The 55828-nt window shown below is 72.4% G+C and carries 55 protein-coding genes (1 of these 55 cut by a window edge); 26 read left to right on the forward strand and 29 right to left on the reverse strand.

The window, feature by feature from the left end:
- Positions 1-195: 195 nt before the first annotated feature.
- Entirely contained in the window at positions 196-969 is a 774-nt protein-coding gene (locus AB0G32_RS31750) for a glycosyltransferase family 2 protein (protein WP_361171146.1), read from the reverse strand.
- A gap of 351 nt (positions 970-1320) precedes the next feature.
- Positions 1321-2004 (reverse strand): PH domain-containing protein, encoded by a 684-nt coding sequence (locus AB0G32_RS31755; RefSeq protein ID WP_361171148.1) that lies wholly within the window; start codon positions 2002-2004, stop codon positions 1321-1323.
- A 96-nt stretch (positions 2005-2100) separates the two neighbouring features.
- On the opposite strand from AB0G32_RS31755, the gene deoC reads away from it, so the two are divergent.
- From deoC to AB0G32_RS31775, 4 genes are read left to right on the forward strand one after another with little or no spacing between them, the layout of a single operon-like run.
- Positions 2101-3057, forward strand: a complete 957-nt coding sequence (gene deoC, locus AB0G32_RS31760; protein ID WP_361171150.1) for a deoxyribose-phosphate aldolase — start codon at positions 2101-2103, stop codon at positions 3055-3057.
- A 5-nt stretch (positions 3058-3062) separates the two neighbouring features.
- Positions 3063-4535, forward strand: coding sequence for an aldehyde dehydrogenase family protein (locus AB0G32_RS31765; RefSeq protein ID WP_361171153.1), 1473 nt, complete (start codon positions 3063-3065; stop codon positions 4533-4535).
- On the forward strand, positions 4528-5415 hold the full coding sequence (locus tag AB0G32_RS31770) for an aldehyde dehydrogenase family protein (RefSeq protein WP_361171156.1): 888 nt from the start codon (positions 4528-4530) through the stop codon (positions 5413-5415). The genes AB0G32_RS31765 and AB0G32_RS31770 overlap by 8 nt, the downstream gene beginning before the upstream one ends.
- The gene (locus AB0G32_RS31775; protein ID WP_361171296.1) at positions 5375-5626 is read left to right on the forward strand and encodes a type II toxin-antitoxin system RelE/ParE family toxin; all 252 of its coding nucleotides are present in this window, start codon (positions 5375-5377) and stop codon (positions 5624-5626) included. Before AB0G32_RS31770 ends, AB0G32_RS31775 begins: the two co-directional genes overlap by 41 nt.
- Here the strand turns inward: AB0G32_RS31775 and AB0G32_RS31780 are convergent.
- On the reverse strand, positions 5609-6037 hold the full coding sequence (locus tag AB0G32_RS31780; protein ID WP_361171159.1) for a hypothetical protein: 429 nt from the start codon (positions 6035-6037) through the stop codon (positions 5609-5611). The two genes, AB0G32_RS31775 and AB0G32_RS31780, sit on opposite strands and share 18 nt — an antisense overlap.
- A 132-nt stretch (positions 6038-6169) precedes the next feature.
- Between AB0G32_RS31780 and AB0G32_RS31785 the strand changes: the two genes are divergently transcribed.
- On the forward strand, positions 6170-6874 hold the full coding sequence (locus tag AB0G32_RS31785; protein ID WP_361171162.1) for a uridine kinase: 705 nt from the start codon (positions 6170-6172) through the stop codon (positions 6872-6874).
- 213 nt (positions 6875-7087) lie between these two features.
- Here the strand turns inward: AB0G32_RS31785 and AB0G32_RS31790 are convergent, their stop codons facing one another.
- Complete coding sequence (locus AB0G32_RS31790) at positions 7088-7834, reverse strand: SigE family RNA polymerase sigma factor (protein WP_361171165.1); 747 nt, start codon at positions 7832-7834, stop codon at positions 7088-7090.
- A gap of 224 nt (positions 7835-8058) precedes the next feature.
- On the opposite strand from AB0G32_RS31790, the gene afsQ1 reads away from it, so the two are divergent.
- The 5 genes from afsQ1 to AB0G32_RS31815 all read left to right on the forward strand — a co-directional run bounded on the left by afsQ1 (position 8059) and on the right by AB0G32_RS31815 (position 12006).
- A complete protein-coding gene (gene afsQ1, locus AB0G32_RS31795) occupies positions 8059-8736 on the forward strand; it encodes a two-component system response regulator AfsQ1 (RefSeq protein ID WP_158075115.1) in 678 nt (225 codons plus the stop codon).
- Positions 8733-10304 (forward strand): HAMP domain-containing sensor histidine kinase, encoded by a 1572-nt coding sequence (locus AB0G32_RS31800; RefSeq protein WP_361171168.1) that lies wholly within the window; start codon positions 8733-8735, stop codon positions 10302-10304. Before afsQ1 ends, AB0G32_RS31800 begins: the two co-directional genes overlap by 4 nt.
- Complete coding sequence (locus AB0G32_RS31805; RefSeq protein ID WP_361171171.1) at positions 10304-11056, forward strand: hypothetical protein; 753 nt, start codon at positions 10304-10306, stop codon at positions 11054-11056. The genes AB0G32_RS31800 and AB0G32_RS31805 overlap by 1 nt, the downstream gene beginning before the upstream one ends.
- 102 nt (positions 11057-11158) lie before the next feature.
- Positions 11159-11710, forward strand: a complete 552-nt coding sequence (locus tag AB0G32_RS31810) for a VanZ family protein (RefSeq protein WP_361171174.1) — start codon at positions 11159-11161, stop codon at positions 11708-11710.
- Positions 11711-11802: 92 nt separating this feature from the next.
- The gene (locus AB0G32_RS31815; RefSeq protein ID WP_361171177.1) at positions 11803-12006 is read left to right on the forward strand and encodes a PspC domain-containing protein; all 204 of its coding nucleotides are present in this window, start codon (positions 11803-11805) and stop codon (positions 12004-12006) included.
- A 92-nt stretch (positions 12007-12098) separates the two neighbouring features.
- Here the strand turns inward: AB0G32_RS31815 and AB0G32_RS31820 are convergent, their stop codons facing one another.
- Together AB0G32_RS31820 and AB0G32_RS31825 are read right to left on the reverse strand one after the other, a co-directional pair.
- Positions 12099-12467: an ATP-binding protein gene (locus tag AB0G32_RS31820; RefSeq protein ID WP_361171181.1), complete on the reverse strand. Its 369-nt coding sequence runs from the start codon at positions 12465-12467 to the stop codon at positions 12099-12101.
- A 138-nt stretch (positions 12468-12605) separates the two neighbouring features.
- Positions 12606-13763 (reverse strand): adenosine deaminase, encoded by a 1158-nt coding sequence (locus AB0G32_RS31825; RefSeq protein ID WP_361171184.1) that lies wholly within the window; start codon positions 13761-13763, stop codon positions 12606-12608.
- A 270-nt stretch (positions 13764-14033) separates the two neighbouring features.
- Between AB0G32_RS31825 and AB0G32_RS31830 the strand changes: the two genes are divergently transcribed.
- Together AB0G32_RS31830 and AB0G32_RS31835 are read left to right on the forward strand one after the other, a co-directional pair.
- Positions 14034-16286: a hypothetical protein gene (locus tag AB0G32_RS31830; protein ID WP_361171187.1), complete on the forward strand. Its 2253-nt coding sequence runs from the start codon at positions 14034-14036 to the stop codon at positions 16284-16286.
- Between the two features lie 110 nt (positions 16287-16396).
- Positions 16397-17155, forward strand: a complete 759-nt coding sequence (locus tag AB0G32_RS31835) for an alpha/beta hydrolase (RefSeq protein WP_361171190.1) — start codon at positions 16397-16399, stop codon at positions 17153-17155.
- Between the two features lie 9 nt (positions 17156-17164).
- On the opposite strand, the gene AB0G32_RS31840 is transcribed toward AB0G32_RS31835, so the two are convergent.
- Complete coding sequence (locus AB0G32_RS31840; RefSeq protein WP_361171193.1) at positions 17165-18115, reverse strand: LysR family transcriptional regulator; 951 nt, start codon at positions 18113-18115, stop codon at positions 17165-17167.
- A gap of 63 nt (positions 18116-18178) precedes the next feature.
- Between AB0G32_RS31840 and AB0G32_RS31845 the strand changes: the two genes are divergently transcribed.
- Both AB0G32_RS31845 and AB0G32_RS31850 read left to right on the forward strand, forming a co-directional pair.
- Positions 18179-19453 carry an MFS transporter gene (locus tag AB0G32_RS31845; protein ID WP_361171196.1) on the forward strand — a complete coding sequence of 425 codons (1275 nt, stop codon included), beginning with the start codon at positions 18179-18181 and terminating at the stop codon, positions 19451-19453.
- Positions 19454-19581: 128 nt separating this feature from the next.
- On the forward strand, positions 19582-20586 hold the full coding sequence (locus AB0G32_RS31850) for a sigma-70 family RNA polymerase sigma factor (protein ID WP_361171199.1): 1005 nt from the start codon (positions 19582-19584) through the stop codon (positions 20584-20586).
- Here AB0G32_RS31850 and AB0G32_RS31855 read toward each other — a convergent pair.
- Both AB0G32_RS31855 and AB0G32_RS31860 read right to left on the reverse strand, forming a co-directional pair.
- Positions 20479-20835, reverse strand: a complete 357-nt coding sequence (locus AB0G32_RS31855; RefSeq protein ID WP_361171202.1) for an STAS domain-containing protein — start codon at positions 20833-20835, stop codon at positions 20479-20481. The two genes, AB0G32_RS31850 and AB0G32_RS31855, sit on opposite strands and share 108 nt — an antisense overlap.
- 221 nt (positions 20836-21056) lie before the next feature.
- Positions 21057-21527: a pyridoxamine 5'-phosphate oxidase family protein gene (locus tag AB0G32_RS31860; protein WP_361171205.1), complete on the reverse strand. Its 471-nt coding sequence runs from the start codon at positions 21525-21527 to the stop codon at positions 21057-21059.
- A gap of 743 nt (positions 21528-22270) precedes the next feature.
- Here AB0G32_RS31860 and AB0G32_RS31865 point away from each other — a divergent pair.
- Positions 22271-23191 carry an AEC family transporter gene (locus AB0G32_RS31865; RefSeq protein WP_361171208.1) on the forward strand — a complete coding sequence of 307 codons (921 nt, stop codon included), beginning with the start codon at positions 22271-22273 and terminating at the stop codon, positions 23189-23191.
- Between the two features lie 85 nt (positions 23192-23276).
- On the opposite strand, the gene AB0G32_RS31870 is transcribed toward AB0G32_RS31865, so the two are convergent.
- The 7 genes from AB0G32_RS31870 to AB0G32_RS31900 all read right to left on the reverse strand — a co-directional run bounded on the left by AB0G32_RS31870 (position 23277) and on the right by AB0G32_RS31900 (position 31432).
- Positions 23277-24554 (reverse strand): thymidine phosphorylase, encoded by a 1278-nt coding sequence (locus tag AB0G32_RS31870; protein ID WP_361171211.1) that lies wholly within the window; start codon positions 24552-24554, stop codon positions 23277-23279.
- Positions 24555-24566: 12 nt separating this feature from the next.
- Positions 24567-24959 carry a cytidine deaminase gene (locus tag AB0G32_RS31875; protein ID WP_361171214.1) on the reverse strand — a complete coding sequence of 131 codons (393 nt, stop codon included), beginning with the start codon at positions 24957-24959 and terminating at the stop codon, positions 24567-24569.
- Positions 24956-26230 (reverse strand): ABC transporter permease, encoded by a 1275-nt coding sequence (locus AB0G32_RS31880; protein ID WP_361171217.1) that lies wholly within the window; start codon positions 26228-26230, stop codon positions 24956-24958. The genes AB0G32_RS31875 and AB0G32_RS31880 overlap by 4 nt, the downstream gene beginning before the upstream one ends.
- The gene (locus tag AB0G32_RS31885; RefSeq protein ID WP_361171220.1) at positions 26227-27348 is read right to left on the reverse strand and encodes an ABC transporter permease; all 1122 of its coding nucleotides are present in this window, start codon (positions 27346-27348) and stop codon (positions 26227-26229) included. Before AB0G32_RS31885 ends, AB0G32_RS31880 begins: the two co-directional genes overlap by 4 nt.
- Positions 27348-28961 carry an ABC transporter ATP-binding protein gene (locus tag AB0G32_RS31890; RefSeq protein ID WP_361171299.1) on the reverse strand — a complete coding sequence of 538 codons (1614 nt, stop codon included), beginning with the start codon at positions 28959-28961 and terminating at the stop codon, positions 27348-27350. The genes AB0G32_RS31885 and AB0G32_RS31890 overlap by 1 nt, the downstream gene beginning before the upstream one ends.
- A 175-nt stretch (positions 28962-29136) precedes the next feature.
- The gene (locus AB0G32_RS31895; RefSeq protein WP_361171223.1) at positions 29137-30189 is read right to left on the reverse strand and encodes a BMP family ABC transporter substrate-binding protein; all 1053 of its coding nucleotides are present in this window, start codon (positions 30187-30189) and stop codon (positions 29137-29139) included.
- Between the two features lie 190 nt (positions 30190-30379).
- On the reverse strand, positions 30380-31432 hold the full coding sequence (locus AB0G32_RS31900; RefSeq protein WP_361171226.1) for a BMP family ABC transporter substrate-binding protein: 1053 nt from the start codon (positions 31430-31432) through the stop codon (positions 30380-30382).
- Between the two features lie 229 nt (positions 31433-31661).
- Here AB0G32_RS31900 and AB0G32_RS31905 point away from each other — a divergent pair, with 229 nt between their 5' ends.
- The 3 genes from AB0G32_RS31905 to AB0G32_RS31915 all read left to right on the forward strand — a co-directional run bounded on the left by AB0G32_RS31905 (position 31662) and on the right by AB0G32_RS31915 (position 33662).
- On the forward strand, positions 31662-32864 hold the full coding sequence (locus AB0G32_RS31905; protein ID WP_361171229.1) for a helix-turn-helix transcriptional regulator: 1203 nt from the start codon (positions 31662-31664) through the stop codon (positions 32862-32864).
- 94 nt (positions 32865-32958) lie between these two features.
- Positions 32959-33408 carry a hypothetical protein gene (locus AB0G32_RS31910; RefSeq protein ID WP_361171232.1) on the forward strand — a complete coding sequence of 150 codons (450 nt, stop codon included), beginning with the start codon at positions 32959-32961 and terminating at the stop codon, positions 33406-33408.
- The gene (locus AB0G32_RS31915) at positions 33405-33662 is read left to right on the forward strand and encodes a hypothetical protein (RefSeq protein WP_361171235.1); all 258 of its coding nucleotides are present in this window, start codon (positions 33405-33407) and stop codon (positions 33660-33662) included. Before AB0G32_RS31910 ends, AB0G32_RS31915 begins: the two co-directional genes overlap by 4 nt.
- Positions 33663-33754: 92 nt before the next feature.
- Here the strand turns inward: AB0G32_RS31915 and AB0G32_RS31920 are convergent, their stop codons facing one another.
- Positions 33755-34765, reverse strand: a complete 1011-nt coding sequence (locus AB0G32_RS31920; RefSeq protein ID WP_361171238.1) for an NADP-dependent oxidoreductase — start codon at positions 34763-34765, stop codon at positions 33755-33757.
- Between the two features lie 99 nt (positions 34766-34864).
- Between AB0G32_RS31920 and AB0G32_RS31925 the strand changes: the two genes are divergently transcribed.
- Entirely contained in the window at positions 34865-35410 is a 546-nt protein-coding gene (locus AB0G32_RS31925; RefSeq protein ID WP_361171241.1) for a helix-turn-helix domain-containing protein, read from the forward strand.
- A 42-nt stretch (positions 35411-35452) separates the two neighbouring features.
- On the opposite strand, the gene AB0G32_RS31930 is transcribed toward AB0G32_RS31925, so the two are convergent.
- Both AB0G32_RS31930 and AB0G32_RS31935 read right to left on the reverse strand, forming a co-directional pair.
- A complete protein-coding gene (locus tag AB0G32_RS31930) occupies positions 35453-36367 on the reverse strand; it encodes a serine hydrolase (RefSeq protein ID WP_361171244.1) in 915 nt (304 codons plus the stop codon).
- Positions 36364-37251, reverse strand: a complete 888-nt coding sequence (locus AB0G32_RS31935) for a LysR family transcriptional regulator (protein WP_361171247.1) — start codon at positions 37249-37251, stop codon at positions 36364-36366. The genes AB0G32_RS31930 and AB0G32_RS31935 overlap by 4 nt, the downstream gene beginning before the upstream one ends.
- 162 nt (positions 37252-37413) lie before the next feature.
- Here AB0G32_RS31935 and bla point away from each other — a divergent pair, with 162 nt between their 5' ends.
- On the forward strand, positions 37414-38352 hold the full coding sequence (bla, locus tag AB0G32_RS31940) for a class A beta-lactamase (protein WP_361171250.1): 939 nt from the start codon (positions 37414-37416) through the stop codon (positions 38350-38352).
- 34 nt (positions 38353-38386) lie between these two features.
- On the opposite strand, the gene AB0G32_RS31945 is transcribed toward bla, so the two are convergent.
- A complete protein-coding gene (locus AB0G32_RS31945; RefSeq protein WP_361171302.1) occupies positions 38387-39634 on the reverse strand; it encodes a M20 family metallopeptidase in 1248 nt (415 codons plus the stop codon).
- A gap of 641 nt (positions 39635-40275) precedes the next feature.
- Between AB0G32_RS31945 and AB0G32_RS31950 the strand changes: the two genes are divergently transcribed.
- Complete coding sequence (locus tag AB0G32_RS31950) at positions 40276-40728, forward strand: hypothetical protein (protein ID WP_361171253.1); 453 nt, start codon at positions 40276-40278, stop codon at positions 40726-40728.
- A 166-nt stretch (positions 40729-40894) separates the two neighbouring features.
- Here the strand turns inward: AB0G32_RS31950 and AB0G32_RS31955 are convergent, their stop codons facing one another.
- Complete coding sequence (locus AB0G32_RS31955) at positions 40895-41860, reverse strand: AraC family transcriptional regulator (protein WP_361171256.1); 966 nt, start codon at positions 41858-41860, stop codon at positions 40895-40897.
- Between the two features lie 101 nt (positions 41861-41961).
- On the opposite strand from AB0G32_RS31955, the gene AB0G32_RS31960 reads away from it, so the two are divergent.
- The gene (locus AB0G32_RS31960) at positions 41962-42903 is read left to right on the forward strand and encodes an MBL fold metallo-hydrolase (protein ID WP_361171259.1); all 942 of its coding nucleotides are present in this window, start codon (positions 41962-41964) and stop codon (positions 42901-42903) included.
- A gap of 48 nt (positions 42904-42951) precedes the next feature.
- Here the strand turns inward: AB0G32_RS31960 and AB0G32_RS31965 are convergent, their stop codons facing one another.
- Positions 42952-44484 carry an oxidoreductase gene (locus AB0G32_RS31965; RefSeq protein WP_361171260.1) on the reverse strand — a complete coding sequence of 511 codons (1533 nt, stop codon included), beginning with the start codon at positions 44482-44484 and terminating at the stop codon, positions 42952-42954.
- A 185-nt stretch (positions 44485-44669) separates the two neighbouring features.
- On the opposite strand from AB0G32_RS31965, the gene AB0G32_RS31970 reads away from it, so the two are divergent.
- Positions 44670-45872, forward strand: coding sequence for an oxygenase MpaB family protein (locus AB0G32_RS31970; RefSeq protein ID WP_361171263.1), 1203 nt, complete (start codon positions 44670-44672; stop codon positions 45870-45872).
- Positions 45873-45890: 18 nt separating this feature from the next.
- On the opposite strand, the gene AB0G32_RS31975 is transcribed toward AB0G32_RS31970, so the two are convergent.
- Complete coding sequence (locus AB0G32_RS31975) at positions 45891-47060, reverse strand: TetR/AcrR family transcriptional regulator (RefSeq protein WP_361171266.1); 1170 nt, start codon at positions 47058-47060, stop codon at positions 45891-45893.
- A 52-nt stretch (positions 47061-47112) separates the two neighbouring features.
- The gene (locus AB0G32_RS31980) at positions 47113-48255 is read right to left on the reverse strand and encodes an NAD(P)/FAD-dependent oxidoreductase (RefSeq protein ID WP_361171269.1); all 1143 of its coding nucleotides are present in this window, start codon (positions 48253-48255) and stop codon (positions 47113-47115) included.
- Between the two features lie 89 nt (positions 48256-48344).
- On the opposite strand from AB0G32_RS31980, the gene AB0G32_RS31985 reads away from it, so the two are divergent.
- A complete protein-coding gene (locus tag AB0G32_RS31985) occupies positions 48345-48941 on the forward strand; it encodes a helix-turn-helix domain-containing protein (protein WP_361171272.1) in 597 nt (198 codons plus the stop codon).
- 21 nt (positions 48942-48962) lie between these two features.
- Here AB0G32_RS31985 and AB0G32_RS31990 read toward each other — a convergent pair whose 3' ends face one another.
- The 5 genes from AB0G32_RS31990 to AB0G32_RS32010 form a co-directional block, all read right to left on the reverse strand.
- Entirely contained in the window at positions 48963-49757 is a 795-nt protein-coding gene (locus tag AB0G32_RS31990; protein ID WP_361171274.1) for an ALF repeat-containing protein, read from the reverse strand.
- 121 nt (positions 49758-49878) lie between these two features.
- Complete coding sequence (locus AB0G32_RS31995) at positions 49879-50943, reverse strand: hypothetical protein (protein ID WP_361171277.1); 1065 nt, start codon at positions 50941-50943, stop codon at positions 49879-49881.
- Between the two features lie 50 nt (positions 50944-50993).
- Positions 50994-51932: an N-acetylneuraminate synthase family protein gene (locus AB0G32_RS32000; protein WP_361171305.1), complete on the reverse strand. Its 939-nt coding sequence runs from the start codon at positions 51930-51932 to the stop codon at positions 50994-50996.
- A 10-nt stretch (positions 51933-51942) separates the two neighbouring features.
- Entirely contained in the window at positions 51943-53163 is a 1221-nt protein-coding gene (locus AB0G32_RS32005; RefSeq protein ID WP_361171280.1) for an N-acylneuraminate cytidylyltransferase, read from the reverse strand.
- A gap of 62 nt (positions 53164-53225) precedes the next feature.
- Positions 53226-54548 carry a DUF6716 putative glycosyltransferase gene (locus tag AB0G32_RS32010; protein WP_361171283.1) on the reverse strand — a complete coding sequence of 441 codons (1323 nt, stop codon included), beginning with the start codon at positions 54546-54548 and terminating at the stop codon, positions 53226-53228.
- Between the two features lie 198 nt (positions 54549-54746).
- Between AB0G32_RS32010 and AB0G32_RS32015 the strand changes: the two genes are divergently transcribed.
- Together AB0G32_RS32015 and AB0G32_RS32020 are read left to right on the forward strand one after the other, a co-directional pair.
- Positions 54747-55730: a glycosyltransferase family 2 protein gene (locus AB0G32_RS32015; protein WP_361171287.1), complete on the forward strand. Its 984-nt coding sequence runs from the start codon at positions 54747-54749 to the stop codon at positions 55728-55730.
- A protein-coding gene (locus AB0G32_RS32020; protein WP_361171290.1) for a polysialyltransferase family glycosyltransferase crosses the window boundary here: on the forward strand, positions 55727-55828 show its beginning. It continues 1233 nt past the right edge of the window; the window shows 102 of its 1335 coding nt (coding positions 1-102); the start codon lies at positions 55727-55729; its stop codon lies beyond the right edge, outside the window. The genes AB0G32_RS32015 and AB0G32_RS32020 overlap by 4 nt, the downstream gene beginning before the upstream one ends.

Genomic DNA, 55828 nt, shown 5'->3' on the forward strand with positions numbered 1-55828 from the left:
CCGCTACGAACGCAAGCCCGAACACTTCCTCGCCTTCACCGCCATCGCCGCGACCCTCATATGCCACCGCAGACTCACCAAATGAAATGACGTCTTAATCCGCCGACGTATCGCGATCCCGCCACTCTCGACGTCACCGCGCATCCAACTGCCCGCCCCCCACCACCAACCCGGCGAACCTATGCGGTCAGAGCATTAGATGCGCGAGTTGCGCAGCGACTGCCACGCGGCGCCGGCCAGCGCCCGCGTCGCCCGCGGGACCGACAGATGCTCGTGCTCGCGGTACAGGGTCCAGTTGTACTGCACCAGCGACAGCTTGTTGGAGGACAGCGATCCCGCCCGGTGGGCCCGGTACACCGCGAGCGGCTCGGCCAGGCCCCGGGCGTCGGCACCGTCCCGCATGATCGACAGCCACAGGGCGTAGTCCTGGCGCTTGCGCATCTCCGGCATCAGCCGCGTGCCCAGCACCTTGCGGTCGTACATCGCGGTGAGGGCGCCGATGTAGTCCCGGACCAGCATCGCGCGGTAGTCCACGTGCTCCCGCGCGTGGACCACCCGGCCGTTCGGAACCCAGTCGGTGCTCTCGCCGTCGTGGTCGGCGTCCATCTTGAAGTACGAGGTGAACGTCAGCGGCGCGGCGCCCGCCGCGGCGAAGGCGAGCTGCTTCTCGGTCTTCTCCGGCAGCCACATGTCGTCGCTGTCCAGGAAGGCCACGTAGTCCCCCCTGGCCCGCTCGATGGCGAGGTTGCGGGCCCGGCCGGCGCCGCCGCGCTCCGGCGCCCGTTCCGGCCGGACCCGCTCGTCCTGCCGGGCGAATTCCATGAGCAGGTCCATGGAGTCGTCGGACGACTGGTCGTCGGTGACCAGCAGCTCCAGGTCGGTATGGGTCTGGGTGAGGACCGACCGGACCGCTGCGCCCAACATCGCAGCCGAGTTGTACACGGGCATCACGACCGACACCAAGGGCACAGCGCTTCTCCTAGCCGGATCAGGAACGACGGCCGGCCCATTCAAACATCGTCGGCGGGCCGGAGTCGCCACGCGGGCAGTCGTCGCAGTTCAGGGCTGTGCGGGACGTCTCCTGGCCGACCTCCGGCCGACCCCTCGGCCGACCCCTGCCGACTCCCGGCCGTATCCGCCGCCGAGGTGGGCCATCGGCTCGCCGGGTCGCCGGCTCACCGGCTACGACGTCGACCTCGACCTCGACCTCGACCCGCATGGCGTCCAGCCGGCCGGTCCCGGGTACGGGGCGTGGCCGCCTCGGGGCCGCGCGCGGTGCCGGACTCCGGGGCCCGCGCCGCGACCGGCCCGGCCAACCGGTCACCCCACCCCGATCAGCACCGCCAGCAGCACCGCCCCGGCCGCCGCCGGCGCCATGATCTCGTAGGCCCAGCGCACGCTGATCTCGCCCTGCGCCGTGTCCGCCTTCTCCCGCGCCTCCAGCAGGCCCCGGATCTCGTCCATCACCCTGTCGGTCTCCGCCCGCACCGGCCCGTCCGCGACCTCGGCGGCGGCCGCCCGCTGTCCGGTGAGCCCGAACCCGCCGCGCCCGGCCGCGCCCCGGCCGTCCCCCGCCGTGCGCCGCGCCTCGCGCCGGGCCGCCTTCTTGCGGCCCCGCAGCGAGACGGGGACGGACCACAGCTGGTACTTGGCACCGGAGTCGGCGACGACCTCGTTGGAGTAACCGGAGCGCAGCGCGGTGATCCGCCCCCACGGCAGCACGACGACGCGCAGCGGGTTGCGGACCCGCAGCCGGTCGTCGCCCGCGAACACGGCGGGGCGCAGCGTGTAGGCGACCACCAGCGGCACCACGAGGAGCAGCGCGGCGAGCGCCAGCCACGGGGTGCGGCCCTCGCCCGCCACCACCGCGTCGATGCCCAGCCACAGCACGATGGCGAGCAGCAGCACACCGCCGGCGATGCCCGCCGGCGAGCGGTAGACACGGTCCTTGGTCTCGGGCACCGGGGGCTGCGGTGCGGGCGCGGGATGCTCCGGGGTCGTCATGTGCCGATTGTGCCCGACGCCCGCCCGACGCCCGCCCGGGGGCCATTTCGGGGGCTGTACAGCCGCTACGCGCGTAGATATGCTCGCCTGGTGACCATGCCCACCACTGCACCCGCACCCGGACTCGCCGGCGTCACCGCGTCCGACGGCACGCTGCGCCGCTTCCTGCACGGACTGCCCGGCGTCGACGCGGTCGGCCTGGAGGCCCGGGCCGCCGCGCTCGGCACCCGTTCGATCAAGACGACCGCGAAGGCGTACGCCCTCGACCTCGCCATCTCGATGGTCGACCTGACGACCCTGGAGGGCGCGGACACCCCCGGCAAGGTCCGGGCGCTCGGCGCCAAGGCGGTCCGCCCCGACCCGACCGACCGCACCGCCCCCGCCACGGCCGCTGTCTGCGTCTATCCCGACATGGTGCCCGCCGCCAAGGAGGCGGTGGCCGGCTCCGGCGTCAAGGTCGCCTCGGTCGCCACGGCGTTCCCGGCCGGCCGCGCCTCCCTCGCCGTCAAGCTGGCCGACGTGCGCGAGGCGGTGGCGGCGGGCGCGGACGAGGTCGACATGGTCATCGACCGGGGCGCGTTCCTCGCCGGGAAGTACCTGAAGGTGTACGAGGAGATCACGGCCGTGAAGGAGGCGTGCGGCACGGACGCCCGCCTCAAGGTCATCTTCGAGACCGGTGAGTTGTCGACGTACGACAACATCCGCCGCGCGAGCTGGCTCGGCATGCTGGCCGGCGCCGACTTCATCAAGACGTCGACCGGCAAGGTCGCGGTCAACGCCACGCCCGCCAACACCCTCCTGATGCTGGAGGCGGTGCGGGACTTCCGGGCCGCCACCGGGACCCAGGTCGGCGTGAAGCCGGCCGGCGGCATCAGGACCGCCAAGGACGCCGTCAAATTCCTCGTACTGGTCAACGAGACGGCCGGCCCGGACTGGCTGGACAGCCACTGGTTCCGGTTCGGCGCCTCCTCGCTCCTGAACGACCTGCTGATGCAGCGTCAGAAGCTGGCCACCGGCCGCTACTCCGGCCCCGACTACGTGACGGTGGACTGATCACCATGACATCCGCATCTGCATCTACATCCGCATCCGCATCCGCATCCGCGTTCGAGTACGCGCCGGCGCCGGAGTCCCGTTCGGTCGTCGACCTCGCGCCGTCCTACGGCCTGTTCATCGACGGCGAGTTCACCGAGAGCGCGGGCGGTGACCTGGTCAAGACGGTCAGCCCGGCCACCGAGGAAGTGCTCGCCGAGTACACCCGGGGCACCGAGGAGGACGTCGACCGCGCGGTCCGCGCCGCCCGCAAGGCGTTCGAGAAGTGGTCGGCGCTGCCCGGCACCGAGCGCGCGAAGTACCTCTTCCGCATCGCCCGCGTCATCCAGGAGCGCAGCCGCGAACTGGCCGTCCTGGAGACGCTGGACAACGGCAAGCCGATCCGGGAGACCCGCGACGCCGACCTCCCCCTGGTCGCCGCGCACTTCTTCTACTACGCCGGCTGGGCGGACAAGCTGGAGCACGCGGGCTTCGGCGCCGCGCCGCGGCCGCTGGGCGTCGCCGGCCAGGTCATCCCCTGGAACTTCCCGCTGCTGATGCTGGCGTGGAAGATCGCCCCGGCCCTGGCGACCGGCAACACGGTGGTCCTGAAGCCCGCCGAGACGACCCCGCTCTCCGCCCTCTTCTTCGCGGACATCTGCCGCCAGGCCGGTCTGCCCAGGGGCGTCGTCAACATCGTCACCGGCGACGGCCGCACCGGCGCCGCCCTGGTCGCCCACCCCGACGTGAACAAGGTCGCCTTCACCGGTTCCACGGCCGTCGGCAAGGAGATCGCCCGCACGGTCGCGGGCACCCGCAAGAAGCTCACCCTGGAACTGGGCGGCAAGGGCGCCAACATCGTCTTCGACGACGCCCCGGTCGATCAGGCCGTCGAGGGCATCGTGAGCGGCATCTTCTTCAATCAGGGCCAGGTCTGCTGCGCGGGCTCCCGGCTGCTGGTCCAGGAGTCGATCCACGACGAGCTGCTGGACCGTCTCAAGCGGCGCCTGACCACCCTCCGCCTCGGCGACCCGCTCGACAAGAACACGGACATCGGCGCGATCAACTCCGCCGAGCAGCTCGCCCGGATCACCGCGCTGGCCGACCAGGGCGAGGCGGAGGGCGCCGAGCGCTGGTCCCCGGCCTGCGAACTGCCCTCCGCCGGTTACTGGTTCGCCCCGACGCTCTTCACGGGCGTCACCCAGGCGCACACCATCGCCCGCGACGAGATCTTCGGCCCGGTGCTGTCGGTGCTGACCTTCCGCACCCCCGACGAGGCGGTCGCCAAGGCCAACAACACGCCGTACGGCCTGTCGGCGGGCATCTGGACCGAGAAGGGCTCGCGGATGCTGGCGGTCGCGAACCGGCTGCGCGCGGGCGTGATCTGGTCCAACACGTTCAACAAGTTCGACCCGACCTCGCCGTTCGGCGGCTACAAGGAGTCGGGCTTCGGCCGCGAGGGCGGTCGTCACGGCCTGGAGGCGTACCTCGATGTCTGACCGACTGTCTGTCCTGAAGACCTACAAGCTGTACGTCGGCGGGAAGTTCCCGCGTTCGGAGAGCGGCCGGGTGTACGAGGTGACCGACGCACAGGGCAAGTGGCTGGCGAACGCGCCGCTCTCCTCCCGCAAGGACGCCCGGGACGCGGTGGTCGCCGCGCGCAAGGCGTTCGGCGGCTGGTCCGGGGCGACGGCGTACAACCGGGGCCAGGTGCTCTACCGGGTCGCGGAGATGCTGGAGGGCCGCCGGGCCCAGTTCGTCCGCGAGGTGGCCGACGCCGAGGGCCTGTCGAAGTCCAAGGCGGCCGAGCAGGTGGACGCCGCGATCGACCGGTGGGTCTGGTACGCGGGCTGGACCGACAAGATCGCCCAGGTGCTGGGCGGCGCCAACCCGGTCGCGGGCCCGTACTTCAACCTGTCCTCCCCGGAGCCGACCGGCGTGGTCGCGGTGCTGGCCCCGCAGGAGTCGTCGCTCCTCGGCCTGGTCTCGGTCGTCGCGCCGGTGCTCGCGACGGGCAGTACGGCGGTCGTGGTCGCCTCCGAGAAGTCCCCCCTCCCCGCCCTCTCCCTCGCCGAGGTGCTGGCCACCTCCGACGTCCCCGGCGGAGTCGTCAACCTGCTCTCCGGCCGGACGGCGGAGATCGCCCCGACCCTCGCCGCCCACCAGGACGTCAACGCGATCGACCTGACGGGGGCGGACACGGCGCTGGCGACGGAACTGGAGATCGCCGCAGCCGACAACCTGAAGCGCGTGCTGCGTCCACAGCCTGTGGACAACTGGACGGCGACCCCGGGCCTGGACCGCCTGACGCCCTTCCTGGAGACGAAGACGGTGTGGCATCCGACGGGGGCGCTGGGAGTGTCGGGGTCGTCGTACTGATCTGCGATTGACGCAGAAGGAGGACCCGACCGGCCTGGCAGCCGTCTACGAAGCAGTTGACGCTCTGGCCACACACCCCCGCCCAGCCGGGTCCGTCCCGTACGCATCACCGGACGTACGGCGCCTGCACGTCGGTGCTTACCGCGTCCTGTACGTCATCGACGACGCTGTGATCCACATCCTGGTGACCCACCTAGGCCGCACCCCCTGAAGCCCCTCCCAACACCCCCGCCAGCTGCCCCACCCCCGGCAGGCTGCCGATCGACGGGGCCTGGGCGACGGGGTGGGTCAGGGCGGTGGAGGCCAGCGGCTGGAAGTCGGCGATCTGGGTGCCGACGCCGTTGTCCAGCGGGTCGACGCCGGTGCCGGCCAGCGGGTTGGGCTTGAGGCCGGCCACCGGGCCCGTGACGTAGGGGAGCGCGGTCCGGGTGGCCTGGAGGCCGGCCGCCGGGTCGATCTTGCCCAGGGAGGTGGGGCGGGTGTGCACCACCCCGGCGAGACTCTGGGCCTCGTCGGCGGCGGCGGCCGTCGCCGCGCCCGCCCCCACGGCCGCCCCGGCGACGGCGAGGACGGCCAGCGCGCGCTGGACGGACGGGGTGTGGGGGGACGCGTGTCGGGCCATCGCTGCTGCCACCTCTTGCTGGGAAGTACGACTGGGAAGTACGACTGGGGAGTACGACTGGGGAGTACGACTGGCGAACGCCACCAGGGCACTGCGGAACGTAACCGTGTCGACGCGAAGCGTAGTTGACGTGTGACGCGCGCTTCAAAGCCGACCCGCGGGGTCGAACGACCGCCGTTCGATGCCGCACACTGGTGTCCCGTGAGCTCCCATCCGCCCATACCCGCCCGAGTCGTGCTGCTCTGCGGCCCCTCCGGCTCCGGCAAGTCCCTCCTGGCCGCCCGCTCCGGCCTCCCGGTGCTGCGGCTCGACGACTTCTACAAAGAGGGCACCGACCCGACGCTGCCGCTGGTGGCGGGGAGTTCGGACATCGACTGGGACCACCCCGCCTCGTGGGACGCGGACACCGCCGTCGCCGCCGTCGCGGAGCTGTGCCGCACCGGCCGTACCGCCGTGCCCGTCTACGACATCGCGCTCAGCGCCCGCACCGGCGCGGGAACCGTCGACATCGGCCGGACCCCGCTGTTCATCGCGGAGGGCGTCTTCGCCGCGGAGATCGTGGCGCGGTGCCGGGACCTCGGCGTGCTCGCCGACGCGCTCTGTCTGAGCCGCGGCCCGCTGACCACCTTCCGCCGCCGCTTCCTGCGGGATCTGCGGGAGGGCCGCAAGTCGGTGCCGTTCCTGCTGCGCCGCGGCTGGCGGCTGATGCGCGAGGAACGGACGATCATCAGCCGCCAGACGGCACTGGGCGCGCACGCCTGCGACCGGGACGAGGCGATGGGCCGGCTGGCCGCCGCGGCGGCCGGACGGTGCGCCACGACCCGTACGGCGGCCTGACCGGCGTAGCGCCCGACCGGCACGCACAACGAAGCGGGACTGGACGGACCCCCCGGCCCTCCAGTCCCGCTTCTTTCCCCCGTACCCCCGTACGGTCCCCCGTGTTCCCCGTTCCCCCGTGTCCCCCGTGGTGCGTCCCCCGTGAGTAAGAGCCCGGTCCCACCCCCCTGATACACCCGGGCCCGTACTTTTTTTCCACCCCCCTCGGACCGGTCAGGCGACCAGTTCGCCGAAGGCGTCCTCGCGGTCACGGCCGAAGCTGAGCACCTCGTCGTCGCGCAGCCGGCGCAGCGAGCGCCAGATGCTGGACTTCACCGTGCCGACACTGATGCCGAGGATGTCCGCGATCTCCGGGTCGGTGCGGCCCTCGTAGTAGCGCAGGACCAGCATGGTGCGCTGGAGTTCGGGCAGCCGGGCCAGCGCCTGCCACAGGACCGTGCGCAGCTCGGTGCCGCGCATCGCGTCCGTGTCGCCGGGCGTCTCCGGCAGTTCCTCGGTCGGGTACTCGTTCAGCTTGCGGCGCCGCCAGGCGCTGATGTGCAGGTTGGTCATGGTCCGGCGGAGGTATCCGCCGACCGCCGCCTTGTCGCTGATCCGGTCCCACGCCCGGTAGGTCGAGAACAGCGCGCTCTGCAGCAGGTCCTCGGCCTCGAAGCGGTCGCCGGTCAGGTGGTAGGCGGTGGCGTACAGGGAGGCGCGGCGCTCCTGGACGTAGGCGGTGAACTCCGCCTCCGACAGCGAGCGGCGCTCCCCCGGGTCCTCCCTGTACGCCGCCCCCTCCGGGGACTCCCCCGTGTTCGCGTCAACCACCGACATGTACGTCGTCGGATGCTGACGCCCGGCCCCGCGAGCGCACCCCCGCCCGCTCACGGAGCCGGACTTCTCACAACCCCGGGCCCCGTTCACGTCGTGCAGACGCGTGATCACTGCGCTGGTGCTGGTGCGAGTCAGCGTGTTCATCATGCGCCCCCCGTCGTGGAGTTCCCGGTGTTCGGCTTGCGGTCCTGCTTGTGCCGAGAACTCTGCCGGGGGCACTTCATGGCCGTGTCCGCCGACTGTCACAGACCTGTCACAAGGCCCGGTCACCGCGAAACCACGGTTCCTTCACAGCACCCGGCGGTAGGAAGAGCCGATTGGCGACCCACCGGTCGAACCGCACCCCCCGCATGGGCCAGAATGAGCCCGTGCCTTCCCTGTTGCTGATCGAGGACGACGACGCCATCCGCACGGCCCTGGAGCTCTCTCTGACGCGCCAGGGCCACCGGGTGGCCACCGCGGCCAGCGGTGAAGACGGTCTGAAGCTGCTGCGCGAGCAGCGGCCGGACCTGATCGTGCTGGACGTGATGCTGCCCGGCATCGACGGTTTCGAGGTGTGCCGCCGCATCCGGCGCACCGACCAGCTGCCGATCATCCTGCTGACCGCGCGCAACGACGACATCGACGTGGTCGTCGGCCTGGAGTCCGGCGCGGACGACTACGTGGTCAAACCGGTGCAGGGGCGGGTCCTGGACGCCCGGATCCGGGCGGTGCTGCGGCGCGGGGAACGGGAGTCCACCGACTCGGCGACCTTCGGCAGCCTGGTCATCGACCGCTCCGCGATGACCGTCACCAAGAACGGCGAGGACCTCCAGCTCACGCCGACCGAGCTGCGCCTCCTGCTCGAACTGAGCCGGCGGCCCGGTCAGGCGCTGTCCCGGCAGCAACTGCTGCGCCTGGTCTGGGAGCACGACTACCTGGGCGACTCCCGGCTGGTGGACGCCTGTGTGCAGCGGCTGCGCGCCAAGGTCGAGGACGTGCCGTCGTCCCCGACGCTGATCCGTACCGTGCGCGGCGTGGGCTACCGGCTGGATCCGCCTCAGTGACCCAGGAACAGTCACCGGACCGGCAGCGGTTCTGGTCCCGGCTGCGCTTCACCAGTCTGCGGCTCCGGCTGGTCGTCGTCTTCGGGCTGGTGGCGCTCACCGCCGCCGTGTCCGTCTCGGGCATCGCGTACTGGCTGAACCGGGAGGCGGTGCTGACCCGCGCCCAGGACGCCGTGCTGGGCGACTTCGAGCAGGAGATGCGCAACCGGGCCGGGTCGCTGCCCGAGCACCCCACCGAGGACGAGCTCCAGCACACCGCGGGCCAGATGGCCAACAGCAGCCAGCGGTTCGGCGTGCTGCTGGTCGCCGAGACCACCGGCGGCAGCGCCGTGTCCGGCAGCGCGGGCGGGCCGGACGGCTTCGCCCTCTCCGACGTGCCCGCCTCGCTGCGCACCGCGGTGGACAAGAAGCAGAAGGTCACCGACGCCAACAAGTCCGCGTACCACCTCTACTGGCAGCGGATCGTGCTGGCCGACACCCCGTACCTGGTGGCCGGCAGCCGGGTGGGCGGCGGCGGGCCGACCGGCTACATGCTCAAGTCGCTGGAGCCGGAGGCCAAGGACATCGACTCGCTGGCCTGGTCGCTGGGGATCGCGACCGCGCTGGCGCTGATCGGCTCCGCGCTGCTCGCGCAGGCCCTGGCGACGACGGTACTGAAGCCCGTGCACCGGCTGGGCACCGCCGCCCGGCGGCTCGGCGAGGGCCGGCTCGACACCCGGCTGCGGGTCTCCGGCACCGATGAACTGGCCGATCTGTCCCGGACGTTCAACAGTGCCGCCGAGGCGCTGGAGAAGCGGGTCGAGGACATGGCGGCCCGGGAGGCGTCCTCGCGGCGGTTCGTGGCGGACATGAGCCATGAGCTGCGTACGCCGCTGACCGCGATCACCGCCGTCACCGAGGTCCTCGAGGAGGAGCTGGAGGCGGAGTCCGGGTCGATGGACCCGATGATCGAGCCCGCCGTCCGGCTGGTGGTCAGCGAGACCCGGCGGCTGAACAGCCTGGTGGAGAACCTGATGGAGGTCACCCGCTTCGACGCGGGCACCGCCCGGCTGGTCCTGGACGACGTGGACGTGGCCGACCAGATCACCGCCTGCATCGACGCCCGCGCCTGGCTGGACGCCGTGGAGCTGGACGCCGAGCGCGGCATCCACGCCCAGCTGGACCCGCGCCGCCTCGACGTGATCCTGGCCAACCTGATCGGCAACGCGCTCAAGCACGGCGGGTCGCCGGTGCGGGTCTCGGTGACCGAGGTGGCCGACGAGGTGGTCATCGCCGTGCGCGACCACGGGCCCGGCATCCCCGAGGACGTCCTGCCGCACGTCTTCGACCGCTTCTACAAGGCGAGCGCCTCCCGGCCGCGCTCCGAGGGCAGCGGGCTCGGCCTGTCCATCGCGCTGGCCAACGCGCACATCCACGGCGGTGAGATCACCGCGGGCAACTCCCCCGAGGGCGGCGCGGTGTTCACCCTGCGACTGCCCCGGGACGTCTCGGAGCTGGCGGAGTCCGGTGCCCCGGAATCCCGGGCGGCGGGCAACGGCAAGGACGCGAAGGGACAGGGACAGCGCTGATGACCGCACGCTCCGCGCGCGACGCTCGCACGGCCGGCACCATACGCGCCGTGCGCACGGCCGGCACCGCACGCGACGCTCGCACGGCCGGCACCGCACGCGCCGTACGTACGGCCGGCACCGGGCGCGCCGTGCGCGCCGTGCGCCGCCGGCCCGCCCGGCTGCTGGCGCTGCCCGTGCTCGCCGTGCTGCTCGCCGGGTGCGGCATCCGCGCCACGGAGGTGCCGACGGACTTCGGGCCCGCGCCCTCGCGGGTGCGCTGCTCGCTCGCCGAGCCGGGCGCGGCCACCGGGGCCGCGGGGGGCGTGGCCGTGCGGGTGTTCCTGCTGTGCGGCTCGTCGCTGGTGCCGGTGGACCGGACGGTACGGGTGCCGGACGGCGCGCGCGGCGCCGAGCGCCGGGTCGCGGTGGCCAGGGGGCTGCTGAGCCAGCTCGCCGCGCCGCCCTCGGCCGCCGAGACGGAGGCCCGGTACACCACCGACGTGCCCGGCGGGATCACCGTGTCGAAGCCGCGTGACGGCGATCCCGGCGCCACCCTGCGGCTGGGCACCGCGCCGGACGACCTCACCTCGTACGCCCTCGCCCAGGTGGTCTGCACCTTCGCGGCCTCGGCCGCGGTGGCGGACGACGGCGCGGTGGTGCTGGGCGGCCCCGACGACCGGGCCGCGCGCCGGTACTCCTGCACGGACGAGGTCCGCACCCGCCCGGGCAGCAACGAGCCGCCGTCCGCCGCGGCGACCGCGGCGGACTGAGCGGGGGACTCAGCCGGGCCGGCAGGCGGCATGTGGCGCATGACTCACCCGTGTGGGGGAGAGCCCGGAACCGCGCGCGCCGGAGGCCGCGTCTACGGGGGCGTGCAGCGTCAAGGGTTCATCGGCGGCAGCGCCGCGCTCCGCATCCGCGTGACGGGAGGCGTCCTCCTGGTCGCGCATCTCGTCCTCGTCGCCTGGCTCACGCTGCGTCCCCTGGACGTCCCCTGGGTCATGCCCGCCAATCTGCATCCCTTCGCGGGCATCCGCGCCGAGGTCGCGCTGGGCTGGCCGGAGGCGGCCCGCTGCCTCGTCGGCGGGCTGGGCCTGCTGGCCCCGCTGGGCGTCCTGCTGCCGGTGGTGAACGGCCGGATCGCCGTCTCCCCACTGGCCTCGCTGCTGCGCAGTACGGTCGCGGGCGCCCTGCTGTCGCTCGGCATCGAACTGCTCCAGACCGGCGTGCCGGGCCAGGTCGCCGACATCGACTCGCTGCTGATGAACACCGTGGGCGTGGCCCTGGCGCACCTCGCCGTGGTCCCGGCGGGCCGGTCCTGGCTCCGCCGCAGGTCCGAGCGGCGGCGGCCCGGGGACGTGCTCCAGGAGGAGCCCGCTCAGGGTCGGACCCCGACGATTCCCAGGGTCGGGATCGCCCCGTAGAGCGACGCTTCGCCCCGTTCGTCTGCGTAGCGTGGAAGGCAGATGAGGCGACCGCTCCGGGAGCCTCGGCCGACGCTCACGAAGGAGTCGCCATGTCCCGCCTCGCCCGCCCCACCGACGGCCGTGTGATCGGCGGAGTGTGTGCCGCGCTGGCGCGGCGCTTCGGCACTTCCGCGACGACGATGCGCGTCATATTCCTGGTCTCGTGCCTGCTGCCCGGCCCGCAGTTCCTGCTCTACCTGGCGCTGTGGATCCTGCTCCCCGGGGAGCGGAAGGCGGCCCGTACGGCCTGGTAGCGGCCGCTCGCCGCACAGGCGGACGGGGCGCACCCGGCGGGAACCGGGTGCGCCCCGTGGGCGCGTCGTGCCGGGCGTGGCCCGGCCGGGCGTCAGCCGCCGAGCGGCAGGCCGTTCACCGGCAGCCCGCCGGTCGGCAGGCCCTGCACCGGCAGCCCGCCGAGCAGGCCCGCGACCGGCTTGGTCGGCCCGTTGGCGAGCTGCTCGGCGACGAGCTGCTCGACGACCGGCTGCGCGGCGGTCAGGCCGGTGCCGGCGGCGCGCTGCCCCGCGTCGAGCGCGTTGCCGGCGCCGGGCGCGGCCTGGGCGACGCTCTCGGCGGGGAGCGTCCGGGCGACGCCGTCCACCGTCTGGGCGAGGTCGGGGACCTGCGGGGCCGCGGTGGCCGCACCCGCGCCGGCCGCGGCGAAGGCGGCACCGAGGGCGGCGACACCGAGGGTCTTGACAGCAGACTGCTTCATGAAATGCGTCCTCGAAATGGTAAGTCGGGGATGTGAGCGGTCCTCGACCGTAAACACGTGCCGTCGCCCGCCGCAAACATCGAAATGCGAACGGATTGTGAAAGACGATCCGGGTTTACGGATGCCGATCCGCCCTACTCAGCCCTCATGTTCCACGGAACCGCTGGTGGAGACGGTCTGCTGGAACAGCCATTCGGACTTCAGTTCCGCATATCCGGGCTTGATCACGTCATTGATCATGGCCAGTCGTTCATCGAAAGGAATGAACGCTGATTTCATCGCATTGACGGAGAACCACTGCATGTCGTCGAGCGTGTAACCGAACGCGTCGACCAGGTGCTCGAATTCCTTGCTCATGCTGGTATGTGACATCAGCCGATTGTCGGTATTCACCGTGGCCCGGAAATGCAGCCGGCGCAGCAGCCCGATGGGGTGCTCGGCGTACGAGGCGGCCGCCCCGGTCTGGAGGTTGGAGCTCGGGCACAGCTCCAGCGGGATGCGCTTGTCCCGTACGTAGGAGGCGAGCCGCCCCAGCTTCACCGAGCCGTCCCCGGCCACCTGGATGTCGTCGATGATCCGCACCCCGTGCCCGAGCCGGTCGGCGCCGCACCACTGGAGCGCCTGCCAGATGGACGGCAGTCCGAACGCCTCGCCGGCGTGGATGGTGAAGTGGTTGTTCTCGCGCTTGAGGTACTCGAAGGCGTCCAGGTGCCGGGTGGGCGGGTAGCCGGCCTCGGCGCCCGCGATGTCGAAGCCGACCACCCCGAGGTCCCGGTAGCGGTTGGCGAGTTCGGCGATCTCCAGGGCGCGGGCGGCGTGCCGCATGGCGGTGAGCAGGGCGCCGACCCGGATCCGGTGACCGGCCTCCCGGGCCCGCCGTTCCCCGTCCCGGAAGCCCTCGTTGACCGCCTCGACGACCTCTTCGAGGGTGAGGCCGCCCTCGAGGTGCTGTTCGGGCGCGTAGCGCACCTCGGCGTAGACGACCCCGTCGGCGGCGAGGTCCTCGGCGCACTCGGCGGCCACCCGGACCAGGGCGTCCCGGGTCTGCATGACGCCGACGGTGTGCGAGAAGGTCTCCAGGTACCGCTCCAGGGACCCGGAGTCGGCGGCCTGCCGGAACCAGTCGCCGAGCCGGTCGGGGTCGGTCTCGGGCAGCCCCGAGTAGCCGGTCTCCCGGGCGAGTTCGACGATCGTGCCGGGGCGCAGCCCGCCGTCGAGATGGTCGTGCAGCAGAACCTTGGGCGCCCGGCGGATCCGGTCCGGCGTCGGGGATTTCGCGGTGGTCTGGCTCGTCATCCGTGCACTCTAACTCCTACGCGCGTAGATCACAGGCCCCCGAGGCCCACCGGTTCACGGGACTGGCCGGACTGCCTCCAAGGCTGCCCTCGCGGCCGCTGTGCCGCGGGCCCGGCACGGAGGAGGATCGGTGTTCGTGTGCCCGATTCCAGGGGGTGGCCAATGCGCGCGCAAGAGGAGCGACCGGACCGGACTGCCGCCGGGCCCCCTCCCCCGGCCGTCACGCGGCGCCCGGCGGGGCCCGCCGCCAGGGGCACGCTGCCCTCGGCGGTGACCGCGCTCCAGAGCACGGCGGGCAACACCGCGGTGCAGCGGCTCTTCCAGGGCGGGCTGAGCGGGGCCACCGTGGACCAGGTGCTGCTGCGGCTGAAGGAGCGGTTCCCGGGGTCGAGACCGAGGTTCGTCGACGTCCGCAACGCGCTCAACAGCCCGACGGTCTACACCGGACTCGACGACCTGGGGGCGGCGCTGGGTCTCGACGCGGCGCAGCAGCAGTCCGAGGCCACGTCGGCACCCCGGCCCGGCCCGGCGTCCACCGCCTCGCCCATGACCACCCCGGCCGCGCACACACCCGTACCGGCCGTCCCCACCCCGGCCACGGACGCATCCGCTCCCGTACCGGCCGTCTCCGTCCCGGCCACGACCGGCACCGGGCGCCCCGCGCGGCCGACGAGGCCCAAACCGTCCCTGTTTCCCCGGCCCGAGGAGAGCGGGGAACGGTCGGACGCCGCGACCCGCCCGGTCCGCACCGCGCCGCCGGTACCCGGGCCCAAACCGGCCGGGTTCCCGCGCGCCGGGCAGCAGTCGACGTCCGCGGCCGGCCACGAACAGACCGCCGCGGAACCCGTACCGGCACCGCACGTCCCCACCGCCGAGCCCCCGGCGCCCCAGGTGGCGGGCAGCGCCGAGCGGATCTCGGTGGCCGCCTTCGCGGCCAACACCGCCAAGGCCAGGACCGAGTTGGAGGTGGAGCGGACCACGCCGCGCAGGTATCTGCGCCGCCGGGCCGCGAGCAAGCTGGACAACGAGGTGTTCAAGGCCATGGCCGGCTCCGTGCGGCTCAACAACAAGCAGCAGCTGATGGACCAGTTCATCAACCAGCTCTACAGCTGCCTGGAGTGGACCGGCCGGGCGCCCATCGCGGTCTACACCGACGAGGCCCAGGGCAAGGGCGACCTGATGCTCGGTGTCAAGACCGCCGACGCGCTGCGCGAGAACTTCCCCCGGACCGAGCAGAACAAGTACGACATCGCCCTGCTGACCTCCCAGACGGCGCACGACAGCCAGCCGGGTGTCTTCGCGGGGGCCCAGCACCCGTTCGCGGTGCTCGACGGCACCGCGCCGCGCGCCCCGCAGCTCGGCCCCGGGCCGGGCCCCACCCACACGATTGTCGCTCCGCAACTGGGCGTCACCCGGAACTTCCAGGAGAGCGTCGGCGCCTGGCACAGCGAAGTCTCCGCGATGACCGAGTACTCCAAGAAGGAAGGGCTGCCCTCGAACGCCGCGAAGGCCACCGGCCACACCACCGGACTCGGCACGGACGAGGTCGGCATCACCTTCCACCCCGGTCTGCGGGCCTACAAGGCGCAGCAGAACCCCAAGGACAGCGAGGAGCGCAGACGGGCCGCCCGGCTGGACCACCTCCAGGCGCTGAAGTCCAAGGAACTGCTCACCGCGCTCTTCCCCGAGGACCAGGAACAGGCGGTGAAGTCGTTCGCCGGCGCTGTCTCCTCCCGGCTGTACTGCGCCTACTCCAACAAGAGCGCGCTGCGGTTCGCGCTCACGGTGGCCGAGGTCGAGAACGGCAGCGGCAACGACGTGCACATCCTCCAGTCCTCGCCGAACTCGATGCCGGAGCTGGACGATGCCGTGCGGCGCGATCTGGCGGAGCTGGGGGTGGGCGAAGTACGGCTGGTGCAGTTCATCGAGGGGAGGCTGTCGACGGAAGCGACCCTGGACACCGGCGGTCCCGGCAAGAAGATGCACTGGATCACCACCGACAAGGTCCCGCACGACGACATGCTGACGCTGATCAAGGCCAGTGAGCCGATCATGATGACGACCGGCAACCAGAGCACCTCCGAGGCGCTGTCGGCCGGCAAGACGATCATGTACGAGAGCATCGGCATGCCGCAGAGCCAGGCGTTCCGGCAGTCGCTGTACGGCGGCGCCGGGGTCCGGCAGCCGGACATCGACAGCATCGCCGCGATCAGCCGGGACCGCGACCGGCCGGGCGTCCAGGGCCCGCCCGGCCGGCCCGAGTACGCGGCCGCGGCGACGGCGCTGCGGCGGATGCAGCAGGAGGACCGGATGGGGGCGTTCAGCGACAAGGCCGCCGCCACCAAGGACCTGGGCAACTGGATCGGCGGCAGCCACCTGCGCGCGTACCTGAAGAAGACCGGACTCAAGGGTGACCTGGAGCGCGAGGAGGAAAGGCTGTTGCAGCCGAGCAGCTACCGGGATGCCGCGGCCTACCGGCGCTTCGTCGACTTCCTCCAGGGGCTCCCGGAGACCGGGGAGTGACCCGCCGCCCCGGCCCGCCGCCCCGGCCCGCCGCACCGGACCGGGGCCGATACGTAACAGTGACCGCCCGTACGGATGGCGGACACCCGCTCTTCTGACACTGTTTTGTCATGGCACAACAAGCGACGCCGGTGCGCGAAGCCCGGCTGGGGCGGCCGCTGGGTCCGCAGACGGCGGCGGTGAGCGGGGTGGCGGTGCTGCTCCCGGCGGGCGACGAGGTGTCCAGCCGCAGACCGTCCGCGCTGCTGGCGGCCGCCTCGGTACGCGCGCTGGGGCGCCGGCTGACCCGGGCGGGCCGGGACGAGGGGCTGGCCGCGCACCCCGTGCACTACCGCTACCGCGGCTGGAACGGCAGCGAGGCGCATCTCGCCAAGGACGCGGCCTGGGCCGCCGACGAGGCGGTACGGCTCTACGGCGACGTCCCGGTCTGCCTGATCGGGGTCGGCATGGGCGGCCGGGCGGCGCTGCGCGCGGGCGGCCACGCGGCCGTCAACTCCGTGCTCGCCATCGCCCCCTGGCTGCCGGACGAGGACATGGCGGCGCCGCCCGAACCGGTGAAACAGCTCACCGGGCGGCGGGTGCTGATCGTGCACGGCACGGACGACGGGCAGTGCGATCCCGAGCTGTCGTTCCGGCTGGCGACGCGGGCGAAGAAGGCCAACCGGGACGTGTGCCGGTTCGAAGTGCACAGCGAGGGGCACGCGATGCGGCACTACCGCGACGAAGTGGCGGCGCTGGTGGAGGACTTCGCGCTGGGGGCGCTGTTCGGCCGGTCGTTCTCCCGGCCGGTGGCGGACGCGCTGGCGGCGCCGCCGCCGCTGGGGCTGCGGATGCCGTTGGCGGTGGGGTTCGGCAAGACGCTGCGGTAGGGCGGCGGCTCAGGGCAGCAGGTGGCCCCTCCTGGAGAGCAGGAACTTCTTGAAGGCGGCCACCGGCGGCGTGTCCGTCCGCCCCGCCAGCCACGCCACGCCGATCTCCCGGGCCGCGCGCGGGGCGGTGACCGTCAGTTCCACCACCCCGGGCCGGGGCACGGCCGGCGGCGGCAGCAGGGCGACGCCGAGCCCCGCCGCGACCAGCCCGCGCAGCGTCTCCGCCTCCTCCCCCTCGAAGGCCACCCGGGGCCGGAACCCGGCCTCCGCGCACACCGCGTCCGTGATGCGGCGCAGCCCGTAGCCGGGCTCCAGGGTCACGAAGGTCTCGTCGGCGGCCTCGGCGAGCCGGACCCGGCGGCGGGCGGCGAGGCGGTGGTCGGCGGGGACCACCAGCCGCAGCCGCTGCTCGTCCAGGCGGCGCGCGACGAGGTCCGGGGCGTCCGGCACCGGCGAGGTCAGACACAGGTCCAGCTCCCCCGCGCGCAGCCGCTCCAGCATCGCCTCGCCGTAGTTCTGCACCAGGCTGAACCGCACCCTGGGGTGGTCGGCGCGGAAGGCGTGGATCAGGCCGGGCACGGTCTCGGCGCCCATGGTGTGCAGGAACCCGAAGGCGACCTTGCCACTGGTGCGGTCGGCGTCGGCGCGGACCTCGTCGGCGGCCCGCCCGATCTCGGCGAGGGCACGCTCGACGGAGGCGAGGAACGTATGCCCGGCCGGGGTGAGGGAGAGGGTGCGGCCGTGCCGGGCGAACAGGTCGACGCCGAGGTCCTGTTCGAGCCGCGCGACCGCCCGGGAGAGGGTCGACTGGGGGACGTCCATCTCCTGCGCGGCCCGGGTGACGTGCTCGGTGCGGGCCACACCGGCGAAGTGCGCGAGGCGCGGCGCGAGCAGCGCGACGATGTCTTCTGTGTCACTGTCCCGTGACAGCCGCGCCCGTGAGCTCTCCTGATGCACCATGGGAACGATTATGACCGTTCCATGCATTGGACGGATGAGTAAGGACCTTCGTACGGTCATCTCATGACTCCCGCCGATACCGGGGCGTCCACGATCGTGGGCGCCGTCGCATCCCCTCCCGCTCCCGACTCGCGCGTGGCCCCGGGCGGCCCCGGCTACCGCCGGATGAGTTTCGCCCTGTTCCTCGCGGGCGTCGCGACCTTCGCGCTCCTCTACTCCACCCAGGCCCTGCTGCCGCTGATCTCCGGCGACCTCGGAGTGAGCGCGAGCGACGCGAGCTGGACGGTGGCCGCCGCGACCGGCGGTCTGGCGGTGTTCGTCATCCCGATGAGCGCCCTGTCGGAACGGTTCGGACGGCGTACGGTCATGACGGCCTCGCTGGCGGTCGCGGTGACCGTCGCACTGCTGATCCCCTTCGCCCCCTCCCTGCCGGCCCTCGTGGTGCTGCGCGCGGTGCAGGGCGCGGCGCTGGCCGGGCTGCCCGCCTCCGCGACCGCCTACCTCGCCGAGGAGGTCACCCCGAAGGCGCTGGTCACGGCGATCGGCCTGTTCGTGGCGGGCAACAGCGTGGGCGGTATGAGCGGCCGGGTCATCACCGGCTGGGTGGCCCAGGAGTGGGGCTGGCGGACGGCCGTCGGCGTGATCGGCCTGGTCGCCGTGGTCTGCGCGGTGGCGTTCCGGATGCTGCTCCCGCAGCCGAAGCACTTCACCCCGGGCTCGCTGCGCCCGCGCGTCCTGGCCGGCACGGTCCGCGACCACCTGGCCAACCCGCTGCTGCGCCGCCTGTACGCGATCGGCGCGCTGTTCATGACGGTCTTCGGCGGCGTCTACACGGTGATCGGCTACCGCCTGACCGAGGCCCCCTTCTCGCTGCCCCAGGGCATCGTCGGCTCGATCTTCCTGGTCTACCTGGTCGGCACGGTGTCGGCGTCGACGTCGGGCCGGCTGGTGGGCCGGCTGGGCCGGCGCGGCGCCCTCTACCTGGCGGGCGGCACGACGGCGGCGGGACTGCTGCTGTCCCTGGCGGACTCCCTCCCCCTGGTGCTCCTCGGTCTGGTCCTGATCACGGCGGGCTTCTTCGCCGGCCACTCGGTGGCGTCCTCGGCGGTCAGCCGGACGGCGACGCACGGCCGGGCGCAGGCGTCCGCGCTGTACCAGTCGATGTACTACATCGGCTCCAGCGCCGGCAGCACGGTGGGCGCGACGGCGTTCCACTCCGGCGGCTGGGCCGGGACGGTCGGGGTCGGGCTGCTGGCGATGCTGGGGGTCGTGACGGTCACCCTGGCCGGCACCCGGGCGGCCCGCAGGCAGGCGGCCCGAACCCCGGCCACAGCCTGAGCCGCTACCGCCCCTGAGCTGCGACTTCTTTTACTGCACGGGCCATTGTCAGTGGTCTGCGGTAGCTTCCGGAGTGTGGGCGCGAAGACGCGCGACGGCAGGGATACGGCCACAGGGGCGGGTGGACGATGACCAACGGCACGGTGACGCCGGAGCTGGACTCGGCACTGGAGAAGCACCGGGTCGAGCTGACCGGGTACTGCTACCGGATGCTCGGTTCGTCCTTCGAGGCGGAGGACGCGGTGCAGGACACCCTGGTGCGCGCCTGGCGGAGCTACGACAAGTTCGAGGGCCGGTCCAGTCTCCGCTCCTGGCTCTACCGGATCGCGACCAACGTCTGCCTGGACATGCTGACCGCGGGCAACAAGCGGGCCCGCCCGATGGACCTGTCCGAGGCGACGCCGCTGGCCCAGGCGGCCCTCTCCCCCCGCCCGGACCACACCTGGCTGGAGCCGATGCCGGACGCCCGGACGCTGCCCACGACCGACGACCCGGCGGAGGCCGCGGTGGCCAAGGAGTCGGTACGACTGGCCTTCATGGCCGCCCTGCAACAGCTCCCGCCCAAGCAGCGGGCGGTGCTCATCCTGCGCGAGGTACTGGCCTGGCGGGCGAGCGAGGTGGCCGAGCTGCTGGGCACCACGGTGGCATCGGTGAACAGCGCCCTCCAGCGGGCCCGCGCCACCCTCGCGGAGCGGCCGGACCTGGAGGCCGCGGGCGCCGTCTCCGACCCGCTGGACGAGGAGCAGCAAAAGCTCCTGGAGCGCTATGTGGCGGCCTTCGAGGGCTACGACATGACGGCGCTGACCGCCATCCTGCACGAGGACGCGGTGATGACGATGCCGCCGTTCGACCTGTGGCTGGCGGGCCCGGGAGACATCACGGGCTTCATGACCACGATCGGCGCGTCCTGCGCGGGCTCCCGGCTGGTCCCCGTCCAGGCCAACGGGCTGCCGGCCTTCGCGCACTACAAGCCGGACCCGGAGGCGGGCGGCTACTCCCCCTGGGCGATCCAGGTGCTGGAGATCTCAGACGGCCGCATCACCGGGTTCCACTGCTTCCTGGACACCAAGCGGTGGTTCCCGCTGTTCGGCCTCCCCCTCCACCTCGAAGCCAAGGCCGACCAGGTCGATTAGCGCCCGCAGGGCCGGATCGGGCGCCCGCAGCCTGATCCGGCCCCCGCCCTGCCGCCGCGCGGTCAGCTGAAGCCGGGCCAGCACATCGATCACACCGATCCCCGGCGGCCCCACCCCACCGACATCACAGACGACCACCCCACCCCGCCCGGCCCCGAGCAGCGCACACACCTCGGCACAGAGCCGGGGCAGGTCCTCCCTGGACAGCGGCCCCGGCAACACGAGTACGGCAGGCGTCACGGCATCCACGACCCGGTAGACCGGGGGGCGGGGCGGAATTCATCGGTGCGGGGGCCTGAGCTCACCCCGGCACGGTGTGACGGGCCGTTCAACAGCTTCGAGCGGAACGCCTTCCACCTGGAGCTGCGGGACGACCACGGCTCCACCACGGGGGACGTTGAGACGTACTCCGCGGAGCTGCCCGCGACGAATGACTGCGCCCCGTTCCGCGCACCGTTCCGTTTTCCGGCCTAGACCAGCCACTTCCCAGCACGCATCAGGGTCCGTCCAGCCATCTCGGGAACCGTTCCCCACGCCTGCAGCACCTGCGGGACGACCTGGAAGAAGACGTACGAGGGATGGTCCTCGCGAGGGTCCCAGCCGTCCTTGGCCGCGAACGCGTCGCCAACACCGGTCGGAAGCTCCTGGCGCGTCAGCATGCGCGCGGTGCCGTGCATCAGAACGACGTCCCGGCTGTGGCCGAAGCTGAGCCGGACCCGGCCCGAGGAGCACAGGTTGCGCCCGGTCGGGTTGGTATCACGGGTGGACAGCCACACCGCCTCGCCGTCCCACCAGAAGGCCAGCGGAACGAGACAGGGCTCGCCGGTGGCGTCGGCGGTGGCGACCCACACGTCGTTGTCCCGCGCGAGCCGTTCGAGCGCCTCGCGCTTGCGCTGCTCCGGACTGCGGGGACCGCTGGGATGAGAGTCGACTGCCGTCATGCGGGGAGGTTATGGCGTGCGGTCCCCGGCCACATCCGGCGGCGGACCTACGTCGCGCGACGGAGAGCAGCCCTTGTACGGGCCTTGAGCGAGTCGGACGGTGTTCTTTCCTGGCCGGGGTGTCAGGGGGCCGGATGGTGGCGCGGTGAACGCCCGGTGCAGGGTGCGCACGGAGACGTTGAGGCGGCGGGCCAGTGTCGCGGGGCAGAGGTCGGGGTCGGTGCGGTGTCCGTCTGCGAGGTCCATGGCGGCCCGGGCGAGCGCGGGAGCCAGCCGGGGCTCGGTGTAGTCGAACTGACCCGGCCGAACACGGTGGTGGGAAGGAGCAGAACGGTCGCCTCGGTACCGCGCCGCACCAGGTGCACCTCGAACCGGTCGCCGTCTTCGCGGGCCACCGTGGGGTGTCCGAGGGAGCGTTCGCGGTAGACGTCGGAGATCTGCGTGTCGTGCGCGACCGCACCGCGGACCCTAATCCGGAAGTCCCCGCGCTCGCCGAGGTCGAGCGAGGCAGGGGCCAGGGCTCACCGGTCTGCGCCTCGAAGGACCGCCGGAAGGCGTCGAAGCCCTCCCGGCCCGTCCTCGCCCCCGTGACGTCCAGCGTGAACGTCCTGCGCGGCCGCCCCTGTGGTACCGCCGGATCCGCATTGACCCGCGCGGCCTCTTCGGCAGAAGGTTTGCTGTATGCCGCACATATCCCCTCCCCACGCGCTGCCCGGTGACCTCCGCCCTGCTCAGGGGGTGCCGTGCAAGGCGTGCTGACCGGGTTCGCGGTGATCGCGGTCGTGATCGGGGTGGGGTATCTGCTCGGGCGGCGCGGGTATCTGGGCGACCAGGGCCGGGAGGTGCTGACCAAACTCGCCTTCCATGTGGCGTCCCCCGCGCTGCTGTTCACGACCTGTGCGCAGGCCGATCTGTCCGTGGTGTTCTCCAGCAGCCTGCTGGTCACGGCGCTCAGTACGGCGGCGGTGGCCGGGGTCTTCATCGCGGTCGGCGTCGTACGTCGCTGGGGCACCGGACGGATCACCATCGGCGCCCTGTGCTCCGGTTACGTCAACACCGGCAACCTCGGCATCCCGATCGCCGTGTACGTCCTGGGCGACGCCTCGCTGGTCGCGCCGGTGCTGCTGTTCCAGCTGATCGTGGTCGTGCCGATCGGGATGACGTTCCTGGACCTGGCGAGCAAGGAGCGGTCGGGGTCGCCGTGGTCGCGGCTGCTGGCCCCGCTGCGCAATCCGATAGCCGTCGGCTCGCTGGCCGGGGTGGCGGTGGCGGCGCTCGGGCTGCACGTGCCCGCCCCGGTCATGGACCCGCTGACGCTGATCGGCAACATGTCCGTGCCGGCGGTCCTGATGGCGTTCGGGATATCCCTGTGCGGCAGCGCGATGCCGTTCCGCGGGCCGGACCGCAATCCGGTGCTGCTGGCGGTGGTCCTCAAGGCGGTGGGACAGCCGGCCGTCGCCTGGGCGCTGGCGGCCGGGGTGTTCGGGCTGCGGGACGCCCGGCTGCTGGACGTCGTCGTGACCTCCGCCCTGCCGACCGCGCAGAACATGTACACGTACGCGTCGGCGTACCGGGTGGGCGAGCGGCTGGCCCGGGACGTGGTGCTGGTGTCCACGGTGGTGGCGGTGCCGGTGCTGATAGTGGTCGCGGCGGTACTGGGCTGACTCGGCCACCGCGGCCACGGGTGCCGGTCTCGTCGGCGGCGGTGCCGGCCCCGCGCGCCCCGAACGGGACCGGCACTTCGCCAGGTCAGACGATGCGCTCCAGGACCACCGGTGACGTCGTGAACTCCGTGCCCGGCGCCGCGATGTCGTACGAGCCCTGCACCGCCTCCAGCGCGTACCCGAAGCGGTCCGGCGTGTCCGTGTGCAGGGTCAGCAGGGGCTGGCCGGCGCGGACCTCGTCGCCGGGCTTGGCGTGGAGTTCGATGCCCGCCGCCGCCTGCACCGGGTCCTCCTTGCGGGCGCGTCCGGCGCCGAGGCGCCAGGCGGCGACGCCGATGTCGTAGGCGTCCAGGCGGGTCAGGACACCGCCGGCGGCGGCCTTGACCACGTGCTGTTCCTTCGAGGTGGGCAGGGGCGCGTCCGGGTCGCCGCCCTGGGCCGCGATCATGCGGCGCCAGACGTCCATCGCGGAGCCGTCGGCCAGTGCCTTGGCCGGGTCGGCGTCCCGGAGGCCCGCCGCGTCGAGCATCTCGCGGGCCAGCGCGAGGGTGAGTTCGACGACGTCCGAGGGGCCGCCGCCGGCCAGCACCTCGACCGACTCGCGGACCTCCAGGGCGTTGCCGGCGGTCAGCCCGAGGGGGGTGGACATGTCGGTGAGCAGGGCGGTGGTCCGCACACCGTGGTCGGTGCCGAGGCCGACCATCGTGCGGGCCAGTTCCCGGGCGTCCTCGACCGTCTTCATGAAGGCGCCGCTGCCCGCCTTCACGTCCAGGACCAGCGAGCCGGTGCCCTCCGCGATCTTCTTCGACATGATGGAGGAGGCGATCAGCGGGATCGCCTCCACCGTGCCGGTGACGTCCCGCAGCGCGTACAGCTTCTTGTCGGCCGGGGCCAGACCGTCGCCGGCCGCGCAGATCACCGCGCCGACGCCGTCGAGGACCGCCAGCATCTCCTCGTTCGAGAGCAGCGCGCGCCAGCCGGGGATCGACTCCAGCTTGTCCAGCGTGCCGCCGGTGTGGCCGAGGCCCCGGCCGCTGAGCTGCGGCACGGCCGCTCCGCAGGCCGCGACCAGGGGGGCCAGCGGCAGGGTGATCTTGTCACCGACGCCGCCCGTGGAGTGCTTGTCGGCGGTCGGGCGGGAGAGGGCGGAGAAGTCCATGCGCTCGCCCGACGCGATCATCGCCGCCGTCCAGCGGGCGATCTCGGCGCGGTTCATGCCGTTGAGGAGGATCGCCATCGCCAGCGCCGACATCTGCTCGTCGGCCACCTCCCCGCGGGTGTACGCGTCGATGACCCAGTCGATCTGCTCGTCGCTGAGCGCGCCGCGGTCCCGCTTGGTGCGGATGACGGAGATGACGTCCATGCCGGGTGTTCCTTACTTGGTGAGGTGGTCGGGGCCGAAGGCCTGCGGGAGCATCCGGGCGAGGGGCAGGACGCCGTCCGGCGTCTCGAGGAGCAGGGTCGCGCCGCCGAACTCGTACAGCAGCTGGCGGCAGCGGCCGCACGGGACCAGGATCTCGCCGTGGCCGTCGACGCAGGTGAAGTGGGTCAGCCGGCCGCCGCCGGAGTTCAGCAGGGCGGAGACCAGGCCGCACTCGGCGCACAGGCCGAGGCCGTAGCTGGCGTTCTCCACGTTGCAGCCGGTGACCGTGCGGCCGTCGTCGACCAGGGCCGCGGCACCGACCGGGTAGCCGGAGTAGGGGGCGTACGCCCGGGACATGGCGGCCCGGGCCGCCTGGCGCAGCGACTCCCAGTCGGCGCCGGTCACTTGCCCTGCCCCTTCCGGTACGGCATGCCGTCCGCCTTCGGCATCCGCAGGCGTTGCGCGGACAGGGCGAGGACGATGAGGGTGATGACGTACGGCGTGGCGGAGACCACCTGGTTGGGGACCTCGTTGGTGCCCGCGTACCAGGCGAAGACCAGCGCGCCGACGACGAACGTGATCACGGCCTTGACGTACTGCCTGCGGACCGCCAGCCAGATCGCGCCCACCAGCAGCAGCAGCGCGCCGAGCAGCAGCAGGGCGTGCACGTTGGCCGAGCCGCCGCGCAGGTTGAGGCTGTCGGTGTAGCCGAACAGGCCGGCGCCGATGGCCAGGCCGCCCGGCATCCAGTTGCCGAAGATCATCGCCGCGAGGCCGATGTAGCCGCGGCCGCTGGTCTGGCCCTCCAGGTAGAAGGGGTTGGCGACGATGGAGAGGAAGACGCCGCCGAGACCGGCCAGTCCGCCGGAGATGATCACGGCGAGGTACTTGTACTTGTAGACGTTGACGCCGAGGGACTCGGCGGCGACCGGGTTCTCGCCGCAGGAGCGCAGCCGGAGGCCGAACGGTGTGCGCCACAGGATCCACCAGCTCGCCGGGATCAGGGCGACCGCGATGAGGGTGAGCCAGGAGACGTCCGTGACCAGGCCGCCGAGCAGGCCGGCGATGTCCGAGACGAAGAACCAGCCGTGGTCGTTGAGCGACTTCAGGCCGTCGGACAGGCCCGGGACGGTGAAGCTCCCCAGGGAGTCGACCGGCGGGGACTGCTTGGCGGAGCCGCCCTGGTGGCCCTCGAAGGCGAGCGGGGCCAGGTAGCGGGTGGCGCCGAGGGCGAGGATGTTGAGGGCGACGCCGGAGACGATGTGGTTGACGTTGAAGGTGATCGTCACGACGGCGTGCAGCAGACCGCCGAGCGCGCCGCCGATGATGCCGACCAGGACGCCGGTCCACGGGCCCCACTGGAAGCCGGCCCAGGCACCGAACCAGGTGCCGAGGATCATCATGCCCTCGAGGCCGATGTTGACCACGCCCGCGCGCTCCGCCCACAGGCCGCCGAGGCCCGCGAGGCCGATCGGCACGGCGAGCTGGAGGGCGGTGGACATCTGGCTGACGTTGGTGATGCCGTCCGCGCCGGTGACGATGCGGACGATCGAGGTCAGCGCCAGGGCTCCGGCGATGACCAGGAGGAGGACGGGCAGGGACAGGCGGCGGCCGGTGGGGGCGGCCGGCTTCATGGTCGGCTGGTTCAGGTCGTTCGCCATGAGGGGAGCGGTCATCGCGCCGCCACCTCCTTCTCGGTGTTGTCGGCGCCCAGGACGTGCCCGGCGGCCAGTTCGGCGCCGACCCGGCGCTGCTGGCGGCGCAGGCCCCACTCGCGGACCGCCTCGTAGGAGACGACCACGGAGAGCACGATCAGGCCCTGCATGATGACCGCGATCTCCTTGTCGTAGCCGTGGAAGTCCAGCTCGGGGCTGGCCTTGTCGAGCCAGGCCCACAGCAGGGCGGCGAACGCGATGCCGACCGGGCTGTTGCGGCCGAGCAGGGCGATGCCGATGCCGAGGAAGCCGATGCCGGTGGGGAAGTTGAGGCTGTAGGTGTGGGTGTCGCCGAGGAGGATCGGCAGACCCGCCAGGCCGGCCAGACCACCGGAGATGAGCATGGCCGTCAGCACCATGCGCTTGGGGTCGACGCCGCTGGCCGCGGCGGCCGTCTCGGAGGCGCCCGAGGCGCGCAGGTCGAAGCCGAAGCGGGTGCGGTTGAGGACCACCCAGTAGCCGATGCCGAGCAGCACGGCGAGGATCACCAGACCGTAGATCTCGCCGGCCGCGCCCATGTCGATGCCGGGGACCCAGCCGGAGTCGTGCATCTCGCCGGTGGTGTTGTTGTTGCCGACCTTGACGCCGAAGACGTCCGGCAGCCACAGGTAGCCGATGACGGCGGTGGCGATGGAGTTCAGCATGATCGTGGCGACCACCTCGCTGACGCCCCGGGTGACCTTCAGTACACCCGCGATGCCGGACCAGAGGGCGCCGGTGAGGACGGCGGTGAGGAGCAGCAGCGGGATCTGGAGGACGCCGGGGAGGGCGACGTGCGCGCCGACCACGGCGGCCATCATCGCGGCCAGTTGGTACTGGCCGTCGACGCCGATGTTGAACAGGTTCATCCGGAAGCCGATGGCGACCGCGAGGGCGGCGATGTAGTACATCGACGCCTGGTTGATGATCAGGACCTGGATGTCGGAGAACCCGGCCTGCTCGAACATCAGGGCGAACGGTTCCACCGGGTTCTTGCCGGAGGCGATCAGCACGATCGCGCTCAGCACGAAGGCCACGGCGAGCGCGATGACCGGTCCGGCCACCGCGAGGAGCACGCGCTCCTTGTCGAACTTCTTCATCAGCGGGCCTCGTCCTTCCCGGCGGCTTCGGAAGTCCCGGGCTCGTCGCGTTCGTCGTGCTCAAGGTGGCCGGTGGCCGCGCCGGTCATCGCCGAGCCGAGTTCCTCGGGGGTGATGGCGGCCGGGTCGGCGTCGGCGACGAGCCGGCCGTCGTAGATGACCCGGAGGGTGTCGGAGAGGCCGATCAGTTCGTCGAGGTCGGCGGAGATCAGCAGGACGGCGAGGCCCTCGCGGCGGGCTTCGCGGATGTGGTCCCAGATCGCGGCCTGGGCGCCGACGTCCACGCCCCGGGTGGGGTGGGCGGCGATCAGGAAGCGGGGTTTGTGGCTCATCTCGCGGCCGACGATCAGCTTCTGCTGGTTGCCGCCGGACAGCGAGGCGGCGGTGACGTCGATGCCGGGGGTGCGCACGTCGTACGTCTCGACGATGCGGCGGGTGTCGTCCTGGGCGGCCTTGATGTCCAGCCAGACGCCCTTGGCGTTGGGCTTCTCGGTGACGTGGCCGAGGATGCGGTTCTCCCAGAGCGGGGCTTCCAGGAGCAGGCCGTGGCGGTGGCGGTCCTCGGGGATGTAGCCGACGCCGCGCTCGCGGCGCCTGCGGGTGGTCCAGCCGGTGATCTCGTCGTCGGCCAGCCGTATCGTGCCGGCGTCGGGGGCGCGCAGGCCGATCAGCGCGTCCACCAGCTCCGTCTGCCCGTTGCCCTCGACGCCCGCGATGCCGAGGACTTCACCGGCGTGGATGGTGAAGGTGACGTCGTCGAGCAGGGCCTTGCCGCCGGGGGCGGCCAGCCGCAGCCCGTCGACGGTGATCACCGGGCGGTCGGTGACCGTGGACTCGGCGGTCTTGGGGGTGGGCAGTTCGCTGCCGACCATCATCTCGGCGAGCTGGCGCGGGGTCGTCTCGGCGGGGACGGCGGTGCCGACCGTCGTGCCGCGCCGGATGACGGTGATCTCGTCGGCGACGGAGAGCACCTCGCCCAGCTTGTGCGAGATGAAGATGACGGAGAGCCCCTCGGACTTCAGCTCGCGCAGGTTGGCGAAGAGGGCGTCGACCTCCTGCGGGACCAGTACGGCGGTCGGCTCGTCGAGGATGAGGGTGCGGGCGCCCCGGTAGAGGACCTTGAGGATCTCCACCCGCTGCCGGGCGGCCACGCCCAGTTCCTCGACCAGCAGGTCGGGGCGGACGTCGAGGCCGTAGCGCTCGGAGATCTCCTGGATCTTCCGGCGGGCCCTGCCGCCGATGCCGTGCAGCTTCTCGCTGCCGAGGACCACGTTCTCCAGGACCGTGAGGTTGTCGGCGAGCATGAAGTGCTGGTGGACCATGCCGATGCCGCGCACGATCGCGTCGGCGGGCGAGGCGAGGGCGACCTGCTCACCGTCGATCGCGATGGTCCCCTCGTCCGGCTTCTGCATGCCGTAGAGGATCTTCATCAGCGTCGACTTGCCGGCGCCGTTCTCGCCGACCAGGGCGTGCACGGTGCCCTTGCGGACGGTGAGGTGGATGTCGTGGTTGGCCACGACGCCCGGGAAACGCTTGGTGATCCCGGCGAGTTCGACGGCGGTCGGCTGACCGCCGGCCGCCGCCGAGGCCGGAGGGCTGCTGGACGCGTTGATGGCGCACTCTCCTGGGGACGGGGGCCGTCTACGCGTGTAGCGCCCCTACGGCATCGAGGCGGTGGCGCATCTGCTGCGACGGGGCACGGGGAGGACGCCCTCGCGGACGCCTTCCCGTACCCCGCCGAGCGGCTGCACCACCGCGGTGGTGGCACGGTGCGGGTGCTGCCGGATGTCAGCTGCTCTTGACCTTGATGTCGCCGCTGATGATCTTTTCCTTGGCCGTGTTGATGGCTTCCTGGAGGTCGGTGTCGTCCGCGAACTCGGGGTTGGAGTCCGCCAGGCTCACTTCACCGGTCTTCAGATCGCCCCGAACGATACCGGTCTCCGGTTTGCCGTCCTCGACCGACTTCGCGAGGTTGTAGACCGCCTTGGCGACGTCCTTCATCGCCGAGGTGAGGATGGAGTCCTTGTACTTGGCGAGGGCTTCCTGCGCGTACTGGTCGGAGTCGACGCCGATCGCCCACACCTTGTTCGCGGCGGCGGCCTCGATCACACCCTGCCCGGACAGCCCGGCGGCGGCGTAGACGACGTCGGCCTTCTTCTCGATCTGCCCCTCGGCGGCCGTCTTGCCCTTGTCGGGGCTGGAGAAGCCGCCCTCCTCGGCGGTCTGCGTCAGGTACTGCGAGATCACCTTGGCCTTGGGGTTGGTGTCCTTCACGCCCTGCTCGAAGCCGGCCTGGAACTTGTGGATCAGCGGCACGTCCACGCCGCCCACGAAACCGACCACGTTGGTCTTCGTGGACTTGGCGGCCGCGACACCGGCCAGGTAGGAACCCTGCTCCTCGGAGAAGACGAGGTCGGCGACGTTCTTGGCCTCGATCGTGGAGTCGTCCACGATGCCGAAGGTGACGTCGGGGTACTTCGCCGCGGCGCCCTTGAGGGCGGCGGCGTACGCGTAGCCGATGCCGACGACCGGGTTGTAGCCCTGCTTGGCCAGGGACTCCAGCCGCTGCTGCTTGTCGGCGTCGGTCTCACCGTCGGTGGGCTCGATGTCGGCCGTCTCGTACTTGAACTCCTTCTTCGCCTGCTCCAGGCCGGCGAAGGCCGCGTCGTTGAACGACTGGTCGCCCTTGCCGCCGACGTCGTACGCGATGGCGAGGCCCTTGTCGTCCTTCGCGTCCGAGGACGAGGAGGACGAGGTCGAGGTACCACCGCAGGCGGCGAGCGCGAGGGCCAGGGAGGCGGTCGCTGCGCCTGCGACCGTGATCCGGGAAATCCGGCGCATGTGTGGTGCTCCTGTCGTACAAGCGCCGGACGGGGTTCGGCTGCGGCGCTGGGTTCGCCGCAGATTAACGCGCGTAGACCTGCCTGAAAACCCCTTCTGTCCACCTTGTTATCGGGCCGTGCCCAACCCTTGCCGGGAGCAAACGCGAGGTGGCGTTCCGTGACGCCCGGCAGGGGTGGGCGGGGTGTTTCTACGGCTCGGTCCTCACCTTGATGTCGCCGCTGACGATCTTTTCCTTGGCCGCGTCGACGGCGTCCGTGAGCCCGGCCACCTCGGCGTACTTCGGGTTGCTGTCGGACAGGCCGACGCCGTCCGACTTCAGGTCGAAGGTCTTGGTGCCGGTGAGCGGCTTGCCGTCCTCGACCGACTCGGCCAGCGCGAACACCGCCCCGTCGATGTCCTTGAGCGCGGAGGTGAGGATGGAGTCCTTGTACTTGGCGAGGGCCTCCTGCTCGTACTGGTCGGAGTCGACGCCGATCGCCCACACCTTGTTCGCGGCGGCGGCCTCGATCACACCCTGCCCGGACAGCCCGGCCGCCTGGTAGACGACGTCGGCCTTCTTCTCGATCTGCCCCTCGGCGGCGGCCTTGCCCTTGTCGGGGCTGGAGAAGCCGCCCTCCTCGGCGGTCTGCGTCAGGTACTGCGAGATCACCTTCACCTTGGGGTCGGTGTCGGCGACGCCCTGCTCGTACCCGGCCTGGAACTTGTGGATCAGCGGTACGTCGACCCCGCCCACGAACCCGACCGTCTTCGTCTTCGTCGCCTTGGCGGCGGCGACCCCGGCCAGGTAGGACGCCTCGTTCTCGGCGAAGACGAGGGAGGCGACGTTGTCGGCCTCGACCACGGAGTCGACGATCCCGAAGGTGGTGTCCGGGTAGTCGGCGGCGACCTTCTGCATCGCGGTGCCGTAGGCGTAGCCGATGCCGATCACCGGGTCGTAGCCCTGCTTGGCCAGCGAGGCGAGCCGCTGCTCCTTGTCGGCGTCGGTCTCGCCGTCGGTGGGCTCGATGTCGGCGGTCTGGTAGCCGTACTCCTTCTTCGCCCGCTCCAGGCCCGCGTAGGCGGCGTCGTTGAAGGACTGGTCGCCCTTGCCGCCGACGTCGTACGCGATGGCCAGCCCCTTGTTCTCCTTGGCGCCGTCGTCGCCGCCGTCCTCGGTGCTGGTGCCGCCGCAGGCGGTGGCCGCGAGCGCGAGCGCGGCGATGCCGACCACGGTGCCGGTCAGTCTCGGTGTCCGACGCATCTGAAGTTCCCCATCCCTCAAGTCCCCGCGGCTGGCGCCCGGTTCGGCGCACATTAACGCGCGTAGAAAGTCCTGGGAACGGGGTTCTGCGGGGCCGTTATCCATTCGTGGCGGAGGGCGTTACGGGGTGGTGAACCAGGGGGTCGAAGGGGGCGGAAAGGGGCGTGGGAGACCGGAACGCCCGTACCATCGAAGGGAAGCAAGCCGGAGCGAACCCACTGGGGTGACCGTGAGCGACTGGGCCGACCTGACGACCGGTAAGCGCATCAAGCACCTGCGGGGTTCCGATCTGACCCAGCAGGGACTCGCCGACGCCTCGGGGCTGTCGCTGGCCCTGGTGCAGAAGGCCGAGCAGGACCGCGGGGAGCTGTCCGTCGGTTCGCTGCTCAAGCTCGCCCACGCGCTGAACACGGACGTGGCGGTGATATTGGGGCAGCAGGCGCCGCGGCGGGGGATGGACAGCGGCACCCGGGCCGCCGTGCGACGGCTTTCCGACGCCGTCCACGACAGTGCCCTCGGTGTCTGGGACGGCGCGGAAGAGCCGAGCGGGTTGCGTGAACTGTCGACCATGCACGACCGCGTGTGCGCCAGTTACTGGCGAGGCGACTACGAGGAGTTCAGCAGACTCGTCGCCAAGGTCCTGCCGGAAGGACGCGTCCGGTACGGGCAGGCCGCCGGGTACGAACGCGAGCGACTGGGCTCCGTCCTCGCGAGCACGTACCAGTTCGCCTCCTCGGCCGCGATCCTGCTGGGCCGGCGGGACCTCGCCCTGAGCGCGCTCACGTCGGCACGCCACCTGGCCGAGAACTCCGGGGACGAGGTGCTGAGCGCGCTCCTGGAATCCACGCTGTCGTGGATCTACCTGCGAAGCGCCAGACTTTCCAGGGCGGTCGCCGTGGCCGAGCAGGCGGCGCTGCGGATCGAGCCGTCGTTCAGCCGGGCCTCCCGGCCCCAACTGCTCGCGTACGGCCGGCTGATGATCTCCGCGGCCGTGGCCGCTTCGCGCGGGGGGAACGCCGCCTCCGCGGACGACTATCTGTCGCAGGCACACGCGGCGGCGGCCCGTCTCGGCGGCGACGAAGCGCTGTTCGGCACACACTTCGGCCCCACCGCCGCGAACACGGAAGCCGTGGGGATCGCCGTGGCGCTCGGGAACCACGGCCGGGCGCTGCGGCTGGCCGCGCACACCGAACTGCCGCCGTCCATGCCCAAACTCGCCCGCAACCGCTACAAGCTCGACGTCGCGCTCGCCCAGTGCGCGGCCGGTCTCCACGACCAGGCCGGGGACACCCTGATCGAGGTGGGGCTCGACGCCCCGGAGTGGGTCAGGCATCAGGCGCTGCCGGGTGTCATCGGCAAGCGTCTGGCGAAGGTGTCGACGACTCGGGTGCGCAGGATCAGCGAAGTGATCGGCGTGCCGTTGCTCGCGTGAGTGCTACGGAGCGTACGAGTCGGGGTCGGGCAACCTCGTCCCGTCGTACGCCTCATCACTTCACCGTACGTGATCGTGCGGGCACGCTTGGCACATGGTCAGCGACAAGAGCGCACAGGCGCAGGAACGAGCCCGGACCCGCCGTACCGAGGGCGATCTGAGACGGCGGCGGGCACTGGCGGACGCGGCGGCGGGCATTTCGCCGATCGAGCGGTTCCGCTGCGTGATCTATGTGTGCGGTGCTCCCGGCAGCAACATCGCCGGGCCTCGCGAGGAGTGCACGGAGTACGCCGAGGCGTTCGGGTGGGGGATCACGGACGTGATCGAGGAGCGGGCGGGCTTGCTGCCGCCGCACGGGCGGGAGGGGCTGGAACAGGCCGTCGAGCGCGTCCGGAGCGGGGAGGCCGGGGCGGTGCTCACGGCGTGCCGCTCGATGATCTCGGCCGTGCGGCAGGAGTACGACGAGGTCGCGCGCGAGATCGAGAAGGCGGGGGGCTTTCTGCACGTCAAGGACTCGGCACGCGCGAACGGGGCCCCGGCGTGATCTTCGCCCCCGCCGTCACGCACCCGTGGCGCGACGCGTGGCCGCTCACCGCGCGGACGGACGACGCAAACCCGTGGCTGACCGGCGCCTGTTGGCTGTACTGCCGGCGCGAGGGGGTGCGCGTGCTGTGGATCGGTTCCGTGTCCACGCCCGGCGCGACGGGTGACGTGTACGGCTGCGGGCTGTGCGTCGCGGAGCTGGACCACATGGTGCGGGTCCAGTCCCACTACCGGGACCGGACTCCGCGCGGCTGAGCGACACGGGACCGCCTCCGGCCATGACCCGGCCGGTCCGGTGCCCGGCCGCTCTGGCGCTTCCCGGACTGCTCCTGGGTGGGTGGATCGCGTCACCCGTCGGTGAGGACGATCTTGCCCTGGATATGGCCCCGGGCGGCTCGTTCGTGGGCCTCGCGGGCGCGGGCGAGCGGGAAGCTGCTGTCGATGGCGACGCGGACCGTGCCGGTGTCGAGCAGGCGGCCGAGTTCGGCGAGCTGCGGGCCGTTCGAGCGGACCTGGGTGGTCGAGACCGTCACCCCGCGCCGCTCGACCTCCGCCGGGTCGAACTCGCCGAAGAAGACCGGGAACAGCGCGCCGCCGCGCCGCAGGGTGCGCAGGAAGCGGTGGGCGGTGGGGCCGCCGACGGTGTCCAGGACCAGGTCGAGGTCGCGGGCGGCCTGCTCCGGGCGGGTCCTGGTGTAGTCGACGACCTCGTCGGCGCCGAGGTCGCGCAGGAACGGTCCGTGGGTGCCGGACGCCACCGCGACGACGTGCGCGCCCTTCCACTTCGCCAGTTGCAGGCCGAGGTGTCCCACGCCGCCCGCGGCGCCGTTCACCAGGACCGTCGTGCCGGGGCCGAGGGGGACGGGGCGGTGGCGGTGCGGCTGGAAGGGGGACGGGTGGTCGTGGCCCAGGTCCAGCAGGAACTGCCACGCGGTGAGTCCCGCCACGGGCGCTGCGGCGGCGTGCGCGTGGTCGAGGCCGGCCGGCTTGTGGGCCAGGTCCGCGGCGGGCGCGGCCACGTACTCGGCGTAGGCGCTGCCGTCGAAGCCGGGGAAGCGGAGCATGCCGAAGACCTCGTCGCCCGGCGCGAAGCCGGTCACGTCCTCGGCGACGGACTCGACGACGCCCGACACGTCGGTGCCGGGGACGACGGGCAGGGTGATCTTCGGCCGCAGGTGCGCGGGCATCACGGTCATCCCCTCGCGCAGGTACCAGTCGGGCGGGTTGACGCCCACCGCGCGCACCCGGACCAGCACCTCGCCCGGCCTCGGTTCGGGGACCGGGACGTCCTCGTGGCGCAGTACCTCGGGGCCGCCGTAGCCGTGCAGCCGGATCGCCTTCATCGTGCGTGTGGGCATGACTTCCTGCGCTTTCCTGTTCGACGCGGGTGGAATACCCTAAGCGGGTCAGTGATCCGAATATACGGGTCACTGACCCGCTTAGCAAGGAGAGGGCTCGTGCGGGCTGACGCCAGGAAGAACTACGAGCGGCTGCTGACGGTCGCGAGCGCCGTCGTGACCGAGGAGGGCGCCGGTGCGTCGCTGCGCGACATCGCCCGCCGGGCCGAGGTCGGGCTGGGCACCGTGCAGCGGCACTTCCCCACCCGGGAGGCCCTGCTGGAAGCCCTGCTGCGGACCGGGTTCGACCAGCTCACGGCAGAGGCGGCCGAGCTGGAGGGGGCCGGCCCGGCCGGTGACGCGCTGCGCACCTGGCTGCGCGCGTTCGTCGCGTGCGCGACCGACTACCAGGGCGTCATCGCGTCGATGGTGGCCGCCATCGAGGACCCGGACTCCGCGCTGCACGCCTCGTGCGTGGCGATGCGGGCCGCGGGCGCCCGGCTCCTGGCCCGCGCCCAGGCGGACGGCGTGGCCCGGACCGACATCGACGGCACCGACCTTTACGCACTGGCCGGAGCGCTCGCCTGGGCGGGCGACCAGCCGGCGCTGGCCGCCCGCGCCGACCATCTCTTCGACGTCATCGCCGACGCGGTTCTCACGCGCTGAAGCACGGCGGCGCGACGCGTTGACGCGTCGGGCGGCAGGCCCTCAGGTTCCCTCGTTGCCGCGCAGTTCCTCCACCGCGGTCCGGGCGGCGGCGCCGATGACGGCGTCGGCGCGCGGGAGCCTGCTGTCGGCGCGGGCCGCCTGGGTGAAGACCACGGCGGTGTAGGCACTGCCGTCGGCCAGCTCGACCACACCGGCCTCGTGGCGCATCGAACCGAACGTGCCGGTCTTCCCCGACACGGTGACGTCGTCGTAGGGGAACCCGGAGGCGAGCCGGTGCCCCCACGGCTGCCTGCCCATGATGTCGCGCATGAACGCGCAGCTGGCGGCGGAGGCGGCCCGGTCGGTCCAGATCGCCCGCAGCATCCGGGCCATGTCCGCGGGCGTGGCGGAAGCCTTCCGCAGCGGGTTGTAGACGTCCGCGGGCACCGTGGTGTCGTTGTCCGCGAGGTGTCTCATCGCGACACTCAGCGACGGCGCGCCGGTCTCCGTCACCAGCCGTTCGAAGGTGGTGGCGGCCCCGCCGTGGATGTGGGTGTCCGGCATGCCGAGGCTCCGGCACACCGCCTCGACCGCCGCGGTGCCGACCTGCCGCTGCACCACGTGGGCGGCGGTGTTGTCGGAGATGGTCATCATGAGGACGACGAGGTCGCGCAGCGACATGGTGACCTCGTCCTGGAGGATGGAGACACCGGTCGGTCCGGGAATCCGGTCCGCCGCGCCGAGGGTCACCCGCCGGCCCGGATCGATGGCCCCGCTGTCCGCCAGGCGGCAGAAGGTGACCATCAGGGGCACCTTGTAGACGGAGCCCACGGGCACCGGTTCGTCGGGGTCGATCGTCACGCAGGCGGCCGGGCGGCGCAGTTCGGCCACGTGCAGCCAGCCGCGGACACCGGCGTCCGCGAACATGTCGCGGATCCTGCGCCGGGCGTCCCGCTCCCACCGGGCCCCGCTCACGCCGCCGCCTGCCGGGACAGTTCCCGCACCAGCAGCCGCGCCGTCCGCTCGGTGCCCTCGTGGTCCGGCCGCCGGGAGTCCCACACCACCCGCAGCCGCAGGGGCAGCGGCGGGTCGAGGGCTGCCGCGCGCTCGACGCCGTCGGCGGTCAGCGCCCGGTCGGCGGTGACCATGACCGCCTGGCCCGCGGCCACCAGCGCCAGCCCGGCGAGCTCGTCGGAGACCGGCACGGTCTCCACCCGGCGGCCCCTGCTGGCCAGGGTGTCCACGAACAGGTCGTACGCCGCGGGGGCCTCCTCGCGCGGGCGGACCGCCACCGGCAGGCGCCCGGGACGGTGCCGGGGTCCGGCGGCGCGGTCCGCGGGCGAGAGGACCCAGGTCGGCAGCAGCACCACCGGGCCCGCGGCCAGGCCGTGCAGCACCGACGGGTGCCGGATCACCGCGATGTCGAGCCGGCCCGCCGCCGTCTCGGACAGCAGGGTGGCGGTCGGGGCCGTCAGCACACTGATGCGGTGGGCTTCCGGGGCGTGGCTGGTCGCGGCGGCGGTGGCCGCCGCGACACGGGCCGGTACCTCGTGGGCCAGCCCGATCCGAAGGCGGCGGCCGTCGGACCGCTCCCGGGCCCCGGCTTGGCGGAGCTCGGCGAGCGCGGCCAGCGCCCGGCGGGCGTGCGGCAGCAGCGAAGCCCCCTCCTCGGTGAGGGTGACGCCCCGGGCGCGGTCGAACAGGCGCACCCCCAGCAGCGCCTCCAGTCGGCGCAGCCCCTGCGACAGGGGCGGTTGCGTGATGCCCACGCGGTGGGCGGCGGCGCCGAAGTGTTCCTCCTCCGCGAGCGCGACGAAGATCTCCAGATGGCGTTCCGTCAGCAACCTGCCCCCTGACATGCACGGATAGGGAAAGTGAATCGCGCGGCGGTCGAGAGTGTATTCGACACTCCTCCGGAGCCGCGGTTTGACTGTGCCGCGTGCCACCGGAGCGGCCCGTGACGCGGCGCCGCGAGCCCGGTGTCGCCACGGCCGCCCCACGACGAGGAACGAGGAACGCCCATGCGCAGGACCACAGCCCGGCCCTCCCGCCGGACCGTACTGGCACTCGCGACCGGTACGGGCCTGGCCGCCCTGACGACCACGCGCGGCACGGCGTACGCCGCCACCCCCGCCACCACCCCCGCCGCCCCCGGCGACGCCCTCGCCGGCCGGCTCCGGGCGCTCGAAGCGGAGTACGCGGCCCGGCTGGGGGTGTTCGCGCTGGACACGGCCACCGGGAGGACGGTGTCGTACCGGGCGGACGAACGGTTCCCGATGTGCTCGGTGTTCAAGGGACTGGCCGCCGCGGCGGTCCTGCGGGACCTCGACCGCGAGGGCGAGTTCCTGGCCAGGCGCGTCCGTTACACCGCCGATTTCGCCCAAGCCGCGGGCTACGCCCCGGTCACCGGGCTGCCGGAGAACGTCGCGAACGGCATGACGGTCGCCCAGCTGTGCGCCGCCACCGTCTCCTTCAGCGACAACGCCGCGGGCAATCTCCTGCTCCGCGAACTGGGCGGCCCGAGGGCTGTCACCCGCTTCTGCCGTTCGATCGGGGACTCGACCACCCGGCTCGACCGCTGGGAGCCCGCGCTGAACTCCGCGGAACCCTGGCGGGACACGGACACCACCAGCCCGCGAGCGATCGGCCGGACGTACGGCCGCCTCGTCGTCGGCAAGGTCCTCACCCCCGGCGACCGGGAGAAGCTCACCGGGTGGCTGGTGGCGAACACCACCAACGGCGAACGCTTCCGGGCCGGCCTGCCCGCCGACTGGCTGCTGGCGGACAAGACGGGCGGCGGGGCGCAGTACGGGGTCGCCAACGACGTCGGTGTGGTCTGGCCCCCGGACCGCTCTCCCCTGGTGCTGTCCGTGCTGTCGACCAAGTACGACCCCGCCGGGCCTACGGACAACCCCCTGGTGGCCAGGACGGCCGCACTGGTGGCCGGGGCGCTGACCTGACGGTGCCCGCTGTAGGCGCGGCTCGCCGCACCGCCTAGCCCCGGGGCGGGACCCCGGTGTCGATCAGCGCGGCGGCGGTGAACAGTTCCACACCCACCGTGATCGCGTGCTCGTCCACGTCGAAGTCGCCCTGGTGCAGGTCGCGCACCGCGCGCTCGCCGGGCGGGCGGACGCCGAGGCGGGCCATGGCGCCGGGGACGTGCTCCAGGTACCAGGAGAAGTCCTCGCCGCCCAGGCTCTGCTCGGTGGACTCCACGGAGTCGGCCCCGCGCCGGGCGATCATCGCGGTCTGGAGGAGTTCGACGCTGGTCACCTCGTTGACGACCGGCGGGACGCCCCGTACGTAGGTGATCTCGGACTTGGCGCGGTGCAGGTTGGCGATCTCGTCGATGGCCGCGACCACCAGGTCGGGGGCCTGGTGCCAGGCGTCCAGGTCGAGGCAGCGCACGGTGCCGGACAGCTCGGCGTGCTGCGGGATGACGTTCGCGGCGTGGCCGGACTCGATCCGGCCCCAGGTCAGGGAGAGGCCGCCGCGGCTGTCGACCCGCCGGGCGAGCAGCGCGGGGGCGTCGACGGCGACCCGGGCGGCGGCGGTGACCAGGTCGGTGGTGAGGTGCGGCCGGGCGGTGTGGCCGCCGGGGCCGTCCAGGGCGATCTCCAGCCGGTCGCAGGCGGAGGTGATGGGGCCCTCGCGCAGCCCGATCCGGCCGGCGTCCACCCGGGGGTCGCAGTGCACGGCGAGGATGCGGTGCACGCCGTCCAGCGCGCCGGCCGCCACCACGTCCTCGGCGCCGCCGGGCAGCACCTCCTCGGCGGGCTGGAAGATGAGCCGGACCGGGCGGGGCAGCAGACCGCGCTCGTGCAGCGCGGCGAGCACCAGGCCGGTGCCCAGCACGACGGTGGTGTGCACGTCGTGGCCGCAGGCGTGGGCGCGGTCCGGCACGGTCGAGCGGTACGCGCAGCCGCTCTTGACGTCCGGGATGGGCAGGGCGTCGATGTCGGCGCGCAGGGCGAGCAGGCCGGAGCCCGCCGCGGCCGGGCGCCGCGGCTCCGGGCCGATGTCACAGATGAGGCCGGTGCCGGCCGGCAGGACCCGGGGTGCCAGCCCCGCGCGTTCGAGCCGCTCCTTGATCGCGGCGGTGGTGCGGAACTCCTGGTTGCCCAGCTCCGGGTGCATGTGCAGGTCGCGGCGGAAGGCGATCAGTTCCGCCCGCAGCGCCTCGGGCAGAGTGCCGGGAAGCACCGCTTCCCCAGGGGCGCCGGCTTCGGACTCCAGTGACATCAGTTGCTTCACCCTCTGAAGGGTAGGACGCCCGGGCGGCCAACTGACCCGTCATCAACAAAACTTCAGCCCGTTAGGGGAAGAAAATGTGGCCGCCGGACGCATACGCGTGGGCACGGGTGGGTAAACCTACTCGATTACCGACCGAGCGGGCCTGCCCACCCATTCCTCACGCCTACCACGCTGCACGCCTTCTACGCGTCGGGCGGCGGCCATGGACAGAGATCGGCCTTGGCGGAGATCGGGGGGCCGCGCTGTCCACAGGGAGAGAAGTCCCGCAGGGCCGGCGCCCAGGCGTAGGCGAGCAGGGCGCCGAAGCCGCCGGGCATGAAGATCTCGCCGTGCGCGCCGCAAATGGCTCGAACCAGACCGCGAGAGTTCCTCACCCCTCCATATACTTCATGCGTCAATTACCAGCCGTTGGCCTGACGCCCGGCCCCGTCCGCCCGAGGGGTCCGGCCGGCGCGCCGTGCCGGGACCGCCGTGCAGTGCCGGTCCCGGCGGAGTACCCGCCACCGCACCCGCGGCACCCCCTTGCGCCGTGCCGCCGACTCCGACGGGTCCCGCTCGCGCCGGTGCGGAGAAGTGCGGACCAGGCCCGACGCGGCAGGCCGACGGGCCCGTACGGAAAGGCAGCCGGCATGAGACTCAGCACCTTCGGCACCAGCATGGCAGGCGCGGCGGCGCTGGCCATGGCGCCGTCGGCCTCCGCGGTCGCGCCCACCACCGCCACCGTCCAGGTGAACTGCGGGGACTGGGGCTCCGGCCAGGCCAGGCTCGGCGTCCAGCAGAACGGCACGGCGGCGGCCATCACCTTCTCCACACCCGTGGTGTGGGCGACCCACTCCTTCCCGGCCAACTCGATGCAGACGACGCTGACGCTGTCCGACGCGCACGGCGCCGAGGTCACGTTCACCGGACAGTCCAACCCGGCCTGGACGTTGCTCGGGCAGGCCTACGACTCCGGCCCGCTGACGGGCACCGTCACCCCGGGCGAGGCGTTGGAGGTCAAATCCCTCACGAGCACGTACGGGACGTTCACCGTGCACTGCACGGCCACCTCGCCGCAGAACCCGGGGCCGTTCGTCTTCTGACGGCGGTGGCGCGGGCGGCCGGCGCCGGCAGATGCCGTTCAGCCCAGGTTCCGGCAAGGCTGAGGAAGTCCTGCAAATCCTGCTGGGCGCCCGCGACGAGCCTGCGCACCTGGTCTACCGGCAGCTCGGTCACCGGGCTGCCGTCCGTTTCGGTGGGCGGCGAGCGTCAGCCGGACGATGTCGCCGACGCGTTCGGCCATCGAGGAGCGGATCGCCCCGTGGCCCGCGCTCGATACCGCCCCGGTGTAGTGCCGAACTCCCTCTCGAAGGCGTGGGAGAGTGCGTACGGGCTGCCGTAGCCGACTCGGCCGGCGATGGTGGCCAGGGTTTCCTTGGTGTCGCGGAGCAGCGTGGCGGCAAGGATCACGCGCCACCAGGTGAGGTACGCCATCGGAGGGCGGCCGACCAGGGTGGTGAACCGACGCGCCAGGGTGGGACGGGAGACACCCGCCTCTGCGGCCAGGCGGTCATTGCTCCACCGCGCGGCCGGTCGCGCGTGCATCGCCCGCAGGGCGGCGGCCGTCACCGGGTCGCCCAGTGCGCCGGGCCAGGCTCCGCTGGTGGTCTCGGTCATCCATGAGCGAATCATGTAGACGAGAAGGAGGTCGAGCAGGTTCGGGAGCGCCACGCAGGAGCCGGGCCGCACCTCGTCCAGCTCACCGGCGAGCAGGTCGATCGCGGCGCGGAGTTCGAGGTGGCTGCCTACTCGGCTGGGAAGGTGGACGACCTCGGGCAGCTCTGCCATCAGCGGGTGCATGCGGCTGCAGTCGAGCCAGTACTTGCCGCAGAGCATCTCCGTCCCGGTCCCGTCGCGGTCGGGCCGGGCTCGCGGCCCCGTCTCCGCGAGCCATTGCTCGAACGGCACCGCCTTCCGCGCCGCGACCGCCGCGTCGACGGGAGAATCGGCGATCACATGGCCGGTGCCATGAGGCAGCAGCACCGCGTCGCCCACGCCGAGGGATACCGGTGTGCAGCCGTCGGCCAGTAGCCAGCAGTTGCCCTTCAGGACGATGTGGAAGCCCGCGCCGTAGTACGGGTCCAGCCGCGCGCACCAGCTCCCGCTCGCCCGCACCCGGTTGAACCACGGGTGCCCGAGGTGCACGGCAGAGATCGCGTCACTCACCACATCCATCCAGCCAGAATATCTTCCGCATAAAACGTGAGATGGATTCGTATTTTATTGAGTTGAATGCGCATTGAGAGGCTCGTTCGATCTTTCTTAAGGTCGAGCGCATGACGAACGAGAACGAGCGTGTGCAGCGCATGACGCTGGGGGCTGTCGAGGTCATCCGGGTCGTCGAGTGGCACGAACCATTCCTGCCCGCCTCCGGCATGTTCCCGGGAGCTGGTGCCGAGGTGTGGAAGGACAACGAGGACTGGCTGGCACCGGACCACTGGGAGCCGGACGGCGACTTGGCGGTGCTCGCTCTGCAGAGCTGGGTGCTGCGCAGCGGTGGGCGGACCGTGCTGGTCGACACCGGAGCGGGCAACGGTCGCGAACGACCGGGGATGGGGCCGTTCCACCGCTCCCGGAGTGATTTCCTCGGCCTCCTGGCGAGGGCCGGTGTTCGCCCGCAGGACGTAGATGTCGTCGTCAACACCCACCTCCACGTTGATCACGTCGGCTGGAACACCGTCGACGCGGACGGGCAGTGGGTACCGACGTTCCCCAACGCCCAATACCTCATTCCGGCCGCCGACGACTTCCATTACGGTCCGGACAACGCGTACGGGAACGGCGCGCGGGAGGCCGACCGCCTGATCTACGAAGACAGCATCACGCCCATCCACCAGAGCGGGCAGGCCGTGCTGTGGGACGGCATCCACCACATCGACGAACACCTCGCCCTGGAGTCCGCACCCGGGCACACTCCCGGCTCGTCCGTACTGCGACTCGCATCCGGGAGCGACCGGGCGGTCTTCGTCGGAGATCTGCTGCACAGCCCGGTACAGATCCTCGATCCCTGCTGCAACAGCAACGCCTGCCTGGCTCCGGAACAAGCGGTGGCCAGTCGCCGTCGGATTCTCGGGCGGGCGGCTGATGAACGGGAACTGCTCGTCCCCGCACACTTCGGTGGTGCCGGCGCCCTGGAAGTCCGACGCAACAGTGCTGGATTCGCCCTCGGCCCATGGGCAACAGCCGACCTGGACAAGGGGGCCGGCGGGGGCGCCTGACATGGCCGCCGGCTCTCCCTGGGCGGGCGTCGTGAGTCGTACGCCGGCCTAGTTCTTCTGGAGCGCGCGGGTGACGCCCGCGACGACGGACGTGGTCAGCACCCAGCCGAGGGCGATCAGCAGGTGGGCCAGCCACTGGCGGCCGTCGCCGTCCGGCCAGTACCAGGCGGTGCGCTGGCCGAGGCCGCCGATGGGGACCAGCAGGTCGAGGGTGTAGACGAGCGGCTGGAAGGGGACGCCTTCGCCCGCTTTGACCGGGACGGGGGTGCCGGTGCGGAAGGACAGGGTGCCCAGCGCGGTCAGCGCGAGCAGCCAGAGGCCGGCCAGCCAGGGCCGGTAGCCGTAGCCGACGGTCGCGTCCAGGAGGTGTCCCCACGCCCGGCCGGCCGGCCGCAGGGTGCGGCGCCGGTGGCGCTGTTTGGCCAGCAGTACCCGGCGGGCCTCGTCGTCGTGGCCGGCCTTGCGGTACCAGCTCGCCAACTGCTCGTAGGGCTGCGGGTGGTAGCCGGGGCCGCGCCGCAGCCAGGCGACGCGTTCGGCCACGGAGTTCCGGTCCCGGTCCGCCCTGATGGCGCCGTAGACGAAGCCGTCCAGTTCCACGGCCGCGGGCCAGCTGTGCTCGTTGTCGTGGAGGTACGCCACCTGCGCGCCGCGCAGGTCCACGGCGCCGGACGGGGGCCGGGCGAGGGTGAGGTCGAAGTCGACGGCCGTCAGCAACGGGGCCGACAGGGACGGCCCGGCGCCGTCGGCCGGCCCGTCCAGGACGGCTCCCGCGAAGGTCAGGTCGTCGGCGACCCTGGCGCCCCGCAGCCGTACGGTCCCGCGCGCGACGAACCCGCCGGAGCAGTCCAGCGTGGAGGTCACGGCGTTGTCCAGGGCGAGCACCACCCCGCGCGGGCCGGGGCGGTCCAGCAGCGCGCCCCGCAGGTGCAGTCCGCCGGGCAACTGGGCGCCCATGAGCCGGACCTCACCGTGCGCGACGAAGCCGTCCACGCAGTACAGGCCGCCCTCCGCGACCAGTCCGCCGGCCGACACCGCCCACTCCCCGGCCGCGGTGAGCTCGGCGCCCTTGAGGTTCACGGCGCCGCTCACATGGGCGTTGATGAGGGACAGGGCGGTGACCCGGCGGTGAAAAGGTGTGGCGGGACCCGTTCCGATGCGGGAGCGGCCCAGGTCGAGGCGGCCGTCGACCCGGATCAGGCCGGCCTCCACGCCGGGCACCGCGCTGCCGGTGATCGCGATCGACTGGGCCGACGCCCCGGACAGGTCCACGCTCTCCTCGAACCAGCACTCCGCCAGCCACAGGGCGTACGCGAGCTGCGCCCCGGCCAGGTCGAGCGGCCCGGATATCCGCGCCCCGGCCAGCCGCAGCGCCGGGACGGTCCCGGGCTGCCCGCTGTGCGCGCCCAGCAGCAGTGCCGCGAGCACGGCGGCCCGGACGGTGCGCTCCGGGCCCCATCGCGCGCCGTCGGCGACCGGGTCGTCCCCCGGCGGACCCGCGTGCAGATTCACGGTCCGTCCCGAGGGGAACGCGTGCCACACCTCGCGCTCGGGCGGCGTCAGTTCGTCGTATGAGAGCACGCGTGCAGCGTAATTCGGGAGCCCGGCGCCGCCTCCGGGGCGCGGCGGACGCGGCGCTGTGCGCGCCGGGCCACCGGCCACACCAACCTCTGTCACCACCATTGCCGACCGTGACGCACCTCGCTATGTTAACGAGAAATCACATGGCTCTCACCATCCGTACCTTCGCAGAAGTGGGTAAGTGAATGCCAAATCTCGACAGACGCAGCGTCCTGTCCCTCGGTGCCGCGCTCGGCCTGGTGGGCGCGGCGGGCCCCGCCGGCGCCTGGGCGTCGACGCGCTCGGGGACGAAAGCGGCCGCCGGCACCGGTCCGGAGTGGATCTGGGACGACGCGGCCGACCCCCTGATGGTCAAGATGCTCGACGGCGGCCACATACCGGCGATCAACACCGCGTGGGCGGCGTGGGAGAACAACAACGACCCGCTGCCCAGTGGCCTGCCGGCCGAGTTCACCGCGTACCTGAAGCAGGTCAACCGGCTGCCGTCCTGGGCCGACTCCGCCAAGCTGGCCCGCGCCGCCGACTTCAACCGGCGCCGGGACACGTACCTGTTCATGCTGTACGGGCTCGGCAGCGGCATCATGAGCACGGTGATCCCGCGCGAGGCCAAGAGCGTCTACTGGTCCGCGGGCGGCGCCAACATGCAGGACCGCGCGGCGAAGACGTTCACCTTCGGCTACGACCTGTCGCAGCTGGGCGCGTTCGAGCCGACCGGACAGTTCGTCGTCACCGCCAACAAGACCCGGGTGGTGCACGCGGCCGTACGTCATCTGCTGCCGCAGTCGCCGCACTGGCGGGCGGTCGCCGACGAGACGATCCCGATCAGCGCGGCCGACATCCTGGTCACCTTCCACAGCCTGGGCACCTACGTGCACCGCAAGCTGCTCGACTGGAAGATCCCCTATCCGGCCGCCGACCAGGCGGCGTTCCTGCACTCCTGGCAGGTCGCCGTCCACCTGCTCGGCGTACCGGACGAGCACATCCCCCAGACCTGGGCGGCCGCCGAGCAGCAGGCGGCGCGGGTGCTCACCCCGATCCTCACCCCGTCCACCGAGGGCATCGCGCTGGCCGAGGAACTGCTCGGGCTGACCGCGCAGATCGACCTCGGCGTCACCCGCGGCTTCCTCAACGAGTTCGTGCGCTACGTGCTGAGCGACCAGGTCGGCGACTGGCTGGGCCTGAAGCGGGACTACGCCTCGGCGGCGCTGGTCCGTACCGTGTGGCCGTCGTTCATCCTGTTCCGGGAGGGGCTGTCACCCGTCATGCCCGGCGCCTTCTACGTGTTCGACCAGTTCGTGCGGGCGCTGGCCATGCTGTTCCTCAACAAGGGCGCCTCCGCGACCACCACCGGCATCACCATCCCCACCGGCAACAGAGCGGCCGGCTGAACGCGCGCGTTCACAGGTTCACAGGCCGAGGGACCCCACGACCAGCGCGGTCACCGCGCCGCGGTGGTCGTGGCCGTCCCGCCACCCGAGCCGCCGCCCGGCCTCCACCCCCACCCCGAAGCCCGCGTGCACCAGCACCCGGGCCCCCCGCGGGTCCAGCTCCGGACGGGCCAGCCGCAACTGCTGCTCCCACACCGCGATGTGCTCGCGCTGGGCGAGCACCAGGGGCCGCCGCAGCTCCGGCGGCAGTCCGGCCACCTCACCGTCGGCGACGCTGTTCAGGGCTGTGTACTCGAAGCTGTAGGCCACGTACGCCGCCGCCAGCGCGCGCAGCGCGTCGTGCGGTGCGGCCACCCCGTGCAGACTCCGGTCCACGCCCTGGGCCAGCAGCCCGGCCGCCTGGAGGCAGGCCGCCGCCAGGATGTCGGCCTTGCCGGCGTAGTGCCGGTAGAGCGCGGACGGGGCCAGCCCGACCGCCCGCGCGAGCTGCTCGTTGGTGACGCTGGCGAACCCGTGCCGGGCGAACAGCGGGACGGCCGCCGCCAGGATCTCCGCGCGCCGGGTGCGCGGCACCGGCCGGTCGGGCAGTTCGACGGGGCGGCCGGGCGGCCGGTGCGCCGCCGGGTCGGTCGCGGCCACCCCCAGCGCGGACGCCGTCAGCAGTTCCTCGGCCCGGCGCGGGGCAATCGAGGTGGCGTGCATGGTGACGGACCCGATCGCGCCGAGCGCCGCCACCGCCCGCAGCCCCGCGTCGGGCAGCGGCAGCGGGTGCGCGCGCCGCACCGCGCCGTCGACCCGCCCGACGACCTGCCCGAACCTCGCCCGCAGCACCCGGCGGTCCGCCCGGTTGAGGTACCGGGCCTCCCACCGGTAGAGGCCGCCCGCGGCGCGGTGCGCGACGGTGACCCGGCTCACCGCGCCGAGCACTTCCGGCAGGTCCGCGCCGTCCGGCACCTCGTCCACGGCGGCGACCAGCCGGTCCGCCATGACACCGGCGCACTCGGCGAACAGCGCGTACTTGTTGGGGAAGTGCCGGTACAGGGCCGCCGCGGTGATGCCGACGGCGGCGGCGATCTTCTCCATGGACGCCGCGTGGTAGCCGTGCTCGCTGAAGACCCGGCCGGCCGCCTCGACGATGAGCCGCCTGCGGTTGCGGGGCCGAACGGCCGCGGTCGGTTCGGCGGTCACGACCGAACGGGCGGCTGCGGGGACGGGGCCATACGGATCAGTCAACCACACGTCATCCGTTGGCCCGGGGGTCATCGGGGGCGTCGTCGTCGACGGACAGCAGGTGCTCCGCGGCGCCTTCGAGGTGCCGGGCGGTCTCCGTCGAGCGGGGCAGCATCGTCTTCTCGTACCGCCGGACGGCCTCGGCCACGGTGTCCGACTCGGCGAGCGCCGCGGCGAGTTCGGCGGCGTCCAGCATGGCGAGGTTGACCCCGACGCCGAGCGGCGGCATGAGGTGGGCGGCGTCCCCGAGCAGGGTGACCGCGGGGTCCGACTCCCAGGTGTGCGGCACGGGCAGGGCGCGGATCGGGCGGTCGACATACGGGCCGTCGTTGTCGGTGATCAGCTTCAGCAGGCGGGGCGACCAGCGGGCGTAGCGCGCGAGGAGCAGGGCGCGGATGCCGGCGGTGTCCCCGGGCGTCAGACCGGCCGCCCGGATCCAGTCGGCCGGGACCCGCTGGATCAGGTAGACCCGGATGTGGCCGCCGCCGTTGCGCTGGGCGAACATGGCGCGGTCGCCGTCCCGGGCGTGGGCGCCGCCCCGGCCGACCAGTTCGGCGATCTCGGGGTGCCGGCGGTCCACGTCGTCGAACCACGCCTCCAGGAAGCTGACGCCGCTGTACTCGGGGACGGCGGCGGAGACGGCCGGACGCACCCGGGAGAAGGCCCCGTCGGCGCCGATCACCAGATCCGCCGCGACGGCGGACCCGTCGGTGAAGCGCAGCCGCCGGGGCCCGCCGGCCGGCCCCTCGACCGCGGCCAGGCCCTGCCCCCACCGGACGGTGCCGGGAGCCAGGGAGTCGAGCAGCAGCTCGCGCAGCTGTCCCCGGTCGATCTCCGGTTTGAACGTCTCGTCGGGTGCGGGGACGTGGTGGTCGGTGATCGCGCCGGTGAGGTCCAGTTGCCGCATCTCCTGCCCTTCCGGGCGGGCCAGGGCGAAGAACTCGTCCAGCAGTCCGGCGGCGCGCAGGGCGAGTTGGCCGTTGTCGGCGTGCAGGTCCAGGGAGCCGCCCTGGTCGCGGGAGCCGGGGCCGGGCTCCCGGTCGTGGACGGTCACCGGGATGCCGTGCCGCTGGAGGATGCGGGCGCAGGTCAGACCGCCGGGACCGGCGCCGATGACGCTGATCCGGGCATGGGCGGGATGAGGAGAGGTCATGGCAGGACCGTAGACCCAAAAGTGTAATCCGACAACTTTTCCACGGACTCAACAAAGCTACGGATGCCGCGAACGGCTACACTGATGTCATGCCCGAGCCCACACCCCCCGCCCCCGGCCGCCGCGAACGCAAGAAGGCGGCGACCCGGCAGGCCATCGCCGACGCCGCCCTCCGGCTCTTCCTGGAGCGCGGGTACGACCAGGTGAGCGTCCGGGACGTGGCCGAGGCGGCCGACGTCTCCGTCACCACCGTGTTCAAGCACTTCAGCGGCAAGGAGGCGCTGGTTTTCGACCGGGAGGCGAGCACGGACGCCGCCCTGGTCGCGGCCGTGCGCGAGCGCGCCCCGGGAAGCACCGTCCCCGACGCCCTGCGGCAGCATGTGCTGGACACCTGGCTGCCGGTCGCCGAACACCCGCAGCGGGCGGAGTTCAACCGGCTGGTGGACACCACCCCGGCACTGCGCGCGTACGCGGAACGCATGTGGGTCCGGCACACCGACACCCTGGCCGCGGCCATCGCCGACGAGTTCGGCGTGGAGCACGGCCATCTCGCCTGCACGGCACTGGCCCGGTTCGTCCTGGACGTCCCCGCCCTCGCCCAGGGCCGGCCGGATCACAAGGCGGCGGTCGAGGAGCTCTTCACCATCCTGACGGACGGCTGGCGACCGCCGCGGCCGGGCGCCTAGCCGCCCCGGTGCTGCCCCCGGTCAGTCGACCTCGTACTGGCCGGCCGTCCGGAACTCCCGCAGGGCCTCCGGGCTGCCGTCGTCGAGGACGGCCCGGATGGCGTCGACCATGGCGTCGCTGATGTCCGGGTCCAGGAGCATGCGGCTGATGTAGATCGCGTCGTCCGCGGCCTGGGCGAGCCGGTACCCGGTCCACCGGAAGTAGCTCAGGGCCTCGGCGGTACTGGCGTTCAACGCGTCGTTGCCCGCCTCCTGCACGTTCACGTCACCGTTCTTCGCGGCCCCGACCAGGATGGTGGCGGTGGCGAGGGCGTCGTCCTCGACCTGGGCCTGGGCGTACCCCGTATCCAGGAAGGCACGGACCGCTTCGGCGGAGAGGGTGTTGAGGGCCGCGTTCGCCGCCGCCACCACCCGCTTGTCGCCGTTCTGCGAGGCCACGTAGAGGATGTGGGCGACAGCGAGGGCGTCGTCCTGGAGCTGGCCGACGTCGCAGCCCGTCTTCAGGAAGGCGCGCAGGTCGTCGACCGTGCCGCTCAAGGCGGCGTTCGCACCGCGCCGGACGTAGGTGCCGGCGTTGTCGTCCGCGAGGACGGCCTGTATCGCGGCCCGCAGTTCGTCCTCGGTCATCGCGTCGACGAGGGCGTCGGAGGCGATGTCCGCGCAGGCCGTCGCGGGCACGGGGGTGACCGGCGTGGTGGCGGAGACGGTGGTGGTGGCCGACGCGGACGCGTCGGCGGCGAAGGCGGGTGCGGTGAGGAGGAGCGCGGGCGTCAGAGCGGTCGCGGCGACGAACAGTGCGGCGCGGTTCGGTCTCATGGGAGTGCCTCCGTACTCGGTGGATCCGTCGGCAAAGACGGAAGCAGGTGTCCCGTACGAAGATCAACGGCCGCCCGGAGGCGAACAGATGAACACTCACTGGTGCCGGACGGCTACCGCCTCACACCCCCGGCACCGCCAGCAGCCGCTCCACCCCCCGCGCCGTCCCCGTCACCCCGTCCAGGAAGCCCTGGGCGCGTGGGGACGCGCCCTGGGTGAGCCAGGCCGGGTCGATGTCGCAGACCGCGACCTTGACCTCGGTGCCGGCCAGGGCCAGCGGGAGGGTGTGGACGACGGTGGAGGGGAAGCTCAGGATGGTGCGGCCGACCGGGCCGCGGCGGGCGATCAGTTCCAGGGGGAGGTCGGGGCGGACCACCTCCAGGCCCGTTTCCACGGCCAGCCGGTGGAGTTTCTCGGTCGACTCGCGGCGGTGGGCGAAGTAGCGGGTGGCGCCGTGGGTCTTGGCCAGACGGCGGACCGCGTCCAGGTAGGCGTCCGCGTCCACGACACCGGTCTCGACGAGGGAGGTGCCGACCATGTCGGCGCCCTTGGTGATGCGCGGCGGGCCGAAGCGGGCGCGGGTCCAGGCGAAGGAGTGCGGGGTGACCGTCACACCGTCCGGGACCTCGGTGATCGGCATGGAGGAGAAGACCTCCACCTGACGGCCCCGGGACGGGGTCAGGCGGCGCCGGGCCGAGGCGGAGACCGGTGCGAAGAGCAGGTCGCGGGGGCCGAGCCGGCGGCCCTTGCGGTGCCAGCGGACCAGGCGTTCGCCGCGGGCGAGCTGCCCGACGAACTCCATCGTGGCCGTGCCGTCGTCGACGACGACCAGTTCGCGGGCCCGGGTGATGGTCAGCAGCAGCTGGACGTAGCGGGAGAAGGGGTCGCCCATGACGATCCGTTCGGCGCGGCGGAGCAGGCCCGCCAGGCCCCCGACCGTGCGGAAGGGGGCCGAGGCCCCGCCCCGCGCCTCTTCCCAGCGGACCTCGTGACCGTCCTCGCGGGCCAGCTCCGACATGCGGCGGAGCTGGCCCCGGGTCATGGGGTCCACGGGCGACAGGACGACGAGGGTGAGCCCCGTCCAGGGGGCGCGGGTGTGCGCCCACTCCAGCACGTTCAGGAGCTGTACCGGACTCTCGACGAAGGCGAGAGTGTGGGGGCCGGCATTCCCGGCGCGGGGGCTCATCGGCTGTACGACCGTCCCGTCTTGGGCGTGGGTTGGGGTGGCGGCGCGGGTCAGACGGTGACCGGCTCGCCGGCCGCGGCGGCGATCTCCGCCTCGGCGACCACGCCGGTGACGCGGCGCAGCTTCTTCATCGGGCCGAGCTCCGACTCGTAGACCTTCTTGACGCCGTCGCCGAGGGACGCCTCGATGGTGCGGATGTCGCGGACCAGGCGGACCAGGCCCTGCGGCTCCACGGAGGCGGCCTGGTCGGAGCCCCACATGGCGCGGTCCAGGGTGATGTGGCGCTCCACGAAGGTGGCGCCGAGGGCGACCGCGGCCAGCGTGGTCTGCAGGCCCGTCTCGTGGCCGGAGTAGCCGATCGGGACGTTCGGGTACTCCTGCTGGAGGGTGTTGATGACGCGCAGGTTCAGCTCCTCGGCGACGGAGGGATACGTCGACGTCGCGTGGCACATGAGGATGTTGTCCGAGCCGAGCACCTCGACCGCGTGGCGGATCTGCTTCGGGGTCGACATGCCGGTCGAGAGGATGATCGTGCGGCCGGTGGCGCGCAGGGCGCGCAGCAGCTCGTCGTCGGTCAGCGAGGCGGAGGCCACCTTGTGGGCGGGGACGTCGAACTTCTCCAGGAAGGCGACGGCCTCGGTGTCCCACGGGGAGGCGAACCAGTCGATGTTCTTGGTCCTGCAGTACTCGTCGATCTGGCGGTACTCGTCCTCGCCGAACTCCACCCGGTGCCGGTAGTCGATGTACGTCATCCGGCCCCAGGGGGTGTCCCGCTCGATGTCCCACTGGTCGCGCGGGGTGCAGATCTCCGGGGTGCGCTTCTGGAACTTGACGCCGTCGCAGCCGGCCTCGGCGGCCGCGTCGATCAGCTTGAAGGCGTTCTCCAGCTCGCCGTTGTGGTTGATGCCGATCTCGCCGCAGATGTAGACGGGGCGGCCCGGACCGGCCTCGCGGGTACCGAAGTTGCGGATACGGGAGTTGCTCATCAGAGGGGTTTCCTTACTTGGTGAGGGTGTCGAGAGAGGGGCCGAGCAGCCAGCCGGCGATCTCCCGGATCGCGCCGGAGCCGCCGTGCACGGTGGTGACCGCGCGGGCGGCGCCGCGTACGACGTCATGGGCGCCGGCGACCGCGACCGGCCAGCCGACGAGTTGGAAGCAGGGCAGGTCGTTGACGTCGTTGCCGACGTAGAGCACCCGCTCGGGGGCGATGCCCTGTTCCTCGCACCACTGCTTCAGGGCGGAGTCCTTGCGGTCGATGCCGTGCAGCACCGGGATCCGCAGCTTGCGGGCCCGGGCGGCGACGACGGGGTTGACCTCGGTGGACAGGATCAGCAGCGGCATTCCGGACTTGCGCAGGGCGCCGATGCCGAGGCCGTCGCCGCGGTGCACGGAGACGAACTCGCGTCCGTCGGAGTCGATCAGCACCCGGTCGTCGGTCTGGGTGCCGTCGAAGTCGAGGACCACCGCGTCGATGTCGGCGGCGGTGGGCAGCGCGCCGGGACGGGCGCCGTCGAAGAGCGGGGCCAGGGCGCGGGCCCGGGCCAGGTCGTGCGGGTCGTCGATCTCCAGCACCCGGGCCGGGTCGGTGCGCACCAGCTCGGTGCGGCCGAAGAAGCGGTGGCCGTGGGTGCGGAAGCCGGCCGCGTCCATCGCGTAGGCGGCGCCGGTCTCCAGGAAGTCCTGCGGGCGGTCCTGGCGGCGGGGGCGGTAGGACTTGTCGTGGTTGACGCCGTGACCGCCGGGCGCCTCGCCCGCGTCGGCGCCCTCGCGCCAGACGAAGCCGTGGAAGGGGGCGACCGTGACGGCGGTGTCCGCGCCGCCCTCCACCACCGCGCCGGCCACCCCGTCGATGTCCTCGCGGACGATGAACGGGCTGGTGCACTGCACCAGCAGCACCGCGTCGACGGCGGCACCGTGCGCCGCCTCGTGGGCGTCCAGGGCGTGCAGCACCGCGGCCTCCGAGGTGGCCGTGTCGCCGGCGATCGCGGCGGGCCGCAGTACCACCTCGGCGCCGGCCTGCCGGGCGGCGGCGGCGATGGCCTGGTCGTCGGTGGAGACGGCGACGTCGGTCACCAGCCGGGTGGCCAGGCACTCGCGCACCGCCCGGACCACCAGCGGGACGCCGCCCACCGGGGCCAGGTTCTTCGCGGGTACGCCCTTGGAGCCGCCGCGGGCGGGAATGACCGCGAGCACGCGGCGCACCGGTTGCGGATCGGACATGAGGTGTACCTCTCGGTCGGGGGTCGGGTCGGTCTCGGCGGGGCCGTGCGCCGGCCGGCGGCTCACAGCTCGCCCATCCGCCGGATCACCGGCGCCACCCGCTGCACGCCGTGCCGGTAGGCGCCGCGGGCCGCGCGGCGCACCACCTGCCGGACCGGTCCTGGCTCCTTGTCGGCGGCGGGCGCGCCGGGCAGCGGCCTGCCGTCCGGGGCGAGGTGGTGCCGGGCGAGGATGCCGGGCAGGTAGCCGGGGGCGGTGACGGGCGTGTAGTACGGGGTCAGCGGGGGCCGGCCGCCGGGGCGGGCCAGCAGCTTGGCGATGCGTTCGCGGGCGGCGTCGAAGGCGGTGTCGTAGGAGCCGTCGGCCGCCACGCCCTGCCGGGCCACCCAGTCCTCGTCGGCGACCGGCCGGTGGCCCTCGTCGAGCTGGTCCCAGGAGGCCAGGCAGCCGGAGCCGACGAAGTGATGGTTGCCGAGCGCCTCGCGCACCCCGAGGTCGGTGAGGACCACGGTGGGGATGCGGCGGTGCAGCGACTCCAGGGCGGCCGTCGAGCTGACGGTGACCAGCAGGTCGGTGCTGTCCAGGACCTCGCCCATGTTCCCGTAGCGCAGCGAGAAGTTGGCCGGCGGATCGGCCTTCTGGACCAGCTTCTGGTACGGCAGTTCCTCGATGTGGGTGGTGTGCTCGCCGGGCTTGGAGCGCAGCTTGAGCACGACCTGCCGCTCGGGGTGCTTGCGGGCGTGCCGGATGAGCCGGTTCAGCAGATAGGTACGGTCCTTGCGGCTGTCCGGCACCGAGGGCTGGGCGGCGAAGACCACCGTGTACGGGTCGTGCTCGCCGGCGTAGGGGGCGCCGCCGAGGAACGGCAGCGCGACCTCGGTGACCGAGTCGGCGTCGGCGCCGACCCCCTCGTAGACGGCCCGGAACCGGTCCGCGTCCTGCCGGGAGTTGGCGAGGACCAGGTCCGCGCCGTGCCGCAGCAGCAGGCCGTCGGCGAGCTTCTCGTAGACCACGCCGACGTATCCGGTGACCACCACCGGCCGGTCCGCGCGGTCGGACCAGACCCGGCCCAGGCCGTGCAGCATGGCCTGGACGCCGCCGCCGACCAGGGCGAGGACGACCAGGTCGTACTCCTTCTCGCCCATCGCGCGCAGGAACTCCACCGAGGTCACCTCGGTGAGGGCGTCCGCCGTGACGCCGACCTCGCCGAGCTGGCGGGGGGTCGGGGTGGCGCGGCCGCGCAGCAGGTAGCCGTCGAGGCGGATTTCCGTATCGTAGGTGGTCGTGGGGGCGATGCGGCTCGCGGTGAGCGCGCCCCATTTCCACCGGGTGTCGGAATCCGCGAGGACCGCGACCCGCAGGGCCTTCGTTGCACTTACTGGCACATCGAAGACGCTAGGAAGCGATTTCGAGGAACCGCCCAACCAGAACACAACAAACGGTTAACAGCAGACCGCCGAATGGCGAATCGGGTCGTCAGCGGCTCGGAAAAGTGTTCGCTTCACGGCTTCGCCACGCGGCGTTCACCCGGTATCAAGGTCCGGGTAAATCGACATGCCGGGCCGCCCCCTAATGTCCGGGGTGTGCCAAAGCTCTCCGTCATCGTGCCGTTCTACAACGTGCGCCAATACGTCCCCGATGCCCTGCGGAGTCTGCGCGCCAACGCACGCGACGACTTCGAGTTCATTCTCGTCGACGACCGCTCCACCGACGGGACCGCCGACCTCCTCGCGCGCGCGGCGCCCGGGCTGCCGGGGGCGGTGCTGGTCAGACACGAAGTGAACGGCGGTCTGGCGACCGCGCGCAACACCGGCATCGACGCCGCCCGCGGGGAGTACCTGACCTTCCTGGACGGCGACGACTGGCTGGCCCCCGGCTACTACCAGCGGCTGGTCGCCGTCATCGACTCGCTGGGCTGCGACTTCGTGCGCACCGACCACGTGCAGTGCACGGCCCGGGCCCGCACCGTGCACCGGGTGCCGCACGGCCGCCGCAACACGGTGCTGCGCCCGCGCGACGCGATCCTGCCCGCCCACCGCACCACCTCCGTCGACTACGCCTACGCGTGGGCCGGGATCTACCACCGCCGGCTGGTCGACCGCGGCCTGCTGCACTTCACCGACGGACTGCGCACCGCCGAGGACCGGCCCTGGATCTGGAAGCTGCACCGGGAGGCGGAGTCCTTCGCGGTGACCAGCGCGCTCGGCGTCTTCTACCGGCGCGGGGTCGCCTCCTCGCTCACCCAGATCGGTGACGCCCGGCAGCTCGACTTCATCCGGGCCTTCGACCAGGTGATCGAGGAGACCGCCGGGGACGCCGACGCGGCGGCCCTGCTGCCGAAGGCCGTGCGCACGTACTGCGCGATCATTTCCCATCATCTCGGCTCCATCGAGAGGTTCGAGGCACCCGTGGCCCGCAAACTGAAGGAGATGAGCGCCGCCGCGCTGCGCGGGATGCCGCAGCCGGTGCTCGACGACGCGCTGGCGTCGATGGACGCCGAGCGGGCCGGCAAGCTGCGCCGGCTGCGCCGCCGTACCGCCGCGGCGGCCCCGGAGGTGGCGGCGTGACCACGCAGATCTTCATGGCGTCCACGCTGTACGGCACCGCCACGCTGGCCGCCGCCCTGGACGCGGGCTGCTTCAAGCCGGCCGACCGGCGCATCCTG

It is taken from the genome of Streptomyces sp. NPDC023723 (assembly GCF_040639815.1).
In the GTDB taxonomy this organism is placed as follows: Bacteria; Actinomycetota; Actinomycetes; order Streptomycetales; family Streptomycetaceae; genus Streptomyces.

Coding starts and splice junctions, on each gene's coding strand:
- AB0G32_RS31755 (WP_361171148.1), bottom strand. CDS start 2,004: ATGACGACCCCGGAGCATCCCGCGCCCGCACCGCAGCCCCCGGTGCCC.
- deoC (WP_361171150.1), top strand. CDS start 2,101: ATGCCCACCACTGCACCCGCACCCGGACTCGCCGGCGTCACCGCGTCC.
- AB0G32_RS31765 (WP_361171153.1), top strand. CDS start 3,063: ATGACATCCGCATCTGCATCTACATCCGCATCCGCATCCGCATCCGCG.
- AB0G32_RS31770 (WP_361171156.1), top strand. CDS start 4,528: ATGTCTGACCGACTGTCTGTCCTGAAGACCTACAAGCTGTACGTCGGC.
- AB0G32_RS31780 (WP_361171159.1), bottom strand. CDS start 6,037: ATGGCCCGACACGCGTCCCCCCACACCCCGTCCGTCCAGCGCGCGCTG.
- AB0G32_RS31790 (WP_361171165.1), bottom strand. CDS start 7,834: ATGAACACGCTGACTCGCACCAGCACCAGCGCAGTGATCACGCGTCTG.
- AB0G32_RS31805 (WP_361171171.1), top strand. CDS start 10,304: ATGACCGCACGCTCCGCGCGCGACGCTCGCACGGCCGGCACCATACGC.
- AB0G32_RS31815 (WP_361171177.1), top strand. CDS start 11,803: ATGTCCCGCCTCGCCCGCCCCACCGACGGCCGTGTGATCGGCGGAGTG.
- AB0G32_RS31820 (WP_361171181.1), bottom strand. CDS start 12,467: ATGAAGCAGTCTGCTGTCAAGACCCTCGGTGTCGCCGCCCTCGGTGCC.
- AB0G32_RS31825 (WP_361171184.1), bottom strand. CDS start 13,763: ATGACGAGCCAGACCACCGCGAAATCCCCGACGCCGGACCGGATCCGC.
- AB0G32_RS31835 (WP_361171190.1), top strand. CDS start 16,397: ATGGCACAACAAGCGACGCCGGTGCGCGAAGCCCGGCTGGGGCGGCCG.
- AB0G32_RS31840 (WP_361171193.1), bottom strand. CDS start 18,115: ATGGTGCATCAGGAGAGCTCACGGGCGCGGCTGTCACGGGACAGTGAC.
- AB0G32_RS31845 (WP_361171196.1), top strand. CDS start 18,179: ATGACTCCCGCCGATACCGGGGCGTCCACGATCGTGGGCGCCGTCGCA.
- AB0G32_RS31850 (WP_361171199.1), top strand. CDS start 19,582: ATGACCAACGGCACGGTGACGCCGGAGCTGGACTCGGCACTGGAGAAG.
- AB0G32_RS31860 (WP_361171205.1), bottom strand. CDS start 21,527: ATGACGGCAGTCGACTCTCATCCCAGCGGTCCCCGCAGTCCGGAGCAG.
- AB0G32_RS31870 (WP_361171211.1), bottom strand. CDS start 24,554: ATGGACGTCATCTCCGTCATCCGCACCAAGCGGGACCGCGGCGCGCTC.
- AB0G32_RS31880 (WP_361171217.1), bottom strand. CDS start 26,230: ATGACCGCTCCCCTCATGGCGAACGACCTGAACCAGCCGACCATGAAG.
- AB0G32_RS31885 (WP_361171220.1), bottom strand. CDS start 27,348: ATGAAGAAGTTCGACAAGGAGCGCGTGCTCCTCGCGGTGGCCGGACCG.
- AB0G32_RS31895 (WP_361171223.1), bottom strand. CDS start 30,189: ATGCGCCGGATTTCCCGGATCACGGTCGCAGGCGCAGCGACCGCCTCC.
- AB0G32_RS31900 (WP_361171226.1), bottom strand. CDS start 31,432: ATGCGTCGGACACCGAGACTGACCGGCACCGTGGTCGGCATCGCCGCG.
- AB0G32_RS31910 (WP_361171232.1), top strand. CDS start 32,959: ATGGTCAGCGACAAGAGCGCACAGGCGCAGGAACGAGCCCGGACCCGC.
- AB0G32_RS31920 (WP_361171238.1), bottom strand. CDS start 34,765: ATGCCCACACGCACGATGAAGGCGATCCGGCTGCACGGCTACGGCGGC.
- AB0G32_RS31935 (WP_361171247.1), bottom strand. CDS start 37,251: ATGTCAGGGGGCAGGTTGCTGACGGAACGCCATCTGGAGATCTTCGTC.
- bla (WP_361171250.1), top strand. CDS start 37,414: ATGCGCAGGACCACAGCCCGGCCCTCCCGCCGGACCGTACTGGCACTC.
- AB0G32_RS31945 (WP_361171302.1), bottom strand. CDS start 39,634: ATGTCACTGGAGTCCGAAGCCGGCGCCCCTGGGGAAGCGGTGCTTCCC.
- AB0G32_RS31950 (WP_361171253.1), top strand. CDS start 40,276: ATGAGACTCAGCACCTTCGGCACCAGCATGGCAGGCGCGGCGGCGCTG.
- AB0G32_RS31955 (WP_361171256.1), bottom strand. CDS start 41,860: ATGGATGTGGTGAGTGACGCGATCTCTGCCGTGCACCTCGGGCACCCG.
- AB0G32_RS31960 (WP_361171259.1), top strand. CDS start 41,962: ATGACGAACGAGAACGAGCGTGTGCAGCGCATGACGCTGGGGGCTGTC.
- AB0G32_RS31970 (WP_361171263.1), top strand. CDS start 44,670: ATGCCAAATCTCGACAGACGCAGCGTCCTGTCCCTCGGTGCCGCGCTC.
- AB0G32_RS31980 (WP_361171269.1), bottom strand. CDS start 48,255: ATGACCTCTCCTCATCCCGCCCATGCCCGGATCAGCGTCATCGGCGCC.
- AB0G32_RS31985 (WP_361171272.1), top strand. CDS start 48,345: ATGCCCGAGCCCACACCCCCCGCCCCCGGCCGCCGCGAACGCAAGAAG.
- AB0G32_RS31990 (WP_361171274.1), bottom strand. CDS start 49,757: ATGAGACCGAACCGCGCCGCACTGTTCGTCGCCGCGACCGCTCTGACG.
- AB0G32_RS31995 (WP_361171277.1), bottom strand. CDS start 50,943: ATGAGCCCCCGCGCCGGGAATGCCGGCCCCCACACTCTCGCCTTCGTC.
- AB0G32_RS32005 (WP_361171280.1), bottom strand. CDS start 53,163: ATGTCCGATCCGCAACCGGTGCGCCGCGTGCTCGCGGTCATTCCCGCC.